At 64.4% G+C, this 56084-nt stretch carries 53 protein-coding genes; 14 read left to right on the top strand and 39 right to left on the bottom strand.

Annotation, left to right across the window (positions count from 1 at the left end; genetic code table 11):
- The first annotated feature begins 24 nt into the window (after positions 1-24).
- A complete protein-coding gene (locus AC0L3U_RS19480; RefSeq protein ID WP_473362840.1) occupies positions 25-1125 on the top strand; it encodes an alkene reductase in 1101 nt (366 codons plus the stop codon).
- Between the two features lie 189 nt (positions 1126-1314).
- Here AC0L3U_RS19480 and AC0L3U_RS19475 read toward each other — a convergent pair whose 3' ends face one another.
- From AC0L3U_RS19475 to glpD, 7 genes are all read right to left on the bottom strand, one after another.
- The gene (locus tag AC0L3U_RS19475) at positions 1315-3057 is read right to left on the bottom strand and encodes an ABC transporter substrate-binding protein (RefSeq protein ID WP_473362932.1); all 1743 of its coding nucleotides are present in this window, start codon (positions 3055-3057) and stop codon (positions 1315-1317) included.
- Positions 3058-3184: 127 nt separating this feature from the next.
- Complete coding sequence (locus AC0L3U_RS19470; protein ID WP_211398805.1) at positions 3185-3514, bottom strand: DUF2160 domain-containing protein; 330 nt, start codon at positions 3512-3514, stop codon at positions 3185-3187.
- A 10-nt stretch (positions 3515-3524) separates the two neighbouring features.
- The gene (locus AC0L3U_RS19465) at positions 3525-4331 is read right to left on the bottom strand and encodes a carbohydrate ABC transporter permease (RefSeq protein WP_473362839.1); all 807 of its coding nucleotides are present in this window, start codon (positions 4329-4331) and stop codon (positions 3525-3527) included.
- Entirely contained in the window at positions 4331-5233 is a 903-nt protein-coding gene (locus AC0L3U_RS19460; protein WP_473362838.1) for a carbohydrate ABC transporter permease, read from the bottom strand. The genes AC0L3U_RS19465 and AC0L3U_RS19460 overlap by 1 nt, the downstream gene beginning before the upstream one ends.
- The gene (locus AC0L3U_RS19455) at positions 5233-6318 is read right to left on the bottom strand and encodes an ABC transporter ATP-binding protein (protein ID WP_473362837.1); all 1086 of its coding nucleotides are present in this window, start codon (positions 6316-6318) and stop codon (positions 5233-5235) included. Before AC0L3U_RS19455 ends, AC0L3U_RS19460 begins: the two co-directional genes overlap by 1 nt.
- 12 nt (positions 6319-6330) lie before the next feature.
- Positions 6331-7470, bottom strand: a complete 1140-nt coding sequence (locus AC0L3U_RS19450; RefSeq protein WP_473362836.1) for an ABC transporter ATP-binding protein — start codon at positions 7468-7470, stop codon at positions 6331-6333.
- Positions 7467-9017 (bottom strand): glycerol-3-phosphate dehydrogenase, encoded by a 1551-nt coding sequence (gene glpD / locus AC0L3U_RS19445; protein WP_473362835.1) that lies wholly within the window; start codon positions 9015-9017, stop codon positions 7467-7469. The genes AC0L3U_RS19450 and glpD overlap by 4 nt, the downstream gene beginning before the upstream one ends.
- Positions 9018-9264: 247 nt before the next feature.
- On the opposite strand from glpD, the gene AC0L3U_RS19440 reads away from it, so the two are divergent.
- The gene (locus AC0L3U_RS19440; RefSeq protein WP_456765640.1) at positions 9265-9516 is read left to right on the top strand and encodes a type II toxin-antitoxin system prevent-host-death family antitoxin; all 252 of its coding nucleotides are present in this window, start codon (positions 9265-9267) and stop codon (positions 9514-9516) included.
- Complete coding sequence (locus AC0L3U_RS19435; protein ID WP_473295067.1) at positions 9516-9938, top strand: PIN domain-containing protein; 423 nt, start codon at positions 9516-9518, stop codon at positions 9936-9938. Before AC0L3U_RS19440 ends, AC0L3U_RS19435 begins: the two co-directional genes overlap by 1 nt.
- Positions 9939-9948: 10 nt before the next feature.
- Here AC0L3U_RS19435 and AC0L3U_RS19430 read toward each other — a convergent pair whose 3' ends face one another.
- Both AC0L3U_RS19430 and AC0L3U_RS19425 read right to left on the bottom strand, forming a co-directional pair.
- Positions 9949-10785 (bottom strand): DeoR/GlpR family DNA-binding transcription regulator, encoded by an 837-nt coding sequence (locus tag AC0L3U_RS19430; protein ID WP_473362834.1) that lies wholly within the window; start codon positions 10783-10785, stop codon positions 9949-9951.
- A 91-nt stretch (positions 10786-10876) separates the two neighbouring features.
- Entirely contained in the window at positions 10877-11563 is a 687-nt protein-coding gene (locus tag AC0L3U_RS19425; protein ID WP_473362833.1) for an HAD family hydrolase, read from the bottom strand.
- 154 nt (positions 11564-11717) lie between these two features.
- Between AC0L3U_RS19425 and AC0L3U_RS19420 the strand changes: the two genes are divergently transcribed.
- The gene (locus tag AC0L3U_RS19420) at positions 11718-12194 is read left to right on the top strand and encodes a nuclear transport factor 2 family protein (RefSeq protein ID WP_473362832.1); all 477 of its coding nucleotides are present in this window, start codon (positions 11718-11720) and stop codon (positions 12192-12194) included.
- Positions 12195-12423: 229 nt separating this feature from the next.
- On the opposite strand, the gene AC0L3U_RS19415 is transcribed toward AC0L3U_RS19420, so the two are convergent.
- The 10 genes from AC0L3U_RS19415 to AC0L3U_RS19370 all read right to left on the bottom strand — a co-directional run bounded on the left by AC0L3U_RS19415 (position 12424) and on the right by AC0L3U_RS19370 (position 26519).
- On the bottom strand, positions 12424-12615 hold the full coding sequence (locus tag AC0L3U_RS19415; protein WP_007595173.1) for a hypothetical protein: 192 nt from the start codon (positions 12613-12615) through the stop codon (positions 12424-12426).
- Between the two features lie 216 nt (positions 12616-12831).
- Positions 12832-13242 carry an acyl-CoA thioesterase gene (locus AC0L3U_RS19410; protein ID WP_473362831.1) on the bottom strand — a complete coding sequence of 137 codons (411 nt, stop codon included), beginning with the start codon at positions 13240-13242 and terminating at the stop codon, positions 12832-12834.
- 36 nt (positions 13243-13278) lie between these two features.
- Positions 13279-15375: a 3-hydroxyacyl-CoA dehydrogenase NAD-binding domain-containing protein gene (locus tag AC0L3U_RS19405; RefSeq protein ID WP_473362830.1), complete on the bottom strand. Its 2097-nt coding sequence runs from the start codon at positions 15373-15375 to the stop codon at positions 13279-13281.
- Between the two features lie 2 nt (positions 15376-15377).
- Positions 15378-16661 (bottom strand): acetyl-CoA C-acetyltransferase, encoded by a 1284-nt coding sequence (locus AC0L3U_RS19400; RefSeq protein WP_473362829.1) that lies wholly within the window; start codon positions 16659-16661, stop codon positions 15378-15380.
- The gene (locus AC0L3U_RS19395; protein WP_473362828.1) at positions 16661-18928 is read right to left on the bottom strand and encodes an acyl-CoA dehydrogenase; all 2268 of its coding nucleotides are present in this window, start codon (positions 18926-18928) and stop codon (positions 16661-16663) included. The genes AC0L3U_RS19400 and AC0L3U_RS19395 overlap by 1 nt, the downstream gene beginning before the upstream one ends.
- A 177-nt stretch (positions 18929-19105) precedes the next feature.
- The gene (locus tag AC0L3U_RS19390; RefSeq protein WP_473362827.1) at positions 19106-19729 is read right to left on the bottom strand and encodes a flavin reductase family protein; all 624 of its coding nucleotides are present in this window, start codon (positions 19727-19729) and stop codon (positions 19106-19108) included.
- Between the two features lie 177 nt (positions 19730-19906).
- Positions 19907-20506, bottom strand: a complete 600-nt coding sequence (locus AC0L3U_RS19385; protein ID WP_106945200.1) for a TetR/AcrR family transcriptional regulator — start codon at positions 20504-20506, stop codon at positions 19907-19909.
- Positions 20507-20541: 35 nt separating this feature from the next.
- A complete protein-coding gene (locus AC0L3U_RS19380; RefSeq protein WP_247399944.1) occupies positions 20542-23679 on the bottom strand; it encodes an efflux RND transporter permease subunit in 3138 nt (1045 codons plus the stop codon).
- Between the two features lie 180 nt (positions 23680-23859).
- A complete protein-coding gene (locus AC0L3U_RS19375) occupies positions 23860-24966 on the bottom strand; it encodes an efflux RND transporter periplasmic adaptor subunit (protein ID WP_473362826.1) in 1107 nt (368 codons plus the stop codon).
- A 221-nt stretch (positions 24967-25187) separates the two neighbouring features.
- Entirely contained in the window at positions 25188-26519 is a 1332-nt protein-coding gene (locus AC0L3U_RS19370) for an MFS transporter (protein ID WP_473362825.1), read from the bottom strand.
- Between the two features lie 79 nt (positions 26520-26598).
- Here AC0L3U_RS19370 and AC0L3U_RS19365 point away from each other — a divergent pair, with 79 nt between their 5' ends.
- The gene (locus tag AC0L3U_RS19365; protein ID WP_473362824.1) at positions 26599-27027 is read left to right on the top strand and encodes a ribosomal maturation YjgA family protein; all 429 of its coding nucleotides are present in this window, start codon (positions 26599-26601) and stop codon (positions 27025-27027) included.
- A gap of 76 nt (positions 27028-27103) precedes the next feature.
- On the opposite strand, the gene AC0L3U_RS19360 is transcribed toward AC0L3U_RS19365, so the two are convergent.
- The 3 genes from AC0L3U_RS19360 to AC0L3U_RS19350 form a co-directional block, all read right to left on the bottom strand.
- Positions 27104-28267, bottom strand: coding sequence for a winged helix-turn-helix domain-containing protein (locus tag AC0L3U_RS19360; RefSeq protein ID WP_473362823.1), 1164 nt, complete (start codon positions 28265-28267; stop codon positions 27104-27106).
- A gap of 117 nt (positions 28268-28384) precedes the next feature.
- Positions 28385-28633 carry a hypothetical protein gene (locus AC0L3U_RS19355; protein WP_007595197.1) on the bottom strand — a complete coding sequence of 83 codons (249 nt, stop codon included), beginning with the start codon at positions 28631-28633 and terminating at the stop codon, positions 28385-28387.
- Positions 28634-28752: 119 nt separating this feature from the next.
- Complete coding sequence (locus AC0L3U_RS19350; RefSeq protein WP_456769694.1) at positions 28753-28998, bottom strand: hypothetical protein; 246 nt, start codon at positions 28996-28998, stop codon at positions 28753-28755.
- A 507-nt stretch (positions 28999-29505) separates the two neighbouring features.
- Here AC0L3U_RS19350 and AC0L3U_RS19345 point away from each other — a divergent pair.
- Entirely contained in the window at positions 29506-30147 is a 642-nt protein-coding gene (locus AC0L3U_RS19345) for an OmpA family protein (protein WP_473362822.1), read from the top strand.
- 57 nt (positions 30148-30204) lie between these two features.
- Here the strand turns inward: AC0L3U_RS19345 and AC0L3U_RS19340 are convergent, their stop codons facing one another.
- Positions 30205-31635, bottom strand: a complete 1431-nt coding sequence (locus AC0L3U_RS19340; RefSeq protein ID WP_473362821.1) for a phospholipid carrier-dependent glycosyltransferase — start codon at positions 31633-31635, stop codon at positions 30205-30207.
- A gap of 51 nt (positions 31636-31686) precedes the next feature.
- On the opposite strand from AC0L3U_RS19340, the gene AC0L3U_RS19335 reads away from it, so the two are divergent.
- Positions 31687-32388 (top strand): FecR family protein, encoded by a 702-nt coding sequence (locus AC0L3U_RS19335; RefSeq protein ID WP_027568515.1) that lies wholly within the window; start codon positions 31687-31689, stop codon positions 32386-32388.
- A 2-nt stretch (positions 32389-32390) separates the two neighbouring features.
- The gene (locus AC0L3U_RS19330) at positions 32391-33545 is read left to right on the top strand and encodes a hypothetical protein (RefSeq protein WP_473362820.1); all 1155 of its coding nucleotides are present in this window, start codon (positions 32391-32393) and stop codon (positions 33543-33545) included.
- A 157-nt stretch (positions 33546-33702) separates the two neighbouring features.
- On the opposite strand, the gene AC0L3U_RS19325 is transcribed toward AC0L3U_RS19330, so the two are convergent.
- The 3 genes from AC0L3U_RS19325 to AC0L3U_RS19315 all read right to left on the bottom strand — a co-directional run bounded on the left by AC0L3U_RS19325 (position 33703) and on the right by AC0L3U_RS19315 (position 35308).
- Positions 33703-34191, bottom strand: coding sequence for a VOC family protein (locus tag AC0L3U_RS19325; protein ID WP_473362819.1), 489 nt, complete (start codon positions 34189-34191; stop codon positions 33703-33705).
- Between the two features lie 43 nt (positions 34192-34234).
- On the bottom strand, positions 34235-34663 hold the full coding sequence (locus AC0L3U_RS19320) for a VOC family protein (protein ID WP_473295053.1): 429 nt from the start codon (positions 34661-34663) through the stop codon (positions 34235-34237).
- Positions 34664-34795: 132 nt separating this feature from the next.
- On the bottom strand, positions 34796-35308 hold the full coding sequence (locus tag AC0L3U_RS19315; protein WP_473262780.1) for a cupin domain-containing protein: 513 nt from the start codon (positions 35306-35308) through the stop codon (positions 34796-34798).
- Between the two features lie 128 nt (positions 35309-35436).
- Here AC0L3U_RS19315 and AC0L3U_RS19310 point away from each other — a divergent pair, with 128 nt between their 5' ends.
- On the top strand, positions 35437-35655 hold the full coding sequence (locus AC0L3U_RS19310) for a CsbD family protein (protein WP_007606928.1): 219 nt from the start codon (positions 35437-35439) through the stop codon (positions 35653-35655).
- 65 nt (positions 35656-35720) lie between these two features.
- Here the strand turns inward: AC0L3U_RS19310 and AC0L3U_RS19305 are convergent, their stop codons facing one another.
- From AC0L3U_RS19305 to ggt, 5 genes are all read right to left on the bottom strand, one after another.
- Complete coding sequence (locus tag AC0L3U_RS19305; RefSeq protein WP_473362818.1) at positions 35721-36185, bottom strand: FKBP-type peptidyl-prolyl cis-trans isomerase; 465 nt, start codon at positions 36183-36185, stop codon at positions 35721-35723.
- A 60-nt stretch (positions 36186-36245) separates the two neighbouring features.
- Positions 36246-38537 carry a xanthine dehydrogenase family protein molybdopterin-binding subunit gene (locus AC0L3U_RS19300; protein WP_473362817.1) on the bottom strand — a complete coding sequence of 764 codons (2292 nt, stop codon included), beginning with the start codon at positions 38535-38537 and terminating at the stop codon, positions 36246-36248.
- A gap of 2 nt (positions 38538-38539) precedes the next feature.
- Positions 38540-39556 (bottom strand): FAD binding domain-containing protein, encoded by a 1017-nt coding sequence (locus AC0L3U_RS19295; protein WP_473362816.1) that lies wholly within the window; start codon positions 39554-39556, stop codon positions 38540-38542.
- A 4-nt stretch (positions 39557-39560) separates the two neighbouring features.
- Positions 39561-40175 carry a (2Fe-2S)-binding protein gene (locus tag AC0L3U_RS19290; RefSeq protein WP_473295050.1) on the bottom strand — a complete coding sequence of 205 codons (615 nt, stop codon included), beginning with the start codon at positions 40173-40175 and terminating at the stop codon, positions 39561-39563.
- A 169-nt stretch (positions 40176-40344) separates the two neighbouring features.
- Positions 40345-41931, bottom strand: coding sequence for a gamma-glutamyltransferase (ggt, locus tag AC0L3U_RS19285; protein WP_473362815.1), 1587 nt, complete (start codon positions 41929-41931; stop codon positions 40345-40347).
- A 184-nt stretch (positions 41932-42115) separates the two neighbouring features.
- Here ggt and trhO point away from each other — a divergent pair, with 184 nt between their 5' ends.
- Both trhO and AC0L3U_RS19275 read left to right on the top strand, forming a co-directional pair.
- A complete protein-coding gene (gene trhO / locus AC0L3U_RS19280) occupies positions 42116-42898 on the top strand; it encodes an oxygen-dependent tRNA uridine(34) hydroxylase TrhO (RefSeq protein WP_473362814.1) in 783 nt (260 codons plus the stop codon).
- Positions 42888-43106 (top strand): SlyX family protein, encoded by a 219-nt coding sequence (locus AC0L3U_RS19275; RefSeq protein ID WP_007606917.1) that lies wholly within the window; start codon positions 42888-42890, stop codon positions 43104-43106. The genes trhO and AC0L3U_RS19275 overlap by 11 nt, the downstream gene beginning before the upstream one ends.
- Before the next feature lie 6 nt (positions 43107-43112).
- On the opposite strand, the gene AC0L3U_RS19270 is transcribed toward AC0L3U_RS19275, so the two are convergent.
- Complete coding sequence (locus AC0L3U_RS19270; protein ID WP_473362813.1) at positions 43113-45017, bottom strand: sensor domain-containing diguanylate cyclase; 1905 nt, start codon at positions 45015-45017, stop codon at positions 43113-43115.
- Between the two features lie 171 nt (positions 45018-45188).
- The gene (locus AC0L3U_RS19265; protein WP_007595236.1) at positions 45189-45404 is read right to left on the bottom strand and encodes a hypothetical protein; all 216 of its coding nucleotides are present in this window, start codon (positions 45402-45404) and stop codon (positions 45189-45191) included.
- Between the two features lie 110 nt (positions 45405-45514).
- Between AC0L3U_RS19265 and hemE the strand changes: the two genes are divergently transcribed.
- Positions 45515-46549 (top strand): uroporphyrinogen decarboxylase, encoded by a 1035-nt coding sequence (gene hemE, locus AC0L3U_RS19260; protein ID WP_473362812.1) that lies wholly within the window; start codon positions 45515-45517, stop codon positions 46547-46549.
- Positions 46550-46751: 202 nt separating this feature from the next.
- On the opposite strand, the gene hemC is transcribed toward hemE, so the two are convergent.
- Genes hemC through AC0L3U_RS19245 form a run of 3 tightly spaced genes read right to left on the bottom strand, consistent with a single transcriptional unit; the run spans position 46752 to position 50027 of the window.
- Positions 46752-47732: a hydroxymethylbilane synthase gene (gene hemC / locus AC0L3U_RS19255; RefSeq protein WP_473362811.1), complete on the bottom strand. Its 981-nt coding sequence runs from the start codon at positions 47730-47732 to the stop codon at positions 46752-46754.
- A gap of 25 nt (positions 47733-47757) precedes the next feature.
- Positions 47758-49383 carry a GMC family oxidoreductase gene (locus AC0L3U_RS19250; RefSeq protein ID WP_473362810.1) on the bottom strand — a complete coding sequence of 542 codons (1626 nt, stop codon included), beginning with the start codon at positions 49381-49383 and terminating at the stop codon, positions 47758-47760.
- A gap of 53 nt (positions 49384-49436) precedes the next feature.
- Positions 49437-50027 (bottom strand): TetR/AcrR family transcriptional regulator, encoded by a 591-nt coding sequence (locus AC0L3U_RS19245; RefSeq protein ID WP_473362809.1) that lies wholly within the window; start codon positions 50025-50027, stop codon positions 49437-49439.
- A gap of 99 nt (positions 50028-50126) precedes the next feature.
- Here AC0L3U_RS19245 and AC0L3U_RS19240 point away from each other — a divergent pair, with 99 nt between their 5' ends.
- Together AC0L3U_RS19240 and AC0L3U_RS19235 are read left to right on the top strand one after the other, a co-directional pair.
- On the top strand, positions 50127-50492 hold the full coding sequence (locus AC0L3U_RS19240) for a nuclear transport factor 2 family protein (RefSeq protein ID WP_473362808.1): 366 nt from the start codon (positions 50127-50129) through the stop codon (positions 50490-50492).
- A 326-nt stretch (positions 50493-50818) separates the two neighbouring features.
- On the top strand, positions 50819-52780 hold the full coding sequence (locus AC0L3U_RS19235; RefSeq protein ID WP_473362807.1) for a putative bifunctional diguanylate cyclase/phosphodiesterase: 1962 nt from the start codon (positions 50819-50821) through the stop codon (positions 52778-52780).
- Between the two features lie 210 nt (positions 52781-52990).
- Here AC0L3U_RS19235 and AC0L3U_RS19230 read toward each other — a convergent pair whose 3' ends face one another.
- Genes AC0L3U_RS19230 through AC0L3U_RS19220 form a run of 3 tightly spaced genes read right to left on the bottom strand, consistent with a single transcriptional unit; the run spans position 52991 to position 55790 of the window.
- Positions 52991-53971, bottom strand: coding sequence for a PDR/VanB family oxidoreductase (locus AC0L3U_RS19230; RefSeq protein WP_473362806.1), 981 nt, complete (start codon positions 53969-53971; stop codon positions 52991-52993).
- 10 nt (positions 53972-53981) lie between these two features.
- Positions 53982-54734, bottom strand: coding sequence for a GntR family transcriptional regulator (locus tag AC0L3U_RS19225; RefSeq protein WP_007595257.1), 753 nt, complete (start codon positions 54732-54734; stop codon positions 53982-53984).
- 6 nt (positions 54735-54740) lie between these two features.
- The gene (locus AC0L3U_RS19220; RefSeq protein ID WP_473362805.1) at positions 54741-55790 is read right to left on the bottom strand and encodes an aromatic ring-hydroxylating dioxygenase subunit alpha; all 1050 of its coding nucleotides are present in this window, start codon (positions 55788-55790) and stop codon (positions 54741-54743) included.
- Positions 55791-56084: the final 294 nt, after the last annotated feature.

Below are 56084 nucleotides of genomic sequence, written 5' to 3'. Positions count from 1 at the left end.
CACTCATCGCCTGGAAGCATTCTCATGAGCCGTTCGACCAAATTGTTTGAGACCTACAAGCTCGGCCCGATCACGCTTGCGAACCGTTTCGTGATGGCGCCGCTGACGCGCAACCGGGCCGTTCCCGGCACCTTCGTACCCGGCGCCCTCGCCGCCGACTATTACGCCCAGCGCGCTTCCGCAGGCCTTCTGATCACCGAAGCGAGCCAGGTCTCGCAGCAGGGCCAGGGCTACCAGGACACCCCCGGCATCTACTCCAAGGAGCAGGTTGCCGGCTGGCGCAAGGTCACCGATCAGGTGCACCAGCGCGGCGGCAAGATCTTCATCCAGCTCTGGCATGTCGGCCGCATTTCGCACGTCGACCTTCAGGCCAATGGCGCAGCCCCGGTGGCGCCGAGCGCGATCCGCGCCAAGGGCAAGACCTTCGTCAACGGCGGCTTCGCCGACGTCTCCGAGCCCCGTGCGCTCGAGCTCTCCGAAATTCCGGGGATCATCGACGATTTCAAGCGCGCCACGAAGAACGCGCTCGAGGCCGGTTTCGACGGAGTCGAGATCCACGGCGCCAACGGCTATCTGCTCGAGCAGTTCGCCAAGGACGGCACCAACAAGCGGACCGACGCCTATGGCGGCTCGATCGAGAACCGCGCGCGGCTGATGCTGGAAGTCTCCAAGGCCGTCGTCGCCGAGGCCGGCGCCGAGCGCACCGGCATGCGCATCTCCCCGGTGACACCGGCCAACGATATCTCGGAGTCGAACCCGCAAGCCCTCTACGACCATATCGTCGACGGTCTCGCCGCACTGAAGCTCGTCTATCTCCACGTCGTCGAGGGCGCCACCGGCGGTCCGCGCGACATCGCGGCGTTCGACTATGCGGGCCTGCGCAAGCGCTTCCCCGGCGCCTATATCGCCAACAACGGCTATGATTTTGATCTCGCCACCAAGGTGCTGGACGCGAACGCGGCCGATCTCATCGCCTTCGGCAAGCCGTTCATCTCCAACCCCGATCTCGTCGAGCGGCTGAAGACGGGCGCGACGCTGAACGATTGGGACAAGAACACGTTCTACGGCGGTGGCGCGAAGGGATACACGGACTACCCGGCGCTGGCGGCTGAACCGGCGGAGTAAGGCGTCGTCGTCGCTCCATCCTTCCGTCATTGCGAGGAGCGAAGCGACGAAGCAATCCAGACTACGTCCGTGGAAAGACTCTGGATTGCTTCGCTTCGCTCGCAATGACGGTGGAAGCAAAATCCACGACAATAAAAAGAAAAAAAGGCCGGGATTGCTCCCGGCCTTTCGTCGTTATGTTGATGTGCCTTACTGCAGCGAAGCGCGCTTCGGGGGCTGTGCCGGCCACGACTTGATCAGGGTGTCGTAGTCGACCGTCTCGCCCTTCGGCTTCTCGTTGGCGAGCTTGCGCTGGGGAGCAATCGTGCCGTCCTTCTGGGCCTTGGCGAACCAGTACTCGGCCGTCTCCTTCTTGTGCAGCTTCGGACCGCAGGCACCCTGCACGCCGGACTTCTCCAGGCGTTCCATGACGGAGTCCTGCGCGGCGGCAAGCGAGTCCATCGCGGCTTGCGGCGTCTTCGCACCGGACGACGCATCGCCGATGTTCTGCCACCACAGCTGCGCCAGCTTCGGATAGTCGGGCACGTTGTTGCCGGTCGGGGTCCACTGCACGCGCGCGGGCGAGCGGTAGAACTCGATCAGGCCGCCGAGCTTCGGCGCACGCTCCGTGAACGACTTGTCCCAGATGTCGGATTCACGGATGAACGTGAGACCGACATGGCTCTTCTTCAGCGACACCGTCTTGGAGACGATGAACTGGAGATAGAGCCAGGCTGCCTTGCGGCGATCCGCCGGGGTCGACTTCAGCAGCGTCACGGAGCCGGCGTCCTGGTAGCCGAGCTTCATGCCTTCCCTCCAGTACGAACCGTGCGGCGACGGAGCCATACGCCATTTCGGCGTACCGTCCGCGTTCATCACGGCGATGCCCGGCTTCACCATGTCGGCGGTGAAGGCGGTGTACCAGAACATCTGCTGGGCGATGTTGCCCTGCGCCGGCACCGGACCCGACTCCGAGAAGGTCATGCCCTGAGCCTGCGGCGGAGCATACTTCTTCATCCACTCGAGGTATTTGGTGATCGAGTAGACCGCGGCCGGACCGTTGGTGTCGCCACCACGCTCGACCGAGGAGCCGACCGGACGGCAGCCTTCCATGCGGATGCCCCATTCGTCGACCGGCAGACCGTTCGGGATGCCCTTGTCGCCGTTACCGGCCATCGACAGCCAGGCGTCGGTGAAACGCCAGCCGAGCGACGGGTCCTTCTTGCCATAGTCCATATGGCCGTAGACCTTGACGCCGTTGATCTCCTTGATGTCGTTGGTGAAGAACTCGGCGATGTCTTCATAGGCCGACCAGTTCACGGGCACGCCGAGCTCGTAGCCATACTTGGCCTTGAACTTGGCCTTGTAGTCGGCGTTGGTGAACCAGTCGTAGCGGAACCAATAGAGGTTCGCGAACTGCTGGTCGGGCAGCTGATAGAGCTTGCCGTCCGGCGCCGTGCCGAACGACTTGCCGATGAAGTCGTTGACGTCGAGCATGGGGTCGGTGACGTCCTTGCCCTCGCCGGTCATGTAGTCCGACAGCGCGATGGTCTGGCCATAGCGGAAGTGGGTGCCGATCAGGTCGGAATCGTTGATCCAGCCGTCGTACACGTTCTTGCCGGACTGCATCTGGGTCTGCAGCTTCTCGACGACGTCACCTTCCTGGATGATGTCGTGCTTGAGCTTGATGCCGGTGAGCTCGGAGAACGCCTTGGCCAGCGTCTGCGACTCGTATTCGTGGGTCGTGATGGTTTCGGAGACCACGTTGATCTCCATGCCCTTGAAGGGCTCGGCGGCCTTGGCGAACCACTCCAGCTCCTTCTTCTGCTCGTCCTTCGACAGCGTCGAGGGCTGGAATTCCGCGATCCACTTCTGGATCGCGGCGTCGTCGGCGGCGCGCACCGGCGCCGAGACGGCCAGCGACACCGCGACGATGGCGGCGACGCTGGACATCGTCAGAAAGCTATTCTTGGTCAATGGACGTTCCCTTCTCCTAAACTGCCGCATGTTATTCCTCCGTTGCAGCGACAAACTTTTTACAGGCCCGGGTTGGTCCCGGATCTGGCCGTTCCTTCGCGGGCTAGACCGTGCGGAAAATGAGTACGGCCGTGGCCAGCGAAATTCCTGATGCGATCCAAAGGCGCGAAATTTCAAGTCCGTCCTCGCCGATCGGCAGCGTGGCGAGAGCGTCGGTGCCGGCGAAGGCGATCCACAGCAAGTGGATGACCGCCGCCGTGATCAGGGAGATGAACAGGCGGTCGCCGCGCGTGGTCGGGATGCGCAGCACGCCGACGCGCTCGGCTTCCGGATAAGCCACCCCGAGCCAGGTCATCACGGCCAGCGTGCAGGCCAGCGCGACAAAGAAGATCGCCGTCGGCGGCGTCCAGGCCATCCATGCAATCGACTCCATTGACGCCTCCCTAAACCCGACCGAGCGCGAAGCCGCTCGCGATGTAATTGCGGACGAACCAGATCACGAGTGCGCCCGGGATGATCGTCAGCACGCCGGCTGCCGCCAGCAGGCCCCAGTCCATGCCCGCGGCCGACACCGTGCGCGTCATGATCGCCGCGATCGGCTTGGCCGAGACCGAGGTCAGCGTGCGCGCGAGCAGCAGCTCGACCCAGGAGAACATGAAGCAGAAGAAGGCGGCGACGCCGATGCCGCTCGCAATCAACGGCACCAGGATCTTGAGGAAGAAGCGCGGGAAGGAATAGCCGTCGAGGAAGGCGGTCTCGTCGATCTCGCGCGGCACGCCGGAGACAAAGCCTTCCAGGATCCACACCGCCAGTGGGACATTGAAGATGCAGTGCGCGAGCGCGACCGCCCAGGGCGTATCGAACAGCCCGATCGCCGAATAGAGGTTGAAGAACGGCAGGGCATAGACCGCGGCGGGCGCCATGCGGTTCGACAGCAGCCAGAAGAACAGATGCTTGTCGCCGAGGAAGCGGTAGCGCGAGAACGCGTAGGCTGCCGGCAGCGCCACCGAGATCGAGATGATGGTGTTGAGGACGACATATTCCAGCGAGTTGATATAGCCGGAATACCAACTCTCGTCGGTGAAGATGCGCTTGTAGTGCTGGAGCGTCGGGGCGTGCGGCCACAGCGTCATCGTCGAGACGATCTCGGCGTTGGTCTTGAAGCTCATGTTGACGAGCCAGTAGATCGGCAACAGCAGGAAGATCAAGAACAGCGCCATGATGAGGCGACGGCCGGGGATCGAGTGCATCACACGGCTCCTTCATGCGATTTCCGGTCGGCGCCGGCATTGGTCATGACGGTGTAGAAGATCCAGCAGACGATCAGGATGATGAGGTTGTAGACCAGCGACAGCGCGGCGGCCTTGCCGAGGTCGAACTGGCCGAGCGCGATCTTGACCAGCTCGATCGACACGAAAGTCGTCGAATTGCCGGGGCCGCCGCCCGTCACCACGAACGGCTCGGTGTAGATCATGAAACTGTCCATGAAGCGCAGCAGCACCGCGATCAGCAGCACGCGGTTCATCTTCGGCAGCTGGATCGCCTTGAACACGGCCCAGCGCGAGGCGCCGTCGATCTGCGCCGCCTGGTAATAGGCTTCGGGAATCGACTTCAGACCGGCGTAGCACAGCAGCGCGACCAGGCTGGTCCAGTGCCAGACGTCCATCACGATGACGGTGACCCAGGCGTCGATGTCATTGGACACGTAATTGTAGTCGATGCCGATGGCATTGAGGACATAGCCGAGCAGGCCGATGTCGGGACGGCCGAAGATCTGCCAGATCGTGCCGACCACGTTCCACGGGATCAGCAGCGGCAGCGCGAGGATGACGAGGCAGGCTGCAACCGTCCAGCCCTGGCGCGGCATCGACAACGCGACGATGATGCCGAGCGGCACCTCGATCGCGAGGATCACCAGGGAAAAGAACAAATTGCGGCCAAGCGAAGCGAGGAAGCGGCCGCCGAGGTCGGTCGAAGGATCGAGCAACTCCTTGAACCAGCCGACACCGTTCCAGAAGAACTGGTTGTTGCCGAAGGTGTCCTGCATCGAATAGTTCACCACCGTCATCAACGGCAGCACTGCCGAGAAGGCGACGACCAGGAACACCGGCAGCACCAGGAACCAGGCTTTTTGGTTGACGGTCTTGTCCATCAGGCGGCTCCCTCCACCAGAAGGCTGTCGGCATAGACGTGGACGTGTGACGGGTCGAATTTCAAGCCGGCCGTGCCATCCGGGCTGGTGAAGCCGGCCGGTGCGCGGGCCGCGAGCTTTGCATCACCGAGCCGCGCACGCGCGAAGCGAATGCGGCCGAGGTCGTCGACGCGTTCGATCTTCGCACTGAGCAGGCCGGGCGCAGGCGCGACGGCCTCGACGAATTCCGGACGGACGCCGATCTCGATCTTCGCGCCACCAGGCAGCTTGTCGTAGCTGCGGTTGAGCGCGATCACATGACCGCCGATCTTGGCCTCACGGCCCCTCACCTCGGCCGGCAGGATGTTCATGCCGGGCGAGCCGATGAAGTAGCCGACGAAGGTATGCGCCGGCTTGTCGAACAGCTCGGCCGGCGTGCCGCTCTGCACCACCCGGCCGTCATGCATGACCACCACGGTGTCGGCAAAGGTCAGCGCTTCGGTCTGGTCGTGGGTGACGTAGATCATCGTCAAGTCGAGCTCGCGATGCAGCGCCTTCAGCTTGGAGCGGAGCTGCCATTTCAGCTCGGGGTCGATCACGGTGAGCGGCTCGTCGAACAGCACGGCGGCGACGTCGGAGCGAACGAGGCCGCGGCCGAGCGAGATCTTCTGCTTGGCATCGGCCGTGAGCCGCGTCGCCTTGCGGTTCAGATAGGGCTCGAGGTCGAGCAGGCGGCCGATCTCGGCGACGCGCTTGTCGATCTCGGCCTTCGGCACGCCGCGGTTCTTCAGAGGGAACGCCAAATTCTGCCCCACCGTCATGGTGTCGTAGATCACCGGAAACTGGAATACCTGGGCGATGTTGCGCTTCTGGGTTGACAGCGGTGTGATGTCCTCGCCGTCGAACAGGATTTTGCCCCGCGACGGCGTGATGATGCCGGAGATGACGTTGAGCAGCGTGGTCTTGCCGCAGCCGGACGGCCCGAGCAGCGCGTAGGCGCCGCCCTGCCGCCAGGTCATGGTGACGGGCTTCAGTGCAAAACTGTCCTGCGGCGCATCATTGCCGCCGTAGGAGTGCGCGAGATCGACGAGGTCAATGCGGGCCATGTCGCACCTCCCTCAGGCTTTTTTCTTTGACGCGTTTTCTTCACGCGAACCGCTCGGCACTTCGCTTGAAAACGCTATGGGACTAGGAGCGGCAACCAAACGGTCTGCCGCATCGAAAACGAAGACGTCGTTGGGATCGAGCACGGCATCGAGGGTCTGGCCGGGCTCGAACTCGTGTACGCCATGCAGCACCGCCACCCAGTTTGATCCGTCGCGGGTCAGATGCACGAAACTCTCCGAACCGGTGATCTCGGTCACCGTTACCGTGGCATGGAAGGCGTGTCGGTCGGTCTCGCCATTGGCAAGCACGAGCTGATGGGCGCGAAATCCGACGCGATAGGCGCCGTCCGCGAGCGAGGAATAGAGACCGGACGCCGGCGCCGCAACGCCGCCCGCATATTGCACGGAACCGTTCTTCTTCTCGATGCCGACGAGGTTGAGCGGCGGATCGGAGAACACCTGCGCGACGCGCAAGGTCTGCGGGCGGCGGTAGACCTTCGGCGTCTCGCCGATCTGGAGCGCCTCTCCCTGCCACATGCACACCGTGTTGCCGCCAAGCAGCAGCGCCTCGGTCGGCTCGGTGGTGGCATAGACGAAGATCGCGCCGGATGCCTCGAAGATGCGCGGCAGCTCGGTGCGCAGCTCCTCGCGCAGCTTGTAGTCGAGATTGGCGAGCGGCTCGTCGAGCAGCACGAGGTCGGCGCCCTTCACTAGCGCGCGCGCCATCGCAGTTCGCTGCTGCTGGCCGCCGGAAAGCTGGAGCGGCGTGCGCTTCAGGAACGGCTCAAGCCTGAGCAGCCGGGCGGCTTCCGCGACACGGGCTTCGATCTCGGCGCGCGGCTTGCCCTGCACGCGCAACGGCGAAGCGATGTTCTCGTAGACCGACAGCGAAGGGTAGTTGATGAACTGCTGATAGACCATGGCGACCGAGCGCTGGCGCACGTCGACACCGGTGACGTCCTTGCCATTGACCAGCAGCTTGCCCGATGTCGGCTTGTCCAGGCCTGCGAGCAGCCGCATGATCGAGGTCTTGCCCGACAGCGTCGGCCCGAGCAGCACGTTGAGCGTGCCGCTCTCGAGCGTCAGCGAGACGTCGCGGATATGTGGGATCCCGTCGACAGTCCGGGTCACGTGGTCGAGTGTCACTGTCATGGGCGTCCTCCGGCTTCCAGCAGGGGACTTTGCTGCACGGCGTGGGTCCTGATCCAGTCGTCAAGCGCCGCGATCTCGTCGGCACTTAGTCGCAGGCCGAGCTTGGAACGGCGCCAGACGACGTCGTCGGCGGTAACGGCCCATTCGTTGGCCATGAGATAGCGGACTTCGCGCTCGGTCAGCGTCGCACCGAAGGCCTGGCCGAGATCGGCCGCCGATTTCGCATCCCCAAGCAGCTTGACCGCCCTCGTGCCATAGGCGCGCGCGAGGCGCCGCGCATGCTCGTGGCTGAGGAAGGGATAGCCGCGCTGAAGCTCGGCGATCAGGCCATCGACATCGGACACGCCCATGTCGCCGCCGGGCAGCGGCCATTTGCCGGTCCAGCCTTCGCGCGCTTTCGCACTGCGAAGATAGGGCGCGAGCCGTTCCAGCGCCTCCTCGGCGAGGCGGCGGTAGGTCGTGATCTTGCCGCCATAGATCGACAGCAGCGGCACGCCGCCGGGCGTGTCGAGCTCGAACACATAGTCGCGCGTCGCGGCCTTGGCTTCGCTGGCGCCGTCGTCGTAGAGCGGACGCACGCCGGAATAGGTCCAGACCACGTCGTCGGGCGTGACAGGCTTGGCCAGATATTCGCTCGCCGCCGTGCAGAGATACTGGATCTCCTCGGCCGTCGCCTTCACCTTGGCGGGATCGCCGTCATAGTCGCGGTCGGTGGTGCCGATCAGCGTAAAATCGTCCTGATAGGGAATGACGAAGATGATGCGGCCGTCGGCATTCTGGAACATGTAGGCGCGGTCGTGGTCGTAGAGCTTCTTGACCACGATGTGCGAGCCTTGCACCAGGCGCACCTTGGCTTTGGCGTTGACGCCGGCGCCGCGGCCGAGCACATCCTCGACCCAGGGACCGCCGGCATTGACCAGCGCACGAGCCTGGATCGACGAACGCGCGCCGGTCAGCGTGTCGATCATGCTGACGGTCCAGATGCCGTCTGACTGTTTGATATCCGTCGCGCGCGTGCGGGTGCGAATCTCGGCGCCCTTGTCGGCGGCATCGCGCGCGTTGAGCACGACGAGACGGGCGTCGTCGACGAAGCAGTCGGAATATTCGAACGCGCGGCCGTAGCGGTTCGGGATCAGCGGGCGGCCGACCTCGTCGCGCCCAAGGTCGACCGAGCGCGTCGCCGGCAACAGATGACGGCCGCCGATGTGGTCATAGAGGAAGAGGCCGAGGCGCAGCAGCCAGGCCGGCCGCAGGCCCGCATGGTGCGGCAAAACGAAACGCAGGGGGCGAATGATGTGGGGCGCGATGCCCCAGAGAATCTCGCGCTCGATCAGCGCCTCGCGGACCAGCCGAAACTCGTAATATTCGAGATAGCGCAGGCCGCCATGCACCAGCTTGGTCGACCAGGACGACGTCCCGCTCGCCAGATCGTTCATTTCGCACAGGAAAACCGTGTTGCCACGGCCCACCGCGTCGCGCGCGATGCCGCAGCCGTTAACACCGCCTCCGATAATGGCGAGGTCGAAAATACGCTCCAACAGACGCATCCCCCGGCGACCGCCCGTTCAATCGAGCGGTTACTTTCGCTTTTGATTAGATCACACCAGAAAACGAAAGCAAGATGAAAGAGGGGAGGAAGGAAGTGAAAGCGGAACTTTTAAGTGGGCAGCGCGAACGAAAAAACAGCACCGCCTCGGGCAGAGCCGCGGACGAGCGACGCTCCAAAGGCTTGAATGTAGTTACGTGCCTACATATGATCCATCAGGGAATACGGCCGATCAGGAGGCGCAAACAATGGTGACCAGTCTCACCAGCCGAGAGTTCAATCACGATACCAGCGGCGCAAAAAAAGCAGCTTCGCGGGGACCGGTCTTTATTACTGACCGCGGTCGGCCCGCCCATGTCCTGCTGACGATCGAAGACTATTTGCGTCTGACTGGCGGGCACATGAGCCTTGCTGAAGCATTGGGGCAGGCAGAGACGGACTTCGATTTCGATCCGCCCCGCGTTGCCGGCCGAATTTTCAAGCCCGCTGATCTCGACTGATGTTTCTGCTGGACACCAATGTAATTTCCGAACTGAGGCGGCCAGATAAAGCTCATCGCAATGTCGCAGCATGGGCCAATGCAAGTCCGGCGGCGGACTTCTTCATTTCCGCCATCTCGATATTAGAAATCGAACTCGGAGCACGCCTGATCGAGCGCAAAGACGCCGCGCGAGGTGCAGTCCTGCGAGCTTGGATCGACAATCACATTCTGGCTCGCTTTGAAAATCGAATCCTGGCCGTTGATACCGCCGTCGCGCTGCGCTGCGCGCAACTTCACGTTCCCAACCCACGGGCCGAACGCGACGCTCTCATTGCAGCAACCGCCCTTGTTCACGGCTTGACGATCGTTACGCGCAATGTGGGCGACTTCGAACCGACCGGCGTGCCGCTGATAAACCCGTGGGAACAGGCAGCCAGCTAAGAACCCGCCGTTATCGCAGGCGCACGACGGGTGCCGCTTCCTGCGGCGGGTCCGCTGCCGCATCATCCATGTCCGCCGCCTTCGGCATCGCCGCCATCACCTCGATGCCCTTGCCGTGGCAGATGGTGGCGAGGCGCTCGGGCAATTCCTGGTCGGTGACGAAGGTCTGGATCTGGCTGATATGTGCGATGCGCACCGGCGCGCTGCGGCGGAGCTTGGTCGAGTCCGCGACCAGCATGACGCTGCGGGCGTTGGCGATGATGGCCTGCGCCACCTGCACCTCGCGATAGTCGAAGTCGAGCAGCGCGCCCTCCTCGTCGATCGCGGACGCCCCGATGATGGCGTAGTCGACCTTGAACTGGCCGATCAGCTGCGTCGCGGTCGAGCCGACCACCGCACCGTCGGCGCGTCGTACCGTGCCGCCGGCGACCACCACCTCGATGCGGGGATGGCGGTAGAGCAGCATGGCGACGTTCAGATTGTTGGTGATGACGAGGAGATCCTCGTGCGAGGTCAGCGCGCTCGCGACCTCCTCGGTCGTGGTGCCGATGTTGATGAAGAGCGAGCAGCCGTTCGGGATCAGGGAGGCGGCCGCAGCTCCAATCGCCTTCTTCTCGTCGGCGGCGACGAAGCGCCGCGCCTCATAGGCGAGGTTTTCGACGCCGGAGGCGATGATGGCGCCGCCATGGATGCGGGTCAGCGAGCGGCGCTCGCAGAGATCGTTGAGATCCTTGCGGATGGTCTGCGCCGAAACCTCGAACCTGCGCGCCAGCTCCTCGACCATGACGCGGCCCGAGGCCCGCGCAATGTTGAGGATTTCGGCTTGGCGATGGGTCAATCCGGTCACGACGATGGCCTCAAGTCAGGAAGCTGCATGGTGCGGCGGTTCGCGCGTTCGGTCAATGCGCGCGCCGATCACGGTTAACGGACGAAGGTCCTCACCACGCCATGGCAGCGGCGAGGCGCGTTAGCAGGTCCGGATCGTCGAAGGCGCTGGCGGAAGCGACAGCCCCGGCGGCGACGAGATCAGCATGGCTGAGGCTGGTCCGGATGCCGATGGTCGGAATGCCGGCCGCTACGGCCGACTGCACGCCGGTGCGGGAGTCCTCGAACGCGATCGAGGCCATCGCGCTGGCGCCGGCAAAGCGCAACCCTTCCTGATAAGGCAGCGGATGCGGCTTGCCGTGCGAAAGCTCGGCGCCGATCACCAGCGCCTTGAAGCGGTGCGTGATGCCGAGGCCGGACAGCAGCAGCTCCGCATTCAGCCGCGGGGCGTTGGTCACGGCAACCATGGGAATACCGGCCGCATCCGCCCTGTCGAGCAGCGCCATCAGGCCCGGCAGCGGCTCGATCTGCCCGGCGACCAGCGTACGGAAGACTTCCTCCTTCTCATCGAGGATCGAGGCACGCCGTTCCGGCGCCTCATCAGGCAGAAAGCGCTCGCCGATCGCTATATTCGCGAAGCCTTGCAGCTCCCTGGAGAAGCGCGCGTGATCGAAGATATGGCCGCGAGGGCCGAGCACCTGGTTGAAGGCTTTCAGGTGCAGCGGATCGGTGTTGGCGAGCGTACCGTCGATGTCGAACAGCAACGCCCTTCCCGCCTCCCTGCCGATAGCATCGATCATGTCCGTACTTTCCCGAATAGATGACGCATCAATACGAAAGCCGTATCAATACAGCGCCAATCGCGCAATGACGCACGCGCATGACCACTACGCGACACTCGACAAAGTCGCCCGCGGCTGCAACACTCCATGCAAGATCAAAAAGGAGGAAACGATGACGATCAACCGACGCGATCTGGCTCTCTCGACTCTTGCCGTCCCAGCTCTTGCCGTCTCCACGCTTGCAGTTTCAGCGCTCACGACACCGGTGCTGGCGGCATCGGCGGACGAGGAAGCCGTGGCGAAGAAGGTCGAGGCGTTCCGTCTCGCCCAGATCGCGGCCGATGCCAAGGCGCTCGGCGCACTCTGCGCCGACGAGGTGAGCTACAGCCATTCCAGCGGCAAGGTCGAGGACAAGGCGACCTTCGTCGCCAACGCCACCGACGGCAAATCCAAATTCCTGTCGATCGAATACAAGGACCCGACCATCAAGGTCGTCGGCCCCGCTGCGATCGTGCGTTTCCACTGGGTGGCGGAACAGGAGATGGCGGCCGATGGGAAAAAAGTGCCGACCAACCTTCACATCCTGATGAACTGGCAGAAGCAGGGCGACGACTGGAAGCTGCTCTCGCGGGCGGCGACGAAGTTGTGATTCGAGTTCTTACCCTCTCCCCTCGCGGGAGAGGGTAACTGCTCGAAGCGAAGTTAGGTGAGGGGTTTCTCTCCGCAGATTGACCTCTCGCGTTGGAATTCGCGGAGGCGACCCCTCATCCGGCGCTTCGCGCCACCTTCTCCCGCAAGGGGAGAAGGGAAGGCAGAGCTGGCGGCAAAAGATTCCCACCTCTCGCGCTACGCGCGGCGCGGAATGACCAGCGGGACTACTACGCCGCTTCCTTCACATCACCGTTAACCAGCTTGCGCGCTGCGCGCTCGGCTTCCCGGGCGTTGCGGAAGAGCTGGCCTTCGAGACGGTTGAAGCGGTTGGATGAGGCGAAAAAGCAGTAGCCTCCCTGGGAACGAACGACGATACCTGCGGTCTGCGAATCGACTTCGATGATGTAGCTGTCCGGCATGGTCCGTGGATTCCTCAGTGCGGGCAAATAACGGCAGTTCTGCCCAAAGGTTCCTGGGCATTTTGACGCCGTTTCCACCCCGGATCGACACGCGATTGAGTACGCCGGGACCTCATCCGTTTTATGACTGGTTCTTGGCAAAGCCGCGGCGCCGTGACTCAGTCGCGCCGCGTTTGGCGGCGACGCACCTGAGATGAGGCGCAACGCCGCGCGCGATTACGTCGCGATCGCGGTGCCGGTCGGGCGAACCGGCTGCGGGCGGCCGTGCTCGTCGATCGAGACGTAGGTGAAGTTGCCGTCGGTGACGAGGAACGGCTGCTGCTCGCCGCGGCGCAGCGCCCATGCTTCCAGATGCACGGTGACAGACGTGCGCCCGACGCGAACGAGATTGGCGTGAACCGAAACGAGATCGCCGACATAGACGGCCTTGCGGAAGTTCATCGCCTCGATGGCGACAGTCACAGTGCGCGACTTCGCGACCTTTGACGCAAACACGCCGCCCCCGACGTCCATCTGGCTGAGCAGCCAGCCGCCGAAGATGTCGCCGTTTGCGTTGGTGTCGGCAGGCATCGCCAGCGTGCGAATGCAGAGATCGCCGCCCGGCCCGGCATTGGCTTGTTCGTCCATACCACTCTCACTTGAGGATTGCTCACTTGAAACTATTCACTTGAAATTATCCCAGCCCGGATCCGGCGCAAAGCGCTCGCCGAATCTTCCGGCCAGCGCGCGCAAGGTGGATACGACATGATCCACGCCACGCGTGCGCGCATAGTTCAACGGACCGCCACGGAACGGTGCATAACCGGTGCCGAAGATCATGGCGCCGTCGACCATGTCGGCGTCATCGACGATACCCTCGCGAAGCGCCGCGACGCAGACATTGGACATCGGCAGCACCAGGCGGTCGATCATCTGGTCTGTGACGCGCGGACCAGTCTCGGGCAACGGCGCCTTCTCGGCCCTGCCATCGCGCCAGACGTAAAAGCCCTTGCCGGTCTTGCGGCCGAGCTCGCCCTTGGCGACCTTCTCGCGCAGCCATGCCGGCGTCGGCGGCAGCAGATTGCCGAACTTGCTGCGCAGCATGTCGCCGACGTCGAGACATATGTCGAGCCCGACCTGGTCGGCCAGTTCGATCGGCCCCATCGGCATGCCGAACTGCTCCGCCGCGGCGTCGATCAGGCGCTGGTCGATCTTCTCGTCCAGCATCACCATCGCTTCCAGCATGTAGGGCGTCAGCGCGCGGTTGACGAGGAAGCCCGGCGAGCTCTTCACCGACAGCGGCAGCCGATCGATCGCGCCGACGAAGGCGATGGCCTCCTTCAGCACCTGCGTATCGTTACCGTCATGGCTGACGACTTCGACCAGTTGCAACCGCGACACCGGGTTGAAGAAGTGAAGGCCGACCAGCCGCTCCGGGCGCGCCAGCGTGGTGCGCAAATCCTGGAGCGGAATGCTCGACGTGTTGGTCGCGAGAATCGCGCCCGGCTTCATCCGCAGCTCGAGACCGGCATAGACCTTCTGCTTGAGCTCGAGCTTCTCCGGGACTGCCTCGATGATGAGATCGGCATTGCGGACGCCCTCCCCGTCGATGTCGGGGATCAGGCGATCGAGCGCGTCGCGCACCTCGGTCGGCTTGCGGATGATCTTGCCGTAGAGCTCGGCGGCGCGCTTGACCGCGCCCGCGATCGGCTCCGCCTTCATGTCGGCGAGCGAGACGCGCAGCCCCTGCCCCGCGCACCAGGCCGCGATGTCGCCGCCCATGGCGCCGGCGCCGATCACGTGGACATGCTTGATCGTGTTGCCGAGGCCCGCCGCCTTCTTCATCTGCTCGCGCAGGAAGAACACGCGGATCAAATTCTGCGCGGTCGGCGTCACCATCAGCTTGGCGAACGAGGCCTGCTCTGCCCTGAGCATCGCGGCCTTGCTGCTGCCATGGGTCTCCCAGAGATCGATCAGCGCGTAAGGTGCAGGATAATGTTCGCGGGACGCGGCCTTCGCCGCCTCCGATCGCATCCGCCTGGCCAGCAGCCCGCGCACCGGACCGAAATTCGCCGCACGCGTCAGAAAACCCGGCCGCGCCTGCTTGAGCCGGCCGAACAGCGCATCCTTGACGGCATTGCGAACGTGGCGCTCCTGCGTCACGGTGTCGACGAGGCCGAGCGATTTGGCGCGGCGGGCATCGATGGTGCGGCCGGTCAGCATCAGGGCCATCGACTGGGTCGGATTGACCAGCGCGGTGAAACGCGCGGTGCCGCCGAGACCGGGATGCAGGCCCAGCATCACCTCAGGGAAGCCGAAGCGCGCGCCGTCGATTGCGATGCGCGATTGGCAGGCGAGCGCGACTTCGAGCCCGCCGCCGAGGCAGAAGCCGTGGATCACCGCGACCGTCGGCAGCTTCAGCGCTTCCAGATGATCGACCACCGCATGGGCGGCGCGGATCCGCGTCTCCACCATCCCGGCATCGCTGGCGCCACGGAATTCGTTGACGTCGGCGCCGGCGATGAAGCCGGACGGCTTTGCGGAGCGGATCACGAGGCCGGCCGGACGCTCGGTCTCGATCGCCGCCAGCACGGCGTCGAACTCCTCCATCACGTCCGAGGACAGCGTGTTGGCGCCGGCGTCGGCGCGATCGAACAGGAGCCAAGCAACGCCGTCGGCGTCGCGCGTCAGCTTGAAGTGCTTGTAGGGACTATCGGCAGCGGGCTTGGGCCCGAGCTCCAGCACGCGGTCGCCGAGCGCGGTCATGATCCTGGAATCCATGGTCACACCGCCTCGATCAGCATGGCACCGCCGAGCCCGCCGCCGATGCATTCGGTGGCAACGCCGCGCCGCGTGCCGAGCCGCTTCATCGTGTTGACGAGATGCAGCACGATGCGATTGCCGGAGGTGCCGACGGGATGCCCAAGCGAGATAGCGCCGCCATCGACATTGAGTTTTTCGCGGTCGATCTCGCCGGCGGCGCCGTCCAGCCCCAAAATCTCACGGCAGAACTTGTCGTCATTCCAGGCCGCGAGGCACCCGAGCACCTGAGTGGCGAACGCCTCGTTGAGCTCCCAGGTCTGGACGTCCTGGACGGTGAGATCGTTGCGCTTCAGTAGCGGCGTCACCGACATCACGGGACCGAGACCCATGATGCTTGGATCAAGTGCGGCCCAGTTGCTGTCGACGATGACGGCCTTCGGCGTCAGCTTGTGCTTGGCGACCGCTTCGTCGGACGCCAGGATCACCCAGGACGCGCCGTCGGTGATCTGCGAGGAATTGCCGGCCGTGACCTGGCCCCAGGGACGCTCGAACACCGGTCTCAGTTTAGCGAGCGTCTCGGCCGTCGAGTCCGGACGCACGCCATCATCATGGTCGAAGAATTTTCCGTCGCGGGAGAACGCGGTTTCGACTTCGCCCTTGAGAAAACCTTCCGCCTGCGCATGCGCGAGCCGGCGATGGCTCTCGGCAGCATAGGCATCGGACTGCGCGCGGGTGATGCCGAAGAGATGGCCGACGACTTCGGCCGTCTGGCCCATGTTCAAATCGGTAATGGGATCGGTCAGCCCGCGCTCCAACCCGATGATCGGCTTGAGATAGCGCGGCCGCAGCTTGAAGGCTGCGGCAAGCTTCGCGGCGACGCCCTTGGCGGTGGCGAGGCCGGCAAACCAGCGCACGCCGGAATTCGGCCAGACCAGCGGCGCGTGGCTCAAAGCCTCGGTGCCGCCGGCGAGGATCATGTCGGCATGGCCCTCGCGGATGTAGCGGTAGGCGGTGTCGATCGACTGCATGCCGGATCCGCAATTGATCTGCACGGTAAACGCGACCATGTCCTCGCCCATACCTAGCCGGAGCGCGGCTACGCGGGCCGGGTTCATCTCGTCCGCGATCACGTTGACGCAGCCGAGGATGACCTGGTCGAATGTATCAGGCGCAAACGGCTGGCGCGCCAGCAGCGGCCGGCCGCATTGCACCGCGAGGTCGACCGGCGTGAACGGCCCCGGCCCCGAGCGTGCTTTGAGAAACGGCGTCCGGCTGCCGTCGACGATGAAAACCGGTCGTGCCATCAGCTCGCCGCCCTCTGTTCACCGAGTTCCTGGAAGAACTGATGCACGTCGCCGGTTTTCTTGTAAATCGGCGACAGCGCCTCCGGCGCAAAATCGTCGACCTCTATCACTTTTGTGACCGCTTCGCGGGCCGCGGCCAGCTGCTCGCCCTCGGCCTGCGTGATCACGCCCTTGGCCACCGCATCCTTCCAGTCGCTCACATGAGCCGCGCGCATGCGCCTGGCGATGGCGTCCGTGCCTGCGACCAGGTTGAACGCGCGCTCCAGCCGGGCGAAGCCGCCATCGTCATCGACATAAGCCAGATCAGGCGTGAGGCGGTCGCGCGCGGCCGACGGCTCCAGCACGAGGCTTGCACATTGATGCACGACCCGGTCGGAGGGACCCAGCACGCGGGCGCCGAAGGGCTGGACCACGAATTTGAGGATGCCTGCGACGAAGCGGTTCGGCAGATTGGCGAGAATCTCGGCAAGCCGGTTCTCGATAGTCCGAAAGCCCGTCGCCATGCACCATTCAAGCGCGGCAAAATCCTCCTTCTGCCGGCCCTCGTCCTGCCAGCGTTTGAGCGCGGCCGAGAGCAGATACAGCTCGGACAGGATGTCGCCGAAGCGCGCCGACAGCATCTCCTTGCGCTTGAGCGCGCCGCCGAGCGTCAGCAGCGCCATATCGGCGCAGAGGGCGAACGCCGCGGAGTAGCGCGAGAGCTGACGATAGAATGGCCTGGCGTCACCCGCATCGGGTGCAAGCGCGAAGACACCAAAGCTCCAGCTCCGGCCGAACGCGCGCAAGAGTGTCTCGAAGCTGTGGCCGACATGCTTCCAGAACGTCTTGTCGAAGGCGGTGAGCCCGCGCTCACGATCGGCATCGGCAAGCGCATTCATCTCGTCGAGTAAATACGGATGGGCGCGGATGGCGCCCTGTCCGAACACGATGAGATTGCGGGTGAGGATATTCGCGCCCTCGACAGTGATGCCGACAGGGACGGCACGGTGGAGATTGCCGAGATAGTTTTGCGGACCGTCGATCACGGCCTTGCCGCCATGGATGTCCATGGCGTCGTCGACCGCGGTGCGCATCCGCTCGGTCGCGTGCAGCTTCATGATTCCCGAGATGACGGCGGGATGGATGCCGGCATTCAGCGCGGCGCAGGTCAGCCGTCGCGCAGCATCGAGCTGATAGGCGGTCGCGACGATACGCGCGAGCGGCTCCTCGACGCCTTCGAATTTTGAGATCGAGATGCCGAACTGCTCGCGGATGCGTGCGTAGGCGCCGGTGGTGCGGGCGGCATAGGCGGCGCCGGCGGCGGAGAGCGACGGCAACGAGATGCCGCGGCCGGCGGCGAGCGCCGTCATCAGCATCTTCCAGCCCTGCCCCAGCCGCGCCTGGCCGCCGATGACGTAGTCGAGCGGAATGAACACGTCGCGGCCCCAATTCGGACCGTTCTGGAACACCTGCATCGACGGCAGATGGCGTTTGCCGATTTCGACGCCGGGAAGGTTGGTCGGGATCAGCGCCACGCTGATGCCGAGTTCCTCCTGATCGCCGACGAGATGATCGGGGTCATAGGCCTTGAAGGCGAGGCCAAGCAGCGTCGCGACCGGACCGAGCGTGATGTAGCGCTTGTGCCAGTTGAGCTTCAGACCCAGCACCTCCTGGCCCTCGAAGGTGCCCTTGCAGATGATGCCGGTGTCGACCATCGAGGCGGCATCAGAGCCGGCCTCGGGGCTGGTGAGGCCGAAGCAGGGAATGTCGCGGCCGTCGGCAAGACGCGGCAGCCAGCGCTGCTGCTGCTCCTTGGTGCCGAAGTGCATCAGGAGCTCACCGGGACCCAACGAGTTCGGCACCATCACCGTCACCGCGGCCGCGATCGAGCGGGTCGAGATCTTGCGCACCACTTCCGAATGCGCATAGGGCGAGAAGCCGAGGCCGCCGAACTCCTTCGGAATGATCATGCCGAAGAATTTTTCGCGCTTGATGAAGTGCCAGACATCGGGCGGCAGGTCGCGCCATTCCCAAAAGATCTTCCATTCATCGAGCATGGCGCAGAGCTCGTCGACGGGGCCATTGAGGAACGCCTGCTCCTCTTCGGTCAGCGTTGCCTGCGGGACCTTCAGCAGCTTCGACCAATCAGGGTTGCCGGTAAAGAGATCGGCGTCCCACCAGACGTCGCCGGCCTCCAGCGCCTCGCGCTCGGTGTCCGACATCGCCGGCAGCACGCCGCGCGCCCAGGAGAAAATCGGCTTTGTCAAAGTGTCGCGGCGGAAGCTCATGGCGGACCTCATGCATCGGCGCGGTGATCGGGCATTTTAACGGAAAGTGGCCGGCGGCGGTGAACACTTCGCCTGCGAAAAGACGCGAATTGACGCGGCCGGGCAGCCGCCCAGGGCCATAACGGCCAAGGCGTGGGGGCAGTTCCGGGAAGGGGCTAGGCTTCGAGGTCGGCCGGTCTAATCCGGCCGGACCATCTCGAACATGTTTTCCGGCTTGATCTCGAAATAATCACCGCTGCGGCCGGCGCGGACGATCGGTCGGGCGGCGGCGGTCTGGTAGACGCCGTCCTCGATCACGGCCTTGTCGATGTGAACGGCGACGACCTCGCCGAGCGTCAGCCAGGCGTTGGCTTCCTTGCCGTCGGCGCCCTTGAGCCGGACGATATCGGACACCTTGCACTCGAACGCGACCGGACTCTCGCCGACGCGCGGCACGTTGACGAGCCTGCCGGGCACGGCGGTGAGGCCGGCGACCTCGAACTCGTCGACCTCAGGACCAACGTGGGCCGCAGTCGCGTTCATCTGCCTGGCCAGGTCCATGGTGGCGAGATTCCAGACGAACTCGCCGGTCTGCTGGATGTTCGCGACCGTGTCCTTCCAGTTGGTGGAGGAGAAGCCGATGATCGGGGGGACATAGCAGAACGCGTTGAAAAAGCTGTAGGGCGCGAGGTTGACGTGGCCCTTGGTGTCGCGCGACGAAATCCAGCCGATCGGCCGCGGCGCGACGATGGCGTTGAAGGGATCGTGCTTGAGGCCATGGCCCTTGGCGGGCTCGTAGAAGTGCAGGTCTTTGTCGGTCACGCGCTTTTCCTTCTCGTCATTGCGAGCGCAGCGAAGCAATCCAGAATCCCTCTGCGGAGACAGTCTGGGTTGCTTCGCTGCGCTCGCAATGACGGAGTGTGTTGATCCGTCCTTGCGAGCCGCCAGCCGTTATTCCGGGGCGGTCAGCCTGCTTATAGGAGGAAATCCGACGCCGCGTCAGTGGCGCGGGGACAATCCCGCGATGACGAAATCGATCATCTGGTCGATGGTCGGGCCTGGCTTGGTGGCGCACTGGGCGATCATCTGGGGGTGGAAAAAGCGCATCATCGCGGTGCAGGCGCACAGCGCCGCCAATTGCAGGTCCGGCGCCTCGAACTCGCCCGAAGCCGCGCCTTGCGCGATCATCTGGCCGATGACCCCGGCAATGCACTCCATGTGGTTGACGCAGACGTCCCAGTCCTCCTGCATCGCGATCTCGACCATCTCGTGCAGCTTATTGTCGCCGACATAGCGCTCGGTGTTCATGCGATTGATGGTGGTGAGCAGTTCGCGGAAGCGCGGCAGTACCGGACCGGGCCTCGCCACGATCCGTTGCGCTTCCAGCTCGACCTCGCCCATCAGCGAACGGGCCACCGCCTGATGAATCGCCTTCTTCGATTCGAAGAAGCGATAGACGTTGGCGGGGCTCATCTTGAGCTCCTTGGCGATGTCCCCGACCGTGGTCTTGAGATAACCGATCTGGCGGAACAGCCGCTCGGCCACCTCAAGAATACGATCCCGGGTGTCCCCTTCGATATGTTCCGAAACCAGTGTCATCTGTCAGGACTCGTCAATCAGCAGTTCATCTTCACTTATTCAGCCGCCTCAGCAAGCGGAATTGCGTTCTGGTCATCGCTCCCATGCTGCGGCGCGGCAGGCTGCTCGGGGGTGCCCGCCTCGTCCAGGCTCTTGCGGAACCAGAGGGCGTAGAGGCCCGGCAGGTACAGCAGCGTCAGGAAGGTCGCAACGAACAATCCGCCCATGATGGTGATCGCCATCGGTCCCCAGAACGCCGAGCGCGACAGCGGGATCATGGCGAGGATGGCGGCAAGCGCCGTCAGCACCACCGGACGAGCCCGGCGGACGGTGGCCTCCACGATCGCCTCGCGGCGGGTCAGGCCGTGCGAGACGTCGGTCTCGATCTGGTCCACCAGGATGACCGCGTTGCGCATGATCATGCCGGCGAGCGCGATCAGGCCGAGCAGCGCCACGAAGCCGAACGGGGCGTTGGCGATGTTGAGCCCGAAGGAGGCGCCGACAATGCCGAGCGGCGCGGTCAGGAACACCAGGATCAGGCGCGAGAAGCTCTGCAGCTGGAACATCAGCAGCGTCAGCATCACCATAACCATCAGCGGGAAGAGAATGAAGATCGAGGCGTTGCCCTTGGCCGACTCCTCGAACGCGCCGCCCGCCTCGATGCGGTAGGCCGGCTCGAGGTTGTCCTTGATTGCCTTTAGCTTCGGCGCGATCTGCCCGGTGACGTCGGGCGCCTGCACGCCGTCGACGACGTCGGAGCGCACGGTGATCGCCATGTCGCGGTTACGCCGCCACATGATCGGCTCCTCGTGGGCATACTCGATCTTGGCGATCTGCTGCAGCGGCACGGCCACGCCGTTGCGCGAGGTGATGGTGAGATCGCCGACTGCACCGAGGTCGAGCCGCTCGGACGAGACGGCGCGCGCGACCACACCGACCTTCTCGATGCCGTCGCGCACGGTCGTCACCTGTGAGCCCGAGATCAGCATCGACAGCGCCTGCGACACGTCCTGCGGGGTCAGGCCCATGGCGCGGGCGCGATCCTGGTCGACGACGAGCTTGAGGTAAGGCGACTGCTCGTTCCAGTCGAGCTGGACGTCCTTGACACTCTTGTTCTGCCGCATGACGTCGCGGACCTGGTAGGCGATCTCGCGCACCTTGTTGGCATCGGGGCCGATGACGCGAAACTGCACGGGGAAACCGACGGGGGGACCGAAATTGAAGCGGTCGACGCGCACGCGGGCCTCGTTGAGCGCGCCGTCGGCAACGGCGTTTTCAAGCTTGGCCTTGATACGCTCGCGTGCCTCGACGCCCTTTGCGACGATGACGATTTCGGCAAAAGCCTCGTTCGGAAGCTGCGGATTGAGGCCGAGCCAGAAGCGCGGCGAGCCCTGCCCGACATAGGCCGTGTAGGTCTCGATGTCCTTGTCGTCCTTGAGCATGGTCTCGGCCTTCTTCACCGCCTTTTCCGTGACGTTGAAGGCGGTGCCCTCGGGCAGGCGAAGCTGGAGGAACAGCTCGGGGCGCTCCGACAGCGGGAAGAACTGCTGCTGGACGTGGCCGAATCCGACGATCGACGCGATGAAGACACCGACGGTCGCAGCCACCACGGTGATGCGGTGATTGACGCACCACTGCACGATGGCGCGCAGGCCCCGATACATGCGGGTCTCGTAGACCGCGTGCGGATCGTGATTGTGGTGCACCTTGATGTTGGGCAGCAACATGACGCCGATATAGGGCGTGAAAATCACCGCCACGAACCAGGACGCGACCAGCGCGATCGCCACGATCCAGAAGATGCTGCCGGCATATTCGCCGACCGCGGAATTGGCAAAGCCGATGGGGAGGAAGCCAGCGGCCGTGACCAGCGTTCCCGTGAGCATCGGAAACGCAGTGGATTCCCAGGCAAAGGACGCCGCACGCATGCGGTCCCAGCCCTGCTCCATCTTCACCACCATCATCTCGACAGCGATGATGGCGTCATCCACCAGCAGGCCGAGCGCGATGATCAGCGCACCGAGCGTGATGCGGTGCAGGTCGAGCGACATCGTGTTCATGACGACGAAGACGATGCCGAGCACCAGCGGCACTGACAGCGCGACCACGATGCCCGTGCGCCAGCCGAGCGCCAGGAACGACACGAACAGCACGATGACGAGGGCTTCCATGAAGGAGTGCACGAATTCGCTGACGGCGTGCTCGACCACCTTGGGCTGGTCGGCGATCAGCTTGATGTCGACGCCCTGCGGCACCGCCTTCATGAATTCAGCCGTCGCCTTCTCGACCTCCTTGCCGAGATCGAGGATGTTGGCGCCCTTGGCGGTGACGACGCCGATGCCGATCGCGGCCTTGCCTTCCTGGCGCACGATGAAGCTCGGCGGGTCGACGTAGCCATGGGTGACGGTGGCGATGTCGCCGAGGCGGAACACGCGACCATTGCTCTCGACCGGAGTTTCGGCGACGGCCTTGGCGCCGTCGAGCGCACCGGTGACGCGCAGCGGCACGCGTTGAGAGGAGGTCTCGACCGTGCCGGCCGGCGTCACGTTGTTCTGCTTGGCCAGCGAATCGAACAGCGCCTGCGGCGTGATGCCAAGAGTGGCGAGCTTGGCATGGCTGAACTCGACGAAGATGCGCTCATCCTGGTTGCCGTAGACGTCGACCTTGGTCACGCCCGGCACCTTCAGGAGGCGCTGACGGAAACCCTCCGAGACCTTCTTGAGCTGGGCGTAGTCGGCGCCGTCGCCGGTCATCATGTAGAGGATGGAATCGACGTCGGAGAACTCGTCGTTGACGACGGGCCCGAGAATCCCCGAGGGCAGCTGGCCCTGTACGTCGGCCAGCTTCTTGCGCAGCAGATAAAAGAGATACGGCACGTCCTTCGGCGGCGTGGAGTCGCGGAAGGTGACCTGGAGCGCGGTAAAGCCGGGCTTGGAATAAGTCTGCACCTTCTCGAAGTAAGGCAGCTCCTGGATCTTCTTCTCGATGGGATCGGCGACCTGGGCCTGCATCTCCTGCGCGGTCGCGCCCGGCCAGAGCACGGAGACGTTGACCACCTTGACCGTGAAGAACGGATCCTCGGCGCGGCCGAGCTTCTGATAGGAGAAGAACCCGGCGACGCCGAGAATGAGCATCAGGAACAGGATCAGCGTCGGATGGCTGACGGCCCAGGCCGAAAGATTGAAGCGCTTCATCGCACTCTCCAAAGATGATCCGGTTGCAAAAAAACGACAGCCACCTTGTTTAACGCGTCGTCGCGAGGCAGCGAAGCAATCCAGGGGGCTGGGCAGGTTCTGGATCGCTTCGCCGCTTCAGCCAAAGCATTTGCGCTCGGGCCGAAACTCACCTCACACGACGTAACTCGTAAGCGAGACTTAAAAGGACAGTGACGACACGATCCGCACCCTCTGGGCCGGATCGAGCTTCTGCACACCGAGGGCGACGATCTTGGCGCCCTCTTCGACACCACCGGTGATGACGACGTCGTTGCTCTCGTAGGACTTCACCGCGACCGGCTTCAGCGTGACCGCGCCGTTGTCGTCGACGACGTAGAAGGACGGCTTGCCGCCTTCGTTGAACAGTGCCGACAGCGGCAGCCGCGCGACGCGTTCGGTGGCGGCGTCCGACAGCGTCAGCGTCGCGGTCATGCCGAGCGAAACCTTGTCGTCGGCCTCGGGCAGCGAAAATTTGGCGAGATAGGTGCGCGTGGCGGGATCCGCGGTGGGCGCGATCTCGCGTAGCCTGGCCGTATATTTCTTGCCCGGCTCCGACCAAAGAGTGACGCTGGCGGCGCCCGATTTGGCACGTCCGACCAGCGTCTCAGGGATCGCGACGACCGCTTCCTTTTCGGCAAAGCGGGCGACACGGATCGAGGTCTGGCCTGCGGCAACCACCTGGCCAGGCTCGATCAGCGTTGCAGTGACGACGCCACGGGCGTCGGCGTTGAGCGTCGCGTAGGAAAGGGAATTGTTGGTCAGCTCGACCGAGCGCTCGGCCCGGTTCAGGCGGGCGCGGGCCTCATCGGCGGCGGCGCGGCTCGAATCCAGCTGCGCGTCGGTGGTCCAGCCCTTGGCCTTCAAATCCTTGGCGCGCTGCTCGGCGGCGGCGGCCTGGGCTAGCACGCCGGTCGCAGCGGTCTGCTCCGCGACGGCCTGCTCGGCCTGGAGCTTCAGATCGACCTCATCGAGGACCGCGAGCGGCTGGCCGATCTCGACGGTCTGGCCGACTTCGACCAGACGCTTGGCGACCTTGCCGGCGACCCGAAAGCCGAGATCGCTCTCGATCCGCGGCCTGATGGTGCCGACGAAGCTGCGCTCGGGCTTTTCGGCGTCGTAGTGGGCGGTGGCGACCAGAACCGGCCGCGGCGGCTCGGCCTTTTCAGCGACGGTGTCATTGCAGCCAGCGAGGGCGGCAGCCATCAGCGCCAGCGAAACACCGGCCAAGAGCCTCGAATAGCTGGACAAAACGGATCGGACGAACATCGGAGGACACTCCCTCGGCTGCAATGAGAGGAATGTCGACTAATCACTGATGAAAGTCAATATTCGTCAGTCATCAGGAAAGCGTGATCGTTAAGAGGTGGTAACCTCCGGGCTGCTCTTGCCAAAGCCTGGACTGTTGGAAGCAGAGCGTTGCGCCGCGGCCCCAGAGGGGCCGCCGCGCGGAAATGGGCCCTGGCTTTCGCCAGGGCGACATTTCGAGGCTACCGCCCCTGCTCCGCGAACTCGTGCTTGCTGTCGTGGCCGCCGATGAAGACCAGGATGCCGGCGATCAGCGGCAGCACCGCGAGCACGAGCAGTCCGCTCGATGTCTGGCCGGTGGCTTCCTTGACCCAGCCGATCAGATACGGACCACCGAAGCCGGCGAGATTGCCGATCGAGTTGATCAGGGCGATGGCGCCGGCCGCCGCCGTGCCGGAAAGCCAGGCGGTCGGCAGGGTCCAGAACACGCCGAAGCAGCAGAACACGCCGATCGCGGCGACCGTCAGCACGATCATCGTCAGGGTGGGGTCGGTGAGATAGCTGGAGACGCCGAGCGCGATGGCGGTGAGCAGCAACGGCGCGCCGACATGCATCACGCGCTCGCGCGTGGCATCGGAATGCCGCGCCCACAGGATCATGGCGATGGTGCCGAACAAATAGGGGATCGCGGTGACGAAGCCGGTCTCGGCATTGGTGAGGCCGAACGCCTTGACGATCTGCGGCAGCCAGAACTGCATGCCATAGAGCGCGCCGACGAAGCCGAAATAGACCAGGCTCAGCATGATCACCTTCGGTGAGGACAGCGCCTCACTGAGCGACAAATGCTTCACCGCCTGCTTGGCCGCGATCTCGGCATCGAGCTTGGTCTTGAGCCAGGCCTTCTGCTCGGCCGAGAGCCAATCCGCCTTCTCCGGCCTGTCGGTGAGGTAGAACCAGGTGACGATGCCGAGCAGCACGGAGGGAATGCCTTCGATGATGAACAGCCACTGCCAGCCCTTCAGGCCCATGGCGCCGTCCAGCCCGAGCAGCAGGCCCGAGACCGGGGCGCCGATCACGGTGGAGACCGGAACGGCAATGGCGAAGGCAGCGAGGAAGCGGGCGCGATATTCGGCCGGATACCAATAGGTGAGATAGAGGATGATGCCGGGGAAGAAGCCGGCTTCGGCGACGCCGAGCAGGAAGCGCAGCACGTAGAAGCTCGTGACGCCACTCGTGAGCGCCATCAGCGCCGAGATAATGCCCCAGGTCACCATGATGCGGGCGATCCAGCGGCTGGCGCCGAACTTCTCCAGCGCCAGATTGCTCGGCACCTCGAAGATGAAATAGCCGATGAAGAAGATGCCGGCGCCCCAGGAGAAGATCAGCGGCGTGAATTTCAGCTCGGCATTCATGGTCAACGCGGCGAAGCCGAGATTGACGCGATCGAGATAAGAGAAGAAGTAGGCCAGCACCAGGAACGGGATCAGGCGCCAGGAGATGGCGCGGATCGTCGAGGTCTCGATTTCCGACTTGGCTGCGCCGGTCGAACCGGCATAGGTCGTGGTCTGGCTCATGGCTTCCCCCGGGGTTGTTGCTTTTATGGGCTGATCCGGGGTTTTGAGCATCGCCGCAAAAGAGTCAATGGAGCAAGCAATGCATCAGGCGCAACCGGTCAAACCCAGTGCGCCGCTTCGGACATCGCTGATCCGCGCCGGTCTGGCGCTGGCCGTGATCGCATGCGGATTGTCATTGCGCTGGTACGGCTTTCCGCTCGGCCTGCCCGCCTTCGTGGTGAAGTACGGCGGCTCGCTGCTATGGGCAACGATGGTGTTTCTGCTGGTCGGCGTTTTGCTGCCAAGGCTGTCACGGACACAGATCGCAACCATCGCAATGGCGATCGCAGTCGTGGTGGAGTTTTCCCGGCTGGTGCATACGCCATGGCTCGACGCGTTCCGGCTGACCACGGCCGGAGCGTTGCTGCTTGGGCGCATCTTCTCGCCGTGGAATTTGCTGGCTTACGCGGTCGGGATTGCGTTCGGCGTTTGGATTGATCGATTGGCGGGGATGCGTAGGGTGGGTTAGCGCAGCGTAACCCGCCAACCTCTGCGTCTGCGAAAACAGACTGTGGTGGATTACGCTTCGCTAATCCACCCTACGATCAGTCGGCCAGTTGAAACCGCTCGAACCGATCGAGCTCCTCCTCGATCTTCCGTTTGAGCTCCTTGCGCCCCGCGGTCTTCTTCCCCTCGCCGACCCAGGTCCATTTCTGCATCAGCAGCTTCTTTGCCTGCCGGTCGGTTTTCAGATCGAGCGCGGCGACGATCTCGTCGCCGACCAGCACGGGGAGCGCGAAATAGCCGAGCTTGCGTTTGGCCTTCGGCACATAGGCCTCGAACAAATGGTTGTAGCCGAAGATGAGATTGGTGCGCTTGCGCTGGATGATCAGCGGATCGAACGGCGAGAGGATATGGACGAGATCCGGCGGCGCGCGCTCGCCCGGCTCGAGCGCAGAAGGCAGTGCCCAGTGCTCCTGCTTGCCGGCACCGTCGATGGCGACAGGCACGAGCTCGCCACGGCGGACGCGCGAGGCGATCAGGGCAGCCACCGCCGTCTTGCGCGGCGCGTCGAGATGGCAGACCGAATCGAGGCTCACGACACCTTGCGATCGCAGCGCGCGATCGAGCAGATAGGCCGTGATGTCCTTTGTCGACGCCGGCTTCGGCAGCTTGTCCCAGCCGAAATGGCGCGTCATCAGCTCATAGGTCTTGAGCATGCCCTGGCGCTCGCTGACGGTCACGGCACCCGTATAGAAGGCGAGCTGCAATGCCCGCTTGGAGGGTTTTCGGCTTTGCCAGAGATGCTCCTTCTCGGTGAGCACGTCGTCCTCGATGTCGCGGATTGTCAGCGGGCCGGCGCGCACCAGCCGCATCACCTTGCGCATGTCGGCAGGCTTCACCGAGGCGAACCATTTGTGCCCCTCACGGCGGTGCTCGCGCATCGCCGGCAGGAAGAAGCGGAAGTCGCCGGCCGGCACGTAGGACAGCGCATGCGTCCAATATTCAAAGACGCTCTTGTCGACGCTCTGGGCGTGGCGCAGGTCGGCGCGGCGGTAGGACGGGATCCGGCTGAACAGGATATGGTGATGGCAGCGCTCGATCACGTTGATGGTGTCGATCTGCACATAGCCGAGATGGGCGACCGCGTCGGCGACGGCTTGCGCGCCGTCACCGAACGGCGCGCGCTCGTCCAGCCGCTGAGCATGAAGCCAGATTTGCCGGGCCTGTGTCGTAGTGAGTGGGATCGGTTTGGGCGCGCGGGACATTGCGGAATGCAGTGTAGCGGGATTCGCATCCAGGCAAGAAGCCGATCAAGGAGCGGACAAGGAAAAACCGCGCTGCCATCTGCTGACAGCGCGGTCGGAAGGTGCGCTACCCGCGCCCTACTTCATCGACATGGCCTTCTGCGCCTTCATGTAATGCATGCAGGCGCTTTTCATCTTGCCATTGCTCATGTCGGTGTTGGCCATGGCCATTTCCTTGTTCATGGCCGTCTTGGCCGGCGTATCCGCCGTGCCGCCCATCATGGCGGCGGACTTCATCATATTGTCGCTGGTGCACGCCATCATCGCGGCCGATGCAGGCGAAACGGCGAACGCGACCAAAGCTGCGGCTGTGAGCAAGATTTTCATCGAAAAGTCTCCTCCGTAAAACGAAGCCGGCGTCATACCGGCCTTCGCAATACGTATTCTCCGGCGAAGACGTTTCGGGGAGAAGACAATTTTCTTGCTGCGGTGCGAAGGCGGAGGGCTCAGCGGCCAGCTTTCGGGGCTTTGGACCGGTCGCCAACGCTGCCTGTTGCGACATCGGGTTCACACGAGGCCTTGCCGCGCTCCTCCGCCTGGCAGCGATAGACACTGCCGGTGAGACGATCGACCAGCCACATATTCTCGTCGGTCGGCGCTTGAAGCCCGACATAGCGGGAGGTCAGCCCCGTGATGAGGGTCGACAGCAGGATCGCCACCGCGATCATCGCCGCGCCGACGTAGATGGGCATGGAGCTCAGGGACACGGTCCGATCCGGCGGGCCACTGCGATAGAACTGGTAATCACTTGGCCTCGGCACTGGATGGAACTCGGCTCCCTTCGTTGCGCTTGTCGGAGGCTCCGCCCTAGGCGTCCATCTGGCCGAAAAATTGTCCGCAGACAGGCCATCACGCGACGGCTTTGCGACAATCGGTCAGCACAGGTTTCCCAGAGTGAACCGGGCCCCAGCCCCCGAGCGGCACCTGGGCGCGCGGTCCTCAGTGATGCGGATCACGACAGGACTGCGACGGCTCGAACGCTCGCCGGGCAGCGTGCGACCACTCCCTTCACGCGCCAGCATTCGTCCTTGGAGCGGACCGTGGGTCGGCCCTCCCTGAACCCGAAACCGCTTGAAATTCGCTGCCATGGCCTCGGAGGGCCCCGTTTCCACCGTGACCAAGATCACACCAGGGGTTTTGAACCTGCCCTATGCTTGCAGCATCAAATAGCCATCAGGCGTCACAACGAGGATACGACAATGACCCGTTTCAATAAGTCTTTTGCACTGAAGGCGATGACCCTCTCGGCACTTCTGTCGATGACAGCCGGCCTGGCCATGGCCGGCGACGGCAATGTCTCGACGAACCAGATCCTGGATGCATTGAAGCCGAAGTCGGCGACCCGCGGCCTGTCCGCAGGTCCGCAGGTCGATCCGGCGGTGCAGGCCAAGGAATCGACGTTCCTGAACACCGTGCGCAACCGCTCGACGCGGTCGCTGTCGACGGGCGAGCGCGAGCAGATTGCCGAGCTCGCCGCGACCAAGCCGAAGATCGATCTGGAGATCCAGTTCGACTACAACTCGGCCGACATCGCCAGGACGTCAGTGCCGTCGGTGCAGGCGCTCGGCAAGGCGCTGTCCGATCCGTCGCTGAAGGGCTCGACCTTCGTGGTCGCCGGCCACACCGATGCGGTCGGCACCGAGGGATACAATCAGGGGCTCTCCGAGCGGAGGGCTGACACCATCAAGAAATACTTGGTGCAGAACTACGGCCTCACCGGCACCGATCTCGTCACCGTCGGCTACGGCAAGACCAAGCTGAAGGACACCGCCAACGGCGCCGACCCGATCAACCGCCGCGTCCAGGTCGTGAACATGGACACCAAGACCGCGTCGAAGTAATTCCCAGGTCATCGCCCATAAAGGCGCCGCCTGTCCTTCCCCCGGCAGGCGGCGATATCATATCCAGCTCTGGAAGAGCATCAGCCGGTTGAAGGTCTGCATCGACGTGCCGACGAAGGCCGCCGAGATCGGCAGCATGGCGGCAAAGCCTGCTGCCGCGACCGCGACATAGGCCCACAACAGCCAGCGTGGCAGACCGTCCCGGCGCAGCACGTAGACCAGTGCAAGCGATGCCACGGTCGCGGCCGGCAGATAGTAATAGATGAAGGCGAGCGTGCGCGGCAGCAACGCCCAGGCGAGCCAGGATCCGAAATAGAAGGCCACGATCAGGAACGCATCCCGGCGGCGCGCGACGACGAAGTCGCGCAGCACGACGGCGAGCGCGAGCAGCGCCGGCCACAGCACCAGGGGGTTACCGAGGAAGACGACCGCGGAGACATTGTCGTCCGCGCCCTTGTCGAACAGGAACCACACCGGGCGCGCGAGCAGCGGCCATGACGGCCACGCGCTCATATAGGTGTGGCCGGCGATGGCAGTGGTGGTGTTGTCGGCGAAGATCCGGCGCTGCGCCTCGACCAGATCCGGCAGCGACACGCCGTAGAGCGGGACGAAGGCCGCAAGATATGTCGCCACGGGCAGGACGACGAAGCAGAGCACGACGTGATGTAGTCTGAAGTCGGGCCAGAGATCGGGCCGGTACCAATCCCCCGGCTTCGCGTCGGCAAACATAGTGTGCCAGCCCTGCATCAGGCGGATCACCGCGACGATGACGATGCAGATTCCGAGCGGAAACAGACCGCTCCATTTGCAGGCCGCAGCACAGCCGAACAGGCTGCCGGCAGCCGCGAACAACGCGTGAGGCCGGTCCTTTCGAAAGCCGTGCATGAAGGCGGCAATCGCGAGCAGGCCGAAGCCGAGTGCAAAAATGTCGAGCATCGCGACGCGCGCCTGCACGTACAGCATTTGGTTGCAGCCGGCGATCAGCGCAGCGGCGATCGCAGGCCCTTGCGCGGCGAACAGCGCGAGGCCGCACAGATAGATCGCGACGATCGCGAGGGCGCCGAACAAGGTCGCGGGATAGCGCCAGCCCAACGCGGTGTCGCCAAAGGCCGCGATCGATAGCGCGATCAGCTCTTTCGCCAATGGCGGATGCATCGGATTGAGCATCGGCTGCGACATCGATGGTGCCAGCATCTGGCGCGCCGCCGGCACGTAGTGCACTTCGTCGAAGACGAACTTCTCCGGCGTCGAGAGGCCGATCAGCAATGCGAGATGCGCGACCAGGAAAATCGCGACAGCAATCACTGCGCTCCGCGACACCTTCGGAACCGCTGGCAAGTCGAGCGGCATTTGTGGGGATGTTTTGCGTGGCAAATTTGCGTCACCGCGGAGAATAATAGACATCGCAGTTTTCATTGAACGCATTCTGCCGCAACTGTCACTAAGCATAACGCAGGTCTCGCGCTGCTTGTGATAATTCCGCCACATCGCAAGCGCGCCTGATCCGGTACGATCAGGGACACATCGATCGGTTGCGAAATGAATTTGCGTTTCTGGCTTTTCTCCACGCTCTTCTCGACCGCCTTGTGCGTGGCTCCTTGCGCGCAGGCGCAGACGCGCGTCGGTGAAGCCGTCGTGATCCAGAATGAAGTCGTTCGCGTCGCCGCGACAACGACGCCGATCAGCGTCGGCGACAGCATGCTGCGGGACGAGACCGTGCGCACCGGCGCCGGCAGCGCGGCGCGCTTCGTGATGGCCGACAGCACCAATCTGTCGCTCGGTCCGAGCGCGACGCTCAAGCTCGACCGCACCGTCTTCAACGACGAGCACAGCTATCGCGACGTCGCAATCCGCATGACGACCGGCGCATTCCGTTTCGTCACCGGACATTCCGAGAAGACCGCCTACAAGATCACGACCCCGCTCGCGACCATCGGCGTGCGCGGAACCACACTCGATATCCTGTCCCAGCGCGGCCGCTCGGTGGTCGTGCTGCAGGACGGCGCCGCCAGTGTCTGCACGACGAGCCAACAATGCGTGCAGCTCACCCAGCCCGGCGACACCGCAATCATCACCTCGACCGGCGGCAAGGTCTCTATCAGCAAAACCAACACGCCGCCCTGGACCTTTGCCGCGACCTGTGCCGCGAGCGCGGGACTGTGCGCGGTCAACCAATATGCGGACGCGTCGCCGACCATCACGCCCGCCGTCCATGACGACGGCATGCTGTGCGGACGCTGAAGATGGCGGTATTCAACGTCAGGCGCTTCATTGTCGCGAGCATGCTGACCGCCGCGGCTACGTTTGCGTTTGCCGCGTTCGGGGCCCGTCCGGCGGCTGCCGCCGCGATTTGCGAGTCCGAGTGCGAAGAGCCGACGCCCTCCCCTTCGCCGACATATTCACCGACGCCGACCTACAGCCCCTCCCCCTCGCCCAGCCCCTACCCGTCATCGTCGCCGAGCCCTTTTCCGGCCTCCTCCCCGAGCCCGACGCCGACACCGACCGGCGCGGATTCCAGCGGCGGCTCGATCGGCGGCCTTGCCAACCAGCGCTTCAACCAGATGATCACCAACCGGGTGCTCAGCACGGTGCTGCTCGGCGTCAACGAGCAAGTCAATTGCAGCAACTGCGTCAGCGCGTTCGGCTCCGCCGGCTCGTTCTCGGCCGGCATCCACGGCCGCAAGGAGCTGACCAACAATCTGTCGCTGCTCGCCGGCATCGCCTACACGCAATACAGCGAAGGCGGCTACAACATCACCAGCGCGCCGATCGGCGCATTCGCGCTACGCTATGACTTCACCGACTGGGGCTCGTCGCGTCCGTTCTTCGACGTCGGCACGATCCTGACGCCGTGGGAGAAGGCGCGCTACACCCGCAGCTACAACACCAGCCTCGGCCCGGTGAGCGTCACGAGTTCGACCAACGCCGCGAACTACGCCGTCTACGGCCGCGCCGGCTGGATAAGTCGCGTGTCGCCCCGCGACGAGGTCGCCGCCTCGATCGAGGTCTGGCAGCTCTGGCAGCGCGTCTCGGGCTACACCGACAGCGCAGTGGCGTTCAATCCGTTCGACGCCAGCATCGCGACCGGCACCGACCGCACCAGCCTGGTCAAGATCGGGGGCCAGTGGACGCATCTCTACGGCAGCAATATCGAGGCCAACATCAATGGCGGCTGGGTGCAGTCATTCGCCGCCCACAGCGGCATCGTCGCCACCGTGACCGGCGACGGCGTGGTGGTGCCGACCATGGGCAACCAGGGCTGGTTCGAATATGGCGGCCGGCTCGGCTTCCGCGTGCAGAAGGGCTGGATCGTGGATCTGTTCGCCAACGGCACGCTCGGCCCGCAGCCGGTGGGCAACACCATCCATGGCGGCGTGGGGCTGCGGATCAATTATTAGCGGCGGGGCCTTCGCCTCAAATTCCGCTGTCATGCCCCGGCTCGACCGGGGCATCCAGGACGCCGCGGCCTATCGATTGACCAACGGCCGTCGCGGCGTACCGGATCGCCCGGTCAAGCCGGGCGATGACAGTGAGTATGCGGCAAGGGCACGCCCTTCACGCCGCCGACTTGCCCTCGAACGCGCGGCGCAAGGTTTCCACGTCCAGCTTGACCATCTTCATCATGGCCTGCATCGCGCGTGCGGCAGCCGCCTTGTCGGCGCTCGAAAGGAATTCGAACATCACCTTCGGCACGACTTGCCAAGCCACGCCCCAGCGATCCCTGAGCCAGCCGCACTGCTCTTCCTTGCCGCCATGGGCCAGGAACGCATTCCAGACGCTATCGACCTGGGCCTGATCGTCGCAATGGATCATCAGCGAGATCGCGTGGGTGTATTCCATTTTCATGCCGCCATTGAGCGCGACCAAAGGCTGTCCCGCCACTGAGAACTCGACGACGAGCACGGAGCCTTCCTTGCCGGACGGGCCATCTGAAACGTTGCGCTGAACGTGCGTGATCTCCGAATTCGGAACGAGCGAGACGTAGAATTTCGCGGCTTCCTCGGCATCGCCGTTGAACCACATGCAGGGAACGAGCTTGGACATCGTGAATGCTCCTCTTCGGTTTCTTGCTGTTGTGGGGCTTGGATCAGGCGTTCGCCATCTCGGACTGCGCCGCGAAGGCTGCCATGTCCATCCAGTTCACGCCCCACATGTGGCCGTCCGGATCCTCGAAGCTGCGGCCGTACATGAAACTGTATTCGTCCTTCGGGCTGGGATCGGCGACCCCGCCTGCAGCCTCGGCCCTGCTGACGATATCGTCGACCTCGGTCCGGCTATCGGCAGACAGGCAGAACAGCGCCTGGTTTGAGGTCTTTGCATCCGAGATCGGCTTCGGCGTGAACTGACGGAATTTCTCGTGGGTCGTCAGCATCGCGTAGATGGTCTCGGAAAAGACCATGCAGCTCGCTGTTTCGTCGCTGAATTGCGGGTTCCTGGTCGCACCGACCGCCTCGTAAAAGGCAGTGGCGCGCTTGAGGTCGGTCACGGGCAGATTGAGGAAAATCATCCTGGGCATCGGAGCTCCTTGGGCGGGGTTCTGCCCAAGGACGGACGGCCAGGCGGCGATCCGACACGGCTTCCGGATCTTTTTTTGGACCCTTGCCTGCGAGGTTCTGTCGCACAGAACCCGCCGGCTTTCAGGCGCTTCTCACTTCTTCTCGTTCGGATCGCGGTGAATGGGATCGACCCACAGCACGGTCTCGGGCTTCTCGATCGGCTCGATGTCGAGGTTGACCGCGACCGCCTCGCCGTCGCTGCGCACCAGGACGCATTCCAGCACCTCGTCCGCGCTGGCGTTGATCTCCTGATGCGGCACATAGGGCGGGACGAAAATGAAGTCGCCGGGGCCGGCTTCCGCGGTGAATTGCAGGCTCTCGCCCCAGCGCATCCGCGCCTTGCCCTTCACCACGTAGATGACGCTTTCGAGATGGCCGTGGTGGTGCGCACCGGTCTTGGCGTCGGGCTTGATGCTGACCGTACCCGCCCACAATTTCTGCGCACCGACGCGCGCGAAATTGATCGCGGCCGCGCGGTCCATGCCCGCCGTCGACGGCACGTTGGTATCGAGCTGGTTGCCGGGAATGACGCGCACGCCGTCATGTTTCCAGCGATCGTCGTGATCGTGGTCATGGTGGGAATGCGAATGGTCATGGCCGGTCATGAGACTTGCTTTCTGTTGGTTCCGTGTGCGGCAAACTAACCCAAAGCCGCGACATCGAGCCATAACAAAATCGGAACCCTCATAGCCGTCGAACGTTGTCCTAGCGAGCAAAACGTCAGGAGAGTTTCATGGGTAGCACGACCGACAAGATCAAGGGCACCGCAAATGAGGCAATGGGCAAGGCCAAGCAGGGCGTCGGTGAAGCCACCGGGTCCGAGCGCCTGAAGGGTGAAGGTGCAGTTCAGGAAGTGAAGGGCAAGGGCCAGCAGGCCATGGGCGATGCCAAGGACGCCGCAAAGGACGCGGTTGATCGCGCAGCCGCTGCGGCCAAGCGCGCGACGGAGTAAGACGAGATAACACGTCGCACTGAAAGCGAAAGACCGGCCGAGGGGCCGGTCTTTTGTTTGTGGGCTTACTTCACCCCGAGCAATTCCACGTCGAACATCAGCGTGGCGTTCGGCGGAATCACGCCGCCTGCGCCGCGGGCGCCATAGCCGAGCTGCGGCGGAATGATCAGCGTACGCTTGCCGCCGACCTTCATGGAGGCAACACCCTCGTCCCAGCCGGCGATGACGCGGCCCTTGCCGATCGGGAATTCGAACGGCTCGTTGCGGTCGACCGACGAGTCGAATTTCTTACCCTTCTGGCCGTTCTCGTAGAGCCAGCCGGTGTAGTGCATCACGCAGATCTGGCCGGGCTTGGGCGAAGCGCCGGTGCCGGCGACGCTGTCGGTGATCTGCAAACCTGAAGCTGTGGTCATGGTCTTCCCTGCGGTCTGGGCCGAGGCCGTGGTGGAAACGAAATCGGACACGTCGGCGATCACAGTGATCGCGAGTGCCGACATGATGGCGAGGAGCACGCGCTGTAAACGCTGCATAAGAGACCTTCCGTTTGAGGCGCAAGGTGTCTAGCGCAACGCCGACCCCGTTTCCACCCCTCACACCTCGATATTTTCGAGCCGCACGGGGAGCTTGCGAATACGCTGGCCGGTGGCGTGATAGATCGCATTGCAGATCGCCGCATTGGTGCCGACATTGGCGAGCTCGCCGAGGCCCTTCACGCCTGCCGGGTTGATGTGATCGTCCTGCTCGGAGAGCAGCAACACCTCGACACCGGGCACGTCGGCATTCACGGGCACGAGATAGTCGGCAAAATTGTCGTTGACGTAGCGCGCATTGCGCTCGTCGATCTCGGTGGCTTCCAGCAGCGCCGAGGACATGCCCCAGATCAGGCCGCCCATGAGCTGGCTGCGCGCCGTGCGCGGATTCATGATGCGGCCCGCCGCGAACGCACCCACCAGCCGGGGGCAGCGAATTTCATGGGTAAAGCGGTTGACGCGGACCTCGACGAACTCGGCGCCGAAGGCGTAGGCAATCTTGTCCTTCATCTGATGGCCACCGACGAGCCGCGCGTGCCCGCTGTGCATGGCCGTGAACGAATCCAGCGGCGCGCCTTCGGGCTTCCACTCGCCGTATTCCTCGACGATGCCGACGCCGAGCGCGTCGAAGGCCTTCTGGAGATCGAGAGGACGATCGCTCTGCGCCGCCTGCGTGCTCGGCGCCTGGCTGATGCCGACAGTCTCCTTGGCCTTGTCGGCGAGGCTGTCGCTCGGCATCACGGCTTTGAACAGCTTTTGACGAATCCGGTCGCACACCATCATCACCGCCGAGCAGGTGCTCGCAGTCGAGTTCGAACCGCCGGCAACAGGCGCCGGCGGCAGATCGCTGTCACCCAAGAAGACCGCGACTTTCTCCAGGGGCACGCCGAGCCGCTCAGCCGCGGTCTGGGCGATGACGGTATACGCACCGGTGCCGATCTCGTGACCGGCGATCTCGACCCGGGTACGGCCGTCGCGCTGGAGGCGAACGCGCGCGGCAGAGGGCGCCATCTGCGTCGGATAGCAAGTGGCGGCACAGCCATAGCCGACCAGCCAGTCGCCGTCCGACATCGATTTCGGCTGCGGCGAGCGCTGCGACCAGCCGAACGCCCTGGCGGCCTCGTCGAAGCACGCCATCAATGACCGCGACGTATAGGGTTTGCCGCCGATCGGCTCCATGGTGGTGTCGTTGATGCGGCGGAGCTCGACCGGGTCCATGTTCAGCTTCACCGCTAGCTCGTCCATCGCGCTCTCCAGCGCGAAGAGATACGGCACCTCCGGCGGGGAGCGCATGAAGCCCGGCGTATTGCGGTCGGCGCGCACGATCGACACCAGACTGGCGACGTTCGGGCAGGCATAGAGCCGCGTCGTCGTCTTGGTGCCGCCGACGCAATAGGCATCGGGACGCGACGAAACCTCCGCGCCGTCATGCCTCAAAGCCACCAGCTTGCCGTTCCGACCCGCACCGAGCCTGATCTCATGGCGCGTCTCGGCGCGGTAGGTGGCGATCGTGAACCCCTGGTCACGGGTCGGCACCAGCTTGACCGGCCGGTTCAGGCGTTTGGCAATGCCGGCGATGATGGCGGTTCGCGGCGTCATCGAGCCGCGCGAACCAAAGCCGCCGCCGACATAGGGATTGACGACGCGGACCTTGTCGGCGTCGATGCCGAGCTGCTCGGCGACGCCGTTCTTCAGGCCGTAGACATATTGGCTGCCCTCGTAGATGACGAGCTCGTCGCCCATCCAGGCGCAGCTCGTCGTAAACAGCTCCATCGGGTTGTGGTGCTGGGTCGGCGTTTCATAGGAGGCGGTGAGCTTGACCTCGGCCGCGTCGAACGCCTTGGCGAAATCGCCGACCTCCGGGTCTTCCTTAAACTGTGCGTTCTGTCCCTTTGCCGCTGCCGTGGTGGTCCCCGGCGACTCGAAGCTCGCACTCGGCGCTACGGCCGTGTAGCTGACCTTGACGCGATTGGCGGCTTCGCGCGCCGCCTCGTAACTCTCGGCGATGACGACGGCGATGATCTGGCCGTCATGGGCGATGTCGGCCGATTTCAGCGGCTGGATCGTGGTGCCGGCATAGCCGCCATTGCTGAACAGTTTCGATTCCTTCAGCTTCGGAGCGTTCTCGTGCGTGACGATGTCGATCACGCCGCGGACCTGCCTGGCATCGTCGAGATCGAAACTGTCGATGCGGCCCTTGGCGATGGCGCTGGTGACCAGGAATGCGTAGGCCGGATTGTCGAGCGGCATGTCGGACGCATAAGTCGCCCGGCCCGTGACCTTTGCGGCCGCGTCATAGCGCGGCACGGGCCGGCCCATGTTTGCTTTCGGCTCGGGAGCTGCAGCGGCCATGATCAGATCTCCATCGTTACGGCCTGCTGGAGCGCGCGCGCCACCACGCGCTTGCCGAGCGCGATCTTGAAACTATTGTGCCGGCGGCCTTTGGCGTCGGCAAAGGCGGCATCGGCCACACGCTGCGCCAGACCGTCGTCGAATGTCTGTCCCTTCAGCATCGCCTCCGCCTCACGCGCCCGCCACGGCACGGTGGCGACGCCGCCGAGCGCGACACGCGCGTCCCTGATCGTGCCATCCTGCACGTCGAGCGCGACCGCAGCCGATGACAACGCGAACTCGTAGGACTGCCGGTCGCGCGCCTTGAGATACACCGAGCGCGGCCAGCGGCCGTGAACGGAAAACGCAGAGATCAGCTCACCGGGCTGAAGCGTGGTCTCGATGTCGGGCGTCCTGCCGGGCGCCTTGTGCAAGTCCGCGAACGGCAAGTTGCGCGTGCCGGACCTGCCGGTGATCTCGACCTTCGCATCGAGCGCGATCAGCGCCTGCGCAAAATCACCGGGATAGGTCGCGATGCACTGATCGGACGTGCCGAGCACCGCATGCATGCGATTGACGCCATCCATGGCGGCACAGCCCGAGCCAGGATTGCGCTTGTTGCAATTCTCATAGGAGGCATCACGGAAATAGCTGCAACGCGTTCGCTGCATCACGTTGCCGCCGAGCGTCGCCATGTTGCGCAGCTGGGCGCTGGCGGCGAGCTTCAGGGAATTCGCGATCACCGGATAGTTGCGCTGGATTTCGGCATGCGCGGCCACGTCGGACATCTTCGCGAGCGCGCCGAGCCGCAAGCCGTCACTGCCGGGCTCGATCGCCGACCACCCGCGCGCCAGCGGGTTGATATCGACGATCGCGGCGGGCCGCATCACGTCGAGCTTCATCAGGTCGATCAGCGTGGTGCCGCCCGCGAGCGGCTGCGCTGTAGCCTTGGTCAGCGGATTGTTCGCAGCCGCGGCAGCGCCGAGCGCCTGCACCGCCATGTCCGGGTCTGTTGCCCTTTGATACGAAAACGATCGCATGCGCCTAGCCTTTCATGATCTCGGGCGCGGCCTGCTTCACGGCGGCGACGATGTTGGGATAGGCGGCGCAGCGGCAGATGTTGCCACTCATGTATTCGCGGATATCGGCCTCGCTGCCCGCGTGCCCCTCCTTGACGCAGGCCACGGCGGACATGATCTGGCCCGGCGTACAATAGCCGCATTGAAACGCGTCATTGTCGACGAAGGCCTGCTGCATCGGATGCAAATGATCGTCAGTGGCTAGGCCCTCGATCGTCGTGATCTCCTGACCCTCGGCGGCGAGCGCGAGCGTCAGGCACGACACCACGCGCCGGTCGTCGATCAGCACCGTACAGGCACCACATTGGCCGTGGTCGCAGCCCTTTTTGCTGCCGGTGAGCTTGAGATGCTCCCGCAGCGCGTCGAGCACCGTCGTGCGCGCGTCGATGCGCAGGCGCTTGTCCTTGCCATTGACCCGCAGCGTGACGTCGACGGGAAGCGCCGGATCCTGGGCGGCCGACGCGCTCGCATCCTGTGCGACCGCACGTGCCGTCATCGGGACCAGCGCACTGCCGGCAGCGCCCGCCATGAAGGCGCGCCGATCGAATCCGGATGGTCCGGAACCTGGTTTTTCCGACATGGGAGGGCCTCCGCCGCTTTGAGCAAGAGCAGCGCACGCCTGCACCGCTCATCGGCGCTTAACCTGAAGCAATGAACTCCGTTCCGAACGAGAAAGGGCGACGCAGCAAATGCCGCGTCGCCCTTCGTCAACTTTTCCTGATCTTGCGCGGGGAACCTGTGCGCGGCGGTCAGTACCCGAGCGCGCAACCGTCCTTGCGCGGATCGGAACCGCCGGTGAGCGTGCCCTTGTCCCAGTCGATCCAGATCGCCTGCGCGCCGCCGAGCGGACCGACGACGCTGGTGGTCTTGTGGCCGAGTTTCTTCAGGCCTTCGACGATCTCGGCCGGCACGCTGTCCTCGAGCTGGTACTGGCCCTCGTAATGCAGGCCGCGAGGCATATCGATCGCCTCCTGCACGTCGCAGCCATAATCGAGGATGTTGGTCACCACATGGGTCTGGCCAACCGGCTGATACTGTCCGCCCATCACCGCGAACGGCATCACGGAACGGCCGCCCTTGGTGAGCAGGCTCGGCATGATCGTGTGCAGCGGACGCTTGCCGCCGGCGATGCAATTCGGGTGGCCCGGCTGGATGCGGAAGCCGCCGGCGCGGTTCTGGAGCAGGATGCCGGTCTTGTTCGAGACGATGGCCGAGCCGAAGGAATGCGCGACCGAGTTGATGAACGAGCAGACGTTGCGGTCCTTGTCCACGACGGTGATGTAGATGGTTGAGGGATTCATCGGCGGCGCGACGTTCGGCAGGTCGAGCATGCCGTCCATGCGGATCTTGTCGATGTGCTCGTTGCAGTATTCCTTGGCGAGGATCTTGGCGACCTCGATCTGCATATGCTCGGGATCGGCGACATGCAGCTCGCGATGCATGTAGGCGATGCGCGCGGCCTCGGCTTCGAGGTGGAAACGCTCGACGCTGAGCGGCGCGTATTTGGTCAGGTCGAACCGCGACAGGATGTTCAACATCAGCAGCATGGTGAGGCCCGGTCCGTTCGGCGGGCACTGCCAGACGTCGTAGCCCTTGTACATGGTGCCGATCGGCGTCGTCGTTTCGGTGGTATGCGCGGCGAAATCGTCGAGCGTGTGCAGGCCGCCGATTCCGCGCAGGGTCTCCACCATGTCTTCCGCGATCGGGCCCTTGTAGAAGGCGTCGCGCCCGTCCTTGGCGATCGCCCGCAGCGTCTTGCCGAGCTCGGCCTGGCGGATGACGTCGCCGGCCACCGGCGGCTTGCCGTGCGGCAGCAGATACCGCTCCGTGTTGGTGCCGGCCTTCAGCTTCTCGAACTGGTTCTTCCAGTCGAAAGCGATGCGGGGCGCGACGACGTAGCCTTCCTCGGCCGCCTTGATCGCGGGCTGAAGCAGCCGGTCGAAGCCGAACTTGCCGTGATCGCGCAAGACGGTCGCAAAGGCGTCGATCACGCCGGGGATCGAGACTGCATGCGCCGAGGTCAGCGGCACGGAGTTGATCTTGCGCTCGAGATACCAGTCGGCGTTCGCCGCCTTCGGGGCGCGACCGGAGCCGTTATAGGCGATGATCTTACCCTCACCGCGCGGCTGGATCAGCGCAAAGCAGTCGCCGCCGATGCCGGTCGATTGCGGCTCGATCACCCCGAGAATGGCCGAGCCCGCGACGGCCGCGTCCACCGCTGTGCCGCCCTCGCGCAGCACCTCGATCGCGGCGAGCGACGCCTGCGGATGCGAGGTCGCCACCATCGCGTTGGTGGCGTGGACCGTGGACCTGCCGGGGAAATGGAAGTTTCTCATCGAATTCTTGCTCTCGTTGGCGTCTGGCGCGGATGGCGTGTCGTTTCGGAAAAGTCGGGCCTACATGACACATTCCGGCCCGCCGGGGCAATGCTGGCATGCCAGGGAAATGGCTGCCATCCGTTGGGAATAGAGCTGCTCGTTGCGGGTTTTCCGGGCACGCTGCGCCTGCTAAACGGGCGCCATGATTTACAAGGTCGCCGCCTTCTACCAATTCGCCGCCCTGCCCGATTACCGCGAGCTGCGGGAGCCGTTGCGCGCGTTCTGCGCCAGCTTGGCGCTGAAGGGCAGCGTGCTGCTCGCGCAGGAGGGCATCAACGGCACGGTCGCGGGTCCGGGCGAGGCGATCGACGCCCTCGCCCATGAGCTCGCGCACGGCGACATGTTCGGCGGCAGATTGAACGATCTCGAACTGAAGTTCTCGACCGCCGAGACGATGCCGTTCGGCCGGCTCAAGGTGCGGCTGAAGAAGGAGATCGTCACGCTCGGTGACGAAACCGCCGATCCGACGCGGCAGGTCGGCACCTATGTCGATGCGGCCGAATGGAACGCGCTCATCGAAGAGCCCGACACGCTGGTGCTCGACACCAGGAACGCCTTCGAGGTGGCGATGGGGACGTTCGACGGCGCGCTCGACCCCGGCATCAGGAGCTTTGGCCAATTCAAAGATTTTGCAGCCGAGCAGCTCGATCCCGCCAAACACCGCAAGATCGCTATGTTCTGCACCGGCGGCATCCGCTGCGAGAAGGCGAGCGCGCACCTGCTCGCGCGCGGCTTTGCCGAGGTCTATCACCTCAAGGGCGGCATTCTCAAATATCTGGAAGAGGTGCCGGAGGCGGAGAGCCGCTGGCGCGGCGAATGCTTCGTGTTCGACGAGCGCGTCGCGCTCGGCCATGGTTTGCAACAACTTGGTTTGCAAGAATGTGGATTGCGCGAACGGGACAAGGACGCGGCACGTGACGAATGAGATCAAGACGCTCGGCGAGCGCATCGACACGCTGGAGACGCGCCTCGCCTATCAGGACGACGCGATCGAGACGCTGAACCAGACCATCACCGCGCAGTGGAAGCAGATCGACGCGCTGACGCGGAGGATCGCGGAGCTCGGCGAGCGGCTGCAGGAGGCCGAGGCGAATGCGCCGGGAGCCGCCAATGAGCGTCCGCCGCATTATTGAGCGGGGTTACTGACCGGACGCCTTGAGCAGGAGGTTGCTCACCTCGCCCGACATCATCAGCCGGTTGCGCCCGGCCTCCTTGGCGGCATAGAGCGCCTGGTCGGCGGCCTCGATCAGCGAGACCACGCCGGCCGTGCGCTCCAGCGCCGGCCGGCAGGCAGCACCGCCGAGCGAAGCGGTGACGCAGCCAGCCGCATGGTTGCTGGTGTGGACGAGGCCCGCATCGCGGATCGCCCGTCGAATCCGGTCGCCGATCAGGGCGCAGCCGGCAGCGTCGGTGTTCGGCAACAGCATGGCGAACTCCTCGCCGCCGTAACGCGCCGCAAGATCGCCGGAACGCTGCGCCTCAGCAGCGATGATCTGGGCCACCTGCCGGAGGCAGGCATCGCCCGCGGGATGGCCGTAGTCGTCGTTGTAAGACTTGAAGTGGTCGACATCGATCATCAGCAAAGAGAGGCTGGAGCGCTCGCGATAGGCACGCGCCCACTCCTCCTTCACTCGTTCATCGAAGCGGCGGCGATTGGCAAGCCCGGTGAGGCTGTCCTCGATCGCGAGCGTTTCGAGCCGGGTCTCGAGCTTCTTCTGCTCGGTGATGTCCCGCGAGATCGCGACCACGCCGTCGACGCGGCCATTCTCCTTGCGGGTCACCCGCATGGTCGATTCGAGCCAGACTTCGGCATTCTGCCGGTGCGCGTTGCGATAGGTGACGCGCACCTCCTCCTTCTCGCCGCGTTTCATGGCGTCGACGAGCGCCTGCACCTGCGGCCGGTCGTCCGCGTGAATGCCGGCAAGCGCGAGGGTCCCGATCAGCTGATTGGCGCGCCAGCCGACGACGCCAATCGACGATGGCGAGACATAGCGCAACCGCTCGTCGAGGCCGATCCGCGTCACCATGTCGCTGGAGCCTTCGGCAAGAAGTCGGAAATGCGCTTCCTTCTCGACCAGCGCGGCCGCCATGCTCTGGCCCCGTTGCAACTGCCGCACCAGCACCGCACCGATGATCGCGATCAGCATGACCAGCGCGAGCACGTAGAGCATGCGAGAGGTCGCCGCAGCACGCCAGGGCGCCAGCAGTTCGGCCTTATCGACGGTGGCGAGCAGGACGAGCGGATAGCGGCCAGAGCGCTTGAAGAAGCTGACCCGGTCGGCGCCGTCGAGCGGCGACTTGAAATGATAGGCTCCGCCCGGCCGCTGCAGGCCGGCATCACGGAACAGCGGCGTATCGGCAACGCTGCGGCCGACGAACCTGTCGTTGCTGGGGTTACGCGCGATGATGAGGCCGTCGCCGTGCGTCAACGCCACCGAGCTGTTGCGGCCGATCTCGAACTGTTCGTAGAAATGCGAGAGATATCCCGAACTGATGGTCGCGAGCACCACGCCGCCGAAGCTACCGTCCAGCTTGTTGAAACGGCGCGACAGGGTGACGACCCACTCGCCATCGAGCAGGCTCTTCACGGGACGGCCGACATGGGGCTCCCGTTTCGGCGAGAGCTGGTGATAACGAAAGAACGCGTCGTCGTTGAGCGTCGAGCCGATCGTGCCGGGCGAGGTCAACCAGTTGCCGTGGTCGTCGATGATGGCGAGGCTGTGGATGCGCTCTATCGCCTTCTTTCGCGCCTCCAGCAGGATTCTAAGCTTCGCGATCGTGGCCGGCTCGGCGCCGTCCATCTCCAGCCGGCTGACGACGCCGACGACGCCTGAATCCAGCAGATCGAGGCTGTCCTCGGCATGCTGCGTCAGCGAGCGCGCAACATTCGCCATCTCTGCCTCGGCGCCCTTGAGCACCGCGTCGCGGGCCGCCCATTCCCGCCAACCGCTGACGCCGAGGATGGCCACGCAGGTCAGCGCAACGAACGCAGCCGCCCGCAGCGGCAGGCGGCTCAATCCGGCTCTTTGGGTCACAGCACTCATGCGGCAGAATTCTCCGAAGCTCGGAAACTCTGCTGCTTCTGTTATTGAACTCTGAAACGTCGGGACAAATATGCAGTGATGTCCCCAGTTTTCCGTAGTCGTACGGACGCCGGAATCAGCGCATCGCTAACAAGGCATTAGCAAACCTATCGGAATCCGGCGCAACCGCCGCTAGCTGAAGATGGCCTTAACCTTGTCCCAGAGCGAGGGATTGTCGGCCTCCGCATCGGCCTTCGAGGGCGTCGGCTGGGCGGCACTCACGGGATCGGACGCGGGGAAGGTATCTTTCAGCCCGGCGTCGAGCTTGGCGTGGCGGTCGGCGGCGAGGGCTTCGTGCAGATCGTCGGCGTGCTTGTCATGCGGCGCGGGGTTGAATGTCTCAGCCATGGTCTCGTCCTCCGTTGGCTGGTCAACGCGGTCCAATTGCGCTTGGTTCCCCTGTTCCGCTGAGCGCCGCGGCGGTGTATCAGGAGCCCTAACCATCTTCAGGACCGTTCGTGCCCCAGTCTGCGACAAAACCCTTTATCGACGTCCTCTCCGGCCAGCGGCAGGTCATTCCGCCGGTCTGGATGATGCGGCAGGCCGGCCGTTACCTGCCGGAATATCGCGAGGTGCGCGCCAAGGCCGGCGGCTTCCTCGACCTCTGCTTCAACCCGGAGCTTGCCGCCGAGGTGACGCTGCAACCGATCCGGAGGTTCGGCTTCGACGCGGCGATCATCTTCTCCGACATCCTGGTGATCCCCTATGCGCTCGGACGTTCCGTGCGCTTCGAGGTCGGCGAGGGTCCGCGGCTCGAACCGCTGGATGATCCCGCCAAGGTCGCGACACTGGCGAAGCAAGCCGATTTCGGCAAGCTCGCACCGGTGTTCGAGGCCCTCAAGATCGTGCGCGGGGCGCTCGATCCCAGGATCGCACTGATCGGCTTCTGCGGCGCGCCATGGACGGTGGCAACCTACATGGTCGCCGGCCAGGGCACGCCCGACCAGGCGCCGGCGCGGATGATGGCCTACCGGCATCCGGAGGCGTTCGCAGCTATCATCGACGTGCTGGTCGAGAACTCGATCGAATATCTGCTGGCGCAGCTTGCGGCCGGCGCCAATGCCTTGCAGATCTTCGACACCTGGGCCGGCGTGCTGCCACCCGCCGAGTTCGTGCGCTGGTCGATTGAGCCGACGCGGCGCATCGTCGAAGGCGTGCGCGCCAAGGTGCCGGATGCGAAGATCATCGGCTTTCCGCGCGGTGCCGGTGCGCAACTGCCCGGGTTCGTCGAAGCGACCGGTGTCAACGCGGTCAGCATCGACTGGACCGCGGAGCCGGCCTTCATCCGCGAGCGCGTGCAGAGCAAGGTTGCGGTTCAGGGCAATCTCGATCCGCTGGTGCTGATCACAGGCGGCGCCGCGCTCGACCGCGCCGTCGACAACACGCTGGCGAATTTCGCGCAAGGGCGGTTCATCTTCAATCTCGGCCACGGCATCCAGCCGGAGACGCCGATCGCCCACGTCGAGCAGATGCTGAAGCGGGTGCGGGGCTGATTTATTTTGCGCCTGGAGAGCGGAAAAACAAAAAACGCGAAAACAACCCCATGCACAGTAGAGAGGCCACGCCCGATCAATGACTTAGGGCGGACGGAAATCAGGTGCACTGTCATCACATCAGGTCGCGCCAACATTTGACCCGTCGGGCAAAACAGGCGCATGATGCCATCATCGCACCTATGCCCGCCTCGCGGCCGACTTAGCTCGGCCGGCTGCGCTCGATGATCTCGGCGGCGCCCCTGGCCAGCAGATCCAGTCCTACCGCACGGCCGAGTTCGCGCGGACGATTGGCGGGCCCCGAACGCAAGGCTTCGATGATGGTGTTGCCGGAGAGATCGAGCACGGACGCGGTGAGCGACATCTGATCGCCCGCAATGGTCGAAAAGCCCGCCACCGGCGAATTGCAATGGCCGTTCAGCACCCACAGCACTTCGCGCTCGGCGTCGGCAGAAGCGTGTGCAGCGGGATCGTCGATCGATGCGAGGATGCGACGCGTCTGCCAGTCCTGTGCCGCGCATTCGACGGCGACGATGCCCTGCCCCGCTGCCGGGAGCATTTCCGCTGCGGAGAATTCGTAGCCGATGCGATGGGAAAGCCCGACGCGGTCAAGGCCGGACCGCGCCATGATGAGCGCATCCGCAGGCCCCACCGCGCCGCCATCCGGCAGGCGCTGCTTCTCGCCATTGTCCAGTTTTCGCACGCGCGTGTCGGCGGCGCCGCGGAAGTGGATGATCTCGACGTCGGGAAACAATCGCCGCGCATAGGCGGCGCGGCGGACGGCGTTGGTGCCGATCTTGAAACCCTTGCCGCGCGATTGGCGCAGCGCCTCCAGCGTCACGCCCTCACGCAGCACCAGCGCGTCGTTGGGAGGATCGCGCGACAGCGTGGCGCCGATCACGAGGCCCGGCGTGTCCTCGTTGCCCGGCATGTCCTTCAGCGAATGCATCGCCGCCTGGAGCTCGCCCGACAACACGGCGGCGCGGATCTGCGCCACGAAGGCACCGCCCTTGCCGCCATGGGGCAACAGCTTGCTGGTCTGGTCGAGATCGCCCGTGGTGTCGAACTTGACGATCTCGACGTCGAGATCGGGCATGGCGGCGGTCAGGCGGCGCGCGATCTCTTCCGTCTGTGCCAGCGCCATCGCGCTCTTGCGTGTGCCGATCTTGAATCGCGTAGCCAAGCCCAAATCCTCTCAAGGCGCGAGTTTACCGCGCATCCTCCAATATCATGTCGGAGGCCTTTTCGGCGATCATGATGATCGGCGCATTGGTGTTCCCCGATACGAGATCGGGCATGATCGAGCCGTCGACGATTCGAAGGCCCTCGAGGCCCCTCACCTTCAGCCGCTGATCGACCACCGCGAGCGCATCATTGCCCATACGACAGGTCGAGGTCGGATGGTAGATGGTGCTGCCCCGCTCACGGCAATAATCCAGCAGCTCGGCATCCGTGGACACCTTCGCTCCGGGATCGTACTCGTCGACCACGAACGGCTTCAGCGCCGGTGCATGCAATATCTTGCGCAGGATCTTCAAACCTTCCACATTGGTGGTGCGGTCGGTCTCGGTCGACATGTAGTTGATGCGAATCTCCGGCGGCACCGTCGGATCGGCGCTTTTGATGCGCAAGGACCCGCGGCTTTCGGGGCGGAGCTGGCACACCGACGCCGTGAAGCCGGAGAAATCATGAAGCTTCTCGCCCATCTTGTCGGTCGAGAACGGCAGGAAGTGGACCTGGATGTCTGGCGAGGCCAGTCGCGGACTGGTCTTGAAGAAGGCGCCCGCGGTGCCGGCCGCGATCGTCAGCCAACCTTTGCGGAACAGCGCATAGCGCGCGCCGGCCATGGTGCGGCGGAGCGGATGATTGACGGTGTCGTTGAGCGTGATCTTCTGCGAGCAGCGCATCACGATGCGGACCTGCATGTGATCCTGGAGATCGTGCCCGACGCCCGGCGCGTCCAGCACGACATCGATGCCGTGCTTGCGCAGGAGGTCGCCGGGCCCGACGCCGGAGAGCTGGAGCAGCTGCGGCGAGTTGTAGGCGCCGCTCGACAGCACGACCTCCTTGCGCGCACGGGCGCGGCGCAGCGTGGCGCCCTGACGGTACTCAACGCCGACCGCCCGGCGGCCCTCGAACAGCACGCGCTGGCCGAGCGCGCCAGTCTCGATCTTGAGATTGCCGCGGGCCTTGGCGGGGCCGAGATAGGCCACCGCCGTCGAGGCGCGGCGGCCGTTGCGGGTCGTGGTCTGAAACAGGCCGACGCCTTCCTGCGTGGCGCCGTTGAAATCAGGATTGTAGGGCAGACCGGTCTCGACCGCGGCGTCCATGAAGGCCTTCGACAGCGGATCGGTCACCACCATGTTGGACACCGGCAGCGGGCCGCCGCTGCCGTGATATTGATCGGCGCCGCGCGACTGGTTCTCGGCCTTCTTGAAATAGGGCAGCACGTCGTCATAGCCCCAGCCGGCGTTGCCGCGCTGACGCCATCTGTCGTAATCCTCGTGCTGACCGCGGACATAGAGCAGGCCGTTGATCGAGCTCGATCCGCCCAGCGTCTTGCCGCGCGGCTGAAACACCTGGCGGCCCTTCAGCTCGGGCTCCGGCTCGGTCTGGTACATCCAGTTGACGGTCTTTTCCTTGAACAGCTTGCCGTAGCCGAGGGGCACGTGGATCCAGATGTTGGAATCCTTCGGGCCTGCCTCGAGCAGCAGCACGCGGTGCTTGCCGTTGGCCGACAGCCGGTTGGCGAGCACGCAGCCGGCAGAGCCGGCACCGACGATGATGTAGTCGAACTCAGGGTCGGAGGGCGTCAGGGAGGAAGTTGCGTTCATGCGCTACTGTTCTTTTTGTTGGTGTGGGCGTTTCCAATCATCACTTAGCACGATCATGCAACGACGCGCAGCGCCTCGACCAGCGACCTGAACGCACGGGCATATTCCGCGCCCGCCCTTGCGATATCGGCGCGTCCGGCGCAGGCGACCGCCGCTTCCGTGACCGCGCCGAGCAGCAGCCGGGCCAGCGGCTCGACCGGCTGCCGCGCGATCAGGCCGGCCTCCATCGCCGCCGCAATCGCACGCGGCAGCTTGCCCCCGAAATGTTTGGCGTCGATCTCGCGCCAGCGCTCCCAGCCGAGCACGGCCGGGCCATCGCGCAGGATGATCTGGCCGGTCGGGCCTTTGGCGGTCGCGGCGAAATAATGCTGGGTGCCTGCGACCATCGCGGCAAGCACGTCCTTCTCGGCGCGGGCCGTGCTGTCGATCTCGGCGACGAGGTCGCGCGAGACCCGGTCGAACACCGCTTCGAACACCGCCTCCTTGGTCTTGAAGTGATGATAGACCGCGCCCTTGGCGACGTGGGCGGCTTCGGCGATCTCGTCCATCGTCGTCGCGGCAAAGCCTTGCGTCCCGAACAGGCGACGCGCCGCCGTCAGGATCGCTTCCGATGTCGCAGCCCGCCGCTCCGCCTGTTTCGCCATGGGTCTGCTGTAATCGAAATGGACGAGGACAGCCAGTTGACTTTTCGACCGTCGGTCGGTATTTACCGACTAACAGTCGTTTTATTCGTGAGGTGAACCATGCCGAGCCGTGATGTCGTCGAAGCTTTTGCCAAACGATTGGAGGACGGGGATTTCGTCGGGGCGATCCTCGACTACTACACGCCGGACGCCGCCACCTATGAAAACCAGGCCGACCCCCTGGTCGGGCGCGACAAGCTCGCGGCCAAGGAGCGCGGCGTGCTGGCAGCCTCTAGGGAGGTCAAGGCGGTGCGCATCGGGCCGAGCCTGATCGAAGGCGATCATGTCGCCACGCGCTGGAGATTCAGCTTCACCAATGCCGAGGGCATCATCCGAACGTTGGACGAGATCGCATGGCAGACGTGGCGAGGCGATCAGTTGATCGAGGAGCGGTTCTATTACGATCCGAAACAGATGGGGCGGTGATGCCTAAAGCACAGCTGTCATCGCCCGCGAAGGCGGGCGATCCAGTATTCCAGAGACGGCAGTGATTCCTCGATAGGCTGCGGCGTACTGGATGCCCCGCCTTCGCGGGGCATGACAGCGGAGTTGGTAGTGAGCATGCTCCTGCCGCGACGACGATGACGACCGCGCCTCGCATTTGTATCGATTTGTTATCGATACAATATCGCGAACACGCAGAAGTGGTCACAGCAATCGTCGCAAGCTCAGATAATTCATAGTTCGTCAAAGGTTTGCAGCGAATTCTCCGGACCGGGCCGGACAAGCGGCCCATGCTGCTAGGCTCTGGAATGCGGACTCAAACGACCAGCTATTTCGCGCGGCTGTTCGCCGGCGATCTGTCGGCCTTTGGCGGTCCCGTAACCGACGAAGCCGTCGCGGGCCATATCCGCGCCGAACAGATGTCGCTGGTGCTCGGCTATTCGGTCGGCATCATGCTGGCCAATGCCTGCAACGCCGGCGTGCTCGTCGTCGCGCTGTGGCATTCGCCGGACTTGAAGCTGGCTTTGATCTGGGCCGCCATCGTGGCGGGCGCCGCGATCGCGTTCGGCCTGCAATCCCATGCCGCGCGCCGCATCACCAAACCACAATTCGTCTCGCGCCGGGCCATGCATCGGCTGGTGCGCAATGCCTTTCTCCTCGGGGCCGCCTGGGGCACCGTTCCGGTCGCATTCTTCGCCGATGCCTCAACGGGCGGGCAACTCGTCATCACGTGCCTCTGCTCGGGAATGCTGGCCGGCGGCGCGCTGGCCTTCGCCACGATCCCGATCGCGGCGATCGCATTCACGGCCCCGATCTTCGCTGGCATCGCGATCTGCCTCGGCAGGAATGGCGATCCGGCGTTTCTGCTGATCGCCTTCCTGGTGGTGGTCTACGGATCGGTGCTGCTGCGCAGTGTGTTCGTCAACTCGATCTCGTTCGCACGGCGCGTGATGCGGCAGATCGAGGCCGAACGTACGGTGCGGCAGGATCCGCTGACCCATCTGCCCAATCGCGTCGCGTTCAACGAAACGCTCGATGCAGCCTTGAAGCGGCTCGCTCTGTCCGGCGAGGAATTCGCAGTCCTTCTGCTCGATCTCGATCGTTTCAAGGAGGTCAACGACAAGTTCGGCCATCCCGCCGGCGACGAGTTTCTGGTCCAGATCGCGAGCCGCCTGCAACGCTGCACCCGCGCGGCCGAGCATGTCGCGCGCATCGGCGGCGACGAGTTCGCGCTGGTGATGGCCAATCTGGCGCGCCCCGAGGACGCGCTCGGGATCGCCGAGCGCTTCGTCGCGGCCTTCGATGAACCGTTCCAGATCGAGGGCCGCCAGATCGTCGGCGCGACCAGCGTCGGCATCGTGCTGGCGCCGCGTGACGGCAGCACGCAACTCGACATCATGAAGAACGCCGACACCGCGCTCTACCGCGCCAAGAAGGCCGGACCCGGCACGGTGTGTTTCTTCGAGGAGGCCGACGATCGCTCGTCACGCGACCGCAAGGCGCTGCAATCGGATCTGGAAGGCGCCATCGCCAGGGACGAGCTGTTCCTGGTGTTTCAGCCCTTTCTCGACCTGGGCGGCAACCGCATCACCGGCTTCGAGGCGCTGCTGCGTTGGCAGCATCCCCAGCGCGGACTGGTGCCGCCGAGCGAGTTCATTCCGATCGCCGAGGAAACCGGTCTGATCCACGAGATCGGCGAATGGGTCGTCCGCCGCGCCTGCGCGACGGTTGCCGAGTGGCCCGAAGAGATCAGGGTCGCCGTGAATTTCTCGGCCGCGCAGTTTCACAACAACGGCCTGCTCCAGATCATCGTGCAGGCGCTCGCGGACGCGAAGATCGCTCCGCACCGGCTCGAGATCGAGATCACGGAATCGATGCTGCTGTCGAAATACGCCTCCGCCGCGTCGGTCCTGAACGCGCTGCTGGAGCTCGGCGTCACCGTGGCGCTCGACGATTTCGGCACCGGCTTCTCCTCGCTGACTTACCTGCGCAAGCTGCCGTTCAGCCGCATCAAGATCGACCAGTCCTTCATCCGCGACATGCTGGTGCAGCCGGACTGCGCCGCGATCGTGAAATCGGTGATTGGGCTCGCCCGCGACCTGCGCATCGGCGTGGTCGCGGAAGGAGTCGAGACCGCCGACCAGCTCGAATATCTGCGCCAGATCGGTTGCGACGAAGTTCAGGGTTATCTCATCAGCCGGCCGGCGTCGGCGGATGGCGTTCTGGCGCTGCTTGATCCGAAGAAGTTGCGGACGACCTACGCGGCGTAGGATGAAATCACATGGGCTCGAATGCGGGCCACGAGGACGGCGAGCCTCCTCTCCCTCTTGCGGGAGAGGGCTGGGGAGAGGGTGTCTCCGTAGCGGGAGTCCCAAGAGGAGAGAGCCCTCACCCGCGCCGTCGGCGCGACCTCTCCCGCAAGCGGGAGAGGTGGCCCGCGGCGCCTTCCATTCCGAGAGATGGATCCCTCTGCAATTCGGTCAGATCGCATCCGCCCGCAGCAGCGTATCCACCGTGATGGTGCCGCGGGCGCGGGAGACGCAGGCGCAGATCTTCTGGTTGCTTTGCTTCTGATGGTCGCTGAAGAAGACATCGCGATGGTCGATCTCGCCGTCGATGGCGACCACGTCGATGGCGCACAGGCCGCATTCGCCGCGCTTGCAATCGTACATGACGTCGTGGCCGCTGGCGTTGAGGACATCAAGCATCGAGCGCTCGCGTGGGATCTCCAGCTCGATATCTGAGCCTTTCAGGCGCACGCGAAATGTCTCGGTCGGCAGCGTGCCGCTCGAACCAAAAGTCTCGTAGCGAAGATCGGGAAGCGGATGACCGGCGCCGATCCAGGCGTGGCGCGCGGCATCCAGCATCCGCATCGGGCCGCAGAACAGCGCCAGCGCATCCTTGGGCACCGAGGCGAACAGGGCGTCGAGATCGAGCCGCTTGCCCTCATCGCTGGCGTGAACGACCAGGCGATCACCCAGCATTGCGGCGAGGTCATCGAGATAGGCGGCCTCCGTGCGCGAGCGCACCGCGTAATGCAGCGTGACATCGGCGCCGCGCCGCGCCAGCGCCTGCGCCGCACCGAGGATCGGGGTGATGCCGATGCCGCCGGCGATCAGGCAGTAGTTTTGGCGCGCCCAATCAACCGCGAGCAGCGAGGCGGGCGTCGTGATGTCGAGCCGCGCGCCCGGCTGCAACGACCACATATAGCGCGAGCCGCCACGCGAGTCCTCGGCGCGGCGCACCGCGATCCTTAAACCCTGCGGCGAGGCTTCCCCGACCAGCGAATAGGACCGCGTCTCCGGCTGCCCGTCGATGGTGACGCTGATATTGATGTGGCTGCCGACCGGATAGGCGGCGCCATCGAACTGGTCCGGCCGGATCAGGAATTCGCGGATGCCCGGCGCAAGATCACGCGTCGAGACGAGCGTCGCCGGACTCCAGGTTTCGATGAAGCGCATGACACTCCCCTCAATCGGTTGCGGACTTGATCAGCGCAAGCGCCGGCAGCAGGTCGAGATGGGTCCGGTTGCGTAGCGCAAGCCGCAAATTGCGCACCGCGAGCCGCGCATGCTCGCGCATGACCGCCTCGGCGCGCGCGCCTTCGCGGTTCTCGATGGCGTCGATCACGACACGGTGGTGCTCCTGCCCGATGATCAGGATCTGCTGCGCCTCGGGCAGCGCCGACTGCGCCATCACGAAACCGCTCGGGGAGGCAAACGGCAGCGACGAGGCGCGGTCAATCTGCCGGATCAGCGGCGGGCTTCGCGACAATTCGGTGAGCAGGGCGTGGAAGCGCGCGTTCAGCGTGACATAGGACGAGAACGCATCGACCGAGATCGGGACCTGGCGCAACAGCTCGTCGATCGCGGCAAGGCACTCCTTCAGCGGCTCGAGCTCGCGCGCGGACACGCCGCGCTCGGCGGCAAAGCGCGCGGCGAGCCCTTCCAGCGTGCCGCGCAGCTCGATGGAATCGGAGATATCGCGCTCCGAAAACGCCTTCACCATGAAGCCGCCGGAGGGAATCGCCTCCAAGAGGCCCTCCTCCTCCAGCCGCACCAGCGCCATGCGCACCGGAGTGCGCGAGGCACCGGTGGTCTCCACCGCCTGGAGCTCGGAGATGCGCTCGCCCGGACGCAACGAGCCCGACAGGAGCTGATCGCGCAGCGCGAGCTGCGCCTTCACGGTTTGCGAGACGGAGCGGTCGACCTCACGCTCGGCCATGTCGGCTTACTCCGCGGCCTGGGGGTGCTGCGGCGGGTTTTCCTTTGCCACCATCTTGTCGATCAGCTTGCGCGTCCACATCGCGCCGGCGTCGATGTTGAGATTGTAGAAGATGCGATCCGGGTTCTCGTCCATCGCGCGCTGCTGCGCCTCGAGGATCAGCTCGTCCTCGTGGAAAATGCCGGAGACGCCCTCGCGGATCTCGGAGGTGATGCGCTGCTCGCCGAGCTGATAATTGCGCACGAAGGCCCAGAAATAGTGGCAGGTCTTCTCGGTTTCCGGCGTGATGGTGTTGAGCACGAAGCCGTTGACGCCTTGCGAGCGGTCGCCTTCGGGCGCGCCGGTGCCGGTCGGCGCCACGCCGACGTCGATGGCAATGGTGCACGGCGCTTCGAAACGGATGATCTGCCAGCGGTCGACGAGGCCGGACTTGCCGAGTTGTTTCGCCCAGAACGGCGGCGCCTCGATGCCGCGCATCCAGCGCGTCACCGTGACAGTCTTCTCGCCATGGGTGACGTCGAACGGCGCCTCCGCAACCGCCTCGTTGCCGATGGACGAGCCGTGCACGAACGTCTCGTGGGTGAGGTCCATGAGATTGTCGAGCACGAGGCGGTAGTCGCAATTGACGTGAATGGTCTTGCCGTCGCCGGCCCAGGCCGGGTCGTGATTCCAGTGCAGGTCGGGCACCAGCGCGGGATCGGCGAGCGCGGGATCGCCCATCCAGAGCCAGATGTAGCGGTGACGCTCGACCACGGGATAGGCGCGCACGCAGGCCGACGGGTTGATGGTCTCCTGCGACGGCATGAAGGTGCAGCGCCCTTGCGCGTTGTATTTCAGGCCGTGATAGCCGCAGACGACGGTGTCGCCTTCGAGCCGGCCCTTGGACAGCGGCACCAGGCGGTGCCAGCAGGCATCCTCCAGCGCGGCCACCGAGCCATCGGCCTTGCGATACATCACGATGTGCTTGCCGCAGATCGTCCGCGGCAGCAGTGCCGGCTTCAAGTCGGCGTCCCAGGCGGCGGCATACCAGGCGTTCATCGGGAAGGGTTTTGTCACCGGTCTCACTCCCAAGGCTTATGAATACGTTATGTATACAATAACGGGGGAATGAAATGGTTCAAGGGCTATTATGACGTATTATAATACCTTACTTCCGTATCATGTATACATGTTTGCTCCGCTGTCATTCCCCGCGGAAGCGGGGAATCCAGTACTCCGCGGCAGAAGTTGGTTCACACAACTTTCGCCGCGGCGCACTGGATCGCCCGCCTGCTGTTTAGACCGGGCAGATCACTGACAGGTGTTCGGAGACATAGCTGACACATCAAAATGGGCTGGTCTGGTCGATTC

This window comes from Bradyrhizobium sp. Kon69, assembly GCF_055807515.1.
The sequence above is the reverse complement of the archived record's forward strand: the minus strand, read 5'-3'. Positions and strand labels throughout refer to the sequence as shown.

Bases quoted from the DNA above. Each gene is read 5' to 3' on its own strand.
- AC0L3U_RS19365 (WP_473362824.1), top strand. From the start codon at position 26,599: ATGCATCAGGCGCAACCGGTCAAACCCAGTGCGCCGCTTCGGACATCG.
- AC0L3U_RS19235 (WP_473362807.1), top strand. From the start codon at position 50,819: ATGCGGACTCAAACGACCAGCTATTTCGCGCGGCTGTTCGCCGGCGAT.
- AC0L3U_RS19465 (WP_473362839.1), bottom strand. From the start codon at position 4,331: ATGCACTCGATCCCCGGCCGTCGCCTCATCATGGCGCTGTTCTTGATC.
- trhO (WP_473362814.1), top strand. From the start codon at position 42,116: ATGATTTACAAGGTCGCCGCCTTCTACCAATTCGCCGCCCTGCCCGAT.
- AC0L3U_RS19480 (WP_473362840.1), top strand. From the start codon at position 25: ATGAGCCGTTCGACCAAATTGTTTGAGACCTACAAGCTCGGCCCGATC.
- AC0L3U_RS19240 (WP_473362808.1), top strand. From the start codon at position 50,127: ATGCCGAGCCGTGATGTCGTCGAAGCTTTTGCCAAACGATTGGAGGAC.
- ggt (WP_473362815.1), bottom strand. From the start codon at position 41,931: ATGAGAAACTTCCATTTCCCCGGCAGGTCCACGGTCCACGCCACCAAC.
- AC0L3U_RS19320 (WP_473295053.1), bottom strand. From the start codon at position 34,663: ATGCCCAGGATGATTTTCCTCAATCTGCCCGTGACCGACCTCAAGCGC.
- AC0L3U_RS19340 (WP_473362821.1), bottom strand. From the start codon at position 31,635: ATGTGGCGGAATTATCACAAGCAGCGCGAGACCTGCGTTATGCTTAGT.
- AC0L3U_RS19305 (WP_473362818.1), bottom strand. From the start codon at position 36,185: ATGCAGCGTTTACAGCGCGTGCTCCTCGCCATCATGTCGGCACTCGCG.
- AC0L3U_RS19245 (WP_473362809.1), bottom strand. From the start codon at position 50,027: ATGGCGAAACAGGCGGAGCGGCGGGCTGCGACATCGGAAGCGATCCTG.
- AC0L3U_RS19295 (WP_473362816.1), bottom strand. From the start codon at position 39,556: ATGCGATCGTTTTCGTATCAAAGGGCAACAGACCCGGACATGGCGGTG.
- AC0L3U_RS19415 (WP_007595173.1), bottom strand. From the start codon at position 12,615: ATGCCGGACAGCTACATCATCGAAGTCGATTCGCAGACCGCAGGTATC.
- glpD (WP_473362835.1), bottom strand. From the start codon at position 9,017: ATGCGTCTGTTGGAGCGTATTTTCGACCTCGCCATTATCGGAGGCGGT.
- AC0L3U_RS19270 (WP_473362813.1), bottom strand. From the start codon at position 45,017: ATGAGTGCTGTGACCCAAAGAGCCGGATTGAGCCGCCTGCCGCTGCGG.
- AC0L3U_RS19250 (WP_473362810.1), bottom strand. From the start codon at position 49,383: ATGAACGCAACTTCCTCCCTGACGCCCTCCGACCCTGAGTTCGACTAC.
- AC0L3U_RS19230 (WP_473362806.1), bottom strand. From the start codon at position 53,971: ATGCGCTTCATCGAAACCTGGAGTCCGGCGACGCTCGTCTCGACGCGT.
- AC0L3U_RS19435 (WP_473295067.1), top strand. From the start codon at position 9,516: ATGTTTCTGCTGGACACCAATGTAATTTCCGAACTGAGGCGGCCAGAT.
- AC0L3U_RS19360 (WP_473362823.1), bottom strand. From the start codon at position 28,267: ATGTCCCGCGCGCCCAAACCGATCCCACTCACTACGACACAGGCCCGG.
- AC0L3U_RS19330 (WP_473362820.1), top strand. From the start codon at position 32,391: ATGGCGGTATTCAACGTCAGGCGCTTCATTGTCGCGAGCATGCTGACC.
- AC0L3U_RS19400 (WP_473362829.1), bottom strand. From the start codon at position 16,661: ATGGCACGACCGGTTTTCATCGTCGACGGCAGCCGGACGCCGTTTCTC.
- AC0L3U_RS19300 (WP_473362817.1), bottom strand. From the start codon at position 38,537: ATGGCCGCTGCAGCTCCCGAGCCGAAAGCAAACATGGGCCGGCCCGTG.
- AC0L3U_RS19410 (WP_473362831.1), bottom strand. From the start codon at position 13,242: ATGGACGAACAAGCCAATGCCGGGCCGGGCGGCGATCTCTGCATTCGC.
- AC0L3U_RS19325 (WP_473362819.1), bottom strand. From the start codon at position 34,191: ATGTCCAAGCTCGTTCCCTGCATGTGGTTCAACGGCGATGCCGAGGAA.
- AC0L3U_RS19310 (WP_007606928.1), top strand. From the start codon at position 35,437: ATGGGTAGCACGACCGACAAGATCAAGGGCACCGCAAATGAGGCAATG.
- AC0L3U_RS19420 (WP_473362832.1), top strand. From the start codon at position 11,718: ATGACGATCAACCGACGCGATCTGGCTCTCTCGACTCTTGCCGTCCCA.
- AC0L3U_RS19350 (WP_456769694.1), bottom strand. From the start codon at position 28,998: ATGCCCATCTACGTCGGCGCGGCGATGATCGCGGTGGCGATCCTGCTG.
- AC0L3U_RS19370 (WP_473362825.1), bottom strand. From the start codon at position 26,519: ATGAGCCAGACCACGACCTATGCCGGTTCGACCGGCGCAGCCAAGTCG.
- AC0L3U_RS19355 (WP_007595197.1), bottom strand. From the start codon at position 28,633: ATGAAAATCTTGCTCACAGCCGCAGCTTTGGTCGCGTTCGCCGTTTCG.
- AC0L3U_RS19470 (WP_211398805.1), bottom strand. From the start codon at position 3,514: ATGGAGTCGATTGCATGGATGGCCTGGACGCCGCCGACGGCGATCTTC.
- AC0L3U_RS19395 (WP_473362828.1), bottom strand. From the start codon at position 18,928: ATGAGCTTCCGCCGCGACACTTTGACAAAGCCGATTTTCTCCTGGGCG.
- AC0L3U_RS19265 (WP_007595236.1), bottom strand. From the start codon at position 45,404: ATGGCTGAGACATTCAACCCCGCGCCGCATGACAAGCACGCCGACGAT.
- AC0L3U_RS19475 (WP_473362932.1), bottom strand. From the start codon at position 3,057: ATGTCCAGCGTCGCCGCCATCGTCGCGGTGTCGCTGGCCGTCTCGGCG.
- AC0L3U_RS19380 (WP_247399944.1), bottom strand. From the start codon at position 23,679: ATGAAGCGCTTCAATCTTTCGGCCTGGGCCGTCAGCCATCCGACGCTG.
- AC0L3U_RS19315 (WP_473262780.1), bottom strand. From the start codon at position 35,308: ATGACCGGCCATGACCATTCGCATTCCCACCATGACCACGATCACGAC.
- AC0L3U_RS19385 (WP_106945200.1), bottom strand. From the start codon at position 20,506: ATGACACTGGTTTCGGAACATATCGAAGGGGACACCCGGGATCGTATT.
- AC0L3U_RS19225 (WP_007595257.1), bottom strand. From the start codon at position 54,734: ATGGCCGAGCGTGAGGTCGACCGCTCCGTCTCGCAAACCGTGAAGGCG.
- AC0L3U_RS19375 (WP_473362826.1), bottom strand. From the start codon at position 24,966: ATGTTCGTCCGATCCGTTTTGTCCAGCTATTCGAGGCTCTTGGCCGGT.
- AC0L3U_RS19345 (WP_473362822.1), top strand. From the start codon at position 29,506: ATGACCCGTTTCAATAAGTCTTTTGCACTGAAGGCGATGACCCTCTCG.
- AC0L3U_RS19425 (WP_473362833.1), bottom strand. From the start codon at position 11,563: ATGATCGATGCTATCGGCAGGGAGGCGGGAAGGGCGTTGCTGTTCGAC.
- AC0L3U_RS19455 (WP_473362837.1), bottom strand. From the start codon at position 6,318: ATGGCCCGCATTGACCTCGTCGATCTCGCGCACTCCTACGGCGGCAAT.
- AC0L3U_RS19450 (WP_473362836.1), bottom strand. From the start codon at position 7,470: ATGACAGTGACACTCGACCACGTGACCCGGACTGTCGACGGGATCCCA.
- AC0L3U_RS19440 (WP_456765640.1), top strand. From the start codon at position 9,265: ATGGTGACCAGTCTCACCAGCCGAGAGTTCAATCACGATACCAGCGGC.
- AC0L3U_RS19335 (WP_027568515.1), top strand. From the start codon at position 31,687: ATGAATTTGCGTTTCTGGCTTTTCTCCACGCTCTTCTCGACCGCCTTG.
- AC0L3U_RS19460 (WP_473362838.1), bottom strand. From the start codon at position 5,233: ATGGACAAGACCGTCAACCAAAAAGCCTGGTTCCTGGTGCTGCCGGTG.
- AC0L3U_RS19290 (WP_473295050.1), bottom strand. From the start codon at position 40,175: ATGTCGGAAAAACCAGGTTCCGGACCATCCGGATTCGATCGGCGCGCC.
- AC0L3U_RS19405 (WP_473362830.1), bottom strand. From the start codon at position 15,375: ATGGATTCCAGGATCATGACCGCGCTCGGCGACCGCGTGCTGGAGCTC.